Source organism: Brevundimonas terrae, from assembly GCF_011761985.1.
Lineage (GTDB): Bacteria > Pseudomonadota > Alphaproteobacteria > Caulobacterales > Caulobacteraceae > Brevundimonas > Brevundimonas terrae.
The window spans coordinates 504014-560414 of the sequence record NZ_JAASQT010000002.1; the positions used below are offsets into that span (position 1 = coordinate 504014).

The following is a 56401-nucleotide window of genomic DNA, read 5'->3' on the forward strand; positions in this document are numbered from 1 at the left end:
TCGCCGCCGTCATAGACATGGCCGTGACCACGCGGTGTGGAGGTGGCGGTGAGCAGATCAAAGCCGACCTGCAGGAAGGTCACAACAGGGAACCAGCGCAGCTTGGGGCTGACATCTGGACCATGGGGTTGGTCCAGCCATTGCGGACGCTGCCAGATCAGCGACGGGGAAAAGAACACGATCCCGTCGGATGCATATTGCAGATAAAGGATACGGGTATCGGCCCATACCGTGCCGTGGTCTGGAACGCCCTTCTGGCTCATAAAGCGCACGACCTTGCCATCACGGAATGTGGGGAGCCATGCGGGTGATCCGGCATCGCGGTCATGGGTGATCTGGTTCCATGAGCGGCTGGTAAAGGGCGGTCCGGCCATGAACACGCCATTGGGCGGGGCATCGACGATGTCGTAATAATCATAGGACAGGTCGGTATTCATGGCACCGAGGCTGAGCCCGAACAGATAAAGCTGCGGGCGGCTGTCGGCAGGTAGAGCTGCCCAATAGTCGTGGAAGGCCAGAAACACGGCCCGTGCGCTTTCCGATCCATATTCCGGCACGGCCAGCAGCGACAGCCAGCTCGGCAGATAGGAATATTGCACCCCGATGGTGGCGACATCGCCGTCCAGCAGGGTTTCCAGCGGGAAATGCGCCGACGGGTCCATCCAGCCTGTGCCGGTCGGGGTGGCGAGAACCAGCACCTTGCGCTCGAACGCGCCAATGCGGATGGCTTCATCAAGGGCCAGTTGTGCGCGGGTGTCGGCATCCTCGGCCGAGCCCATGCCGACATAGACACGAAGCGGTTCAAGGGCAGGGCGGCTGGTGATGGCGCTGATCTGTTCTGCGTCGGGCGTGGCCAGAATGAATTTGCGTCCCTCGGCCCCTAGAGTGTTCCAGTCCAGCAGCGATGCCGAACTGCCGGTCTTCAAGGGATCGGCAGGGGCGATGGTATCATCGGATATGGTCGCATCCACACGGGCATAGGTTTTGTCGAACAGCTTGAACCCCTGTCCGAGAATGACCTCGCTACCGATGAAGTTGAACAGGGCGAGCGCGGCCAGAACACCGGCAAGGATGGCGATTTTCTGGGGTAAATGGCCTGAAAGACGTGACGACACTGTACGGGCGGCACGGCGGAAAAGACGTCCGATCGCCAGCAAGATGGCGGCCACCACAAGGGCCACACCGGAAATCGTAAAGGGACGCACGCTTTCGACAGGCGGCAAGTTCATGGCGCGATGCACGTCGTTCTGCCATCCCGCCGCAAGGATCAGGGCGGCAAGGATCAGGATGGCTCCGATGGCCAGAGCGCCGAAATAGATGCGTCTGTGAATGTCTGTGCGTGTAACGGGCAGTTCCAGCCATTTCCATAGCGAGGCGATCAGGACGCCGATGCCGTAACCTGCTGCAAAACAGCAGCCTGCCAATACGCCCTGTAACAGACCGCTGCGCGGCACCAGACTGGGGCTGAGCGCCGTAAAGAAACAGATCGCCCCGAGCAGGATGCCCAGCGAGGACACCACGCCGAACGGTCTTAATATTTTGCGCCACATGGCAGGCTCCTGTTCGTGCGAAGTTAAGGCCTGACGTCTGGAAATGTTCACTCGAAATACAGATTGGATTCGCCGCGCAGAATGGCTTCGGCCTGCGGGGTGTGTTTGGGGCCTGTGCGGTTGTGCAAGATCAGCGGCGGCAAGAGGCGCAGCGGAGCCTTGCCGGTCTTGATGGCCTGAACCAGCACGCGCTTGGCCGGTTCGTCGGCAAAGGAATGGATAGGGCGGATGGCGAACGATCCGGCCTTGGGAGCCATCAGCCCCAGAATATCGGCCAGTCGGTCGGCGCGGTGGATCATCACCATGCGGCCACCCTCGCGCACCGACTTGTTGAGGAACTGTACCCATGCCTTCAGGCCGTGATCGGCCATCCACGCGCCGCGCTTTTCCTCCATCGGGGCGCGCATGGCACCCGGATCATCGAAATAGGGAGGGTTGGATATGGCCCAGTCATGCAGGGGCAGTTTCAGCGACTTGAAGCCTTCGCCGATATCGCCATTGATAATGGTGGCGCGATCGCCTGCGCCATTGATCATGACATTGTGCTTGGCCAACTCATAGGCGAACGGGTCGCGCTCGACGCCTGTCAGCACCAGTGACGGATGACGGGCCGCCAATTGCAGCAGCACGGCCCCCGCGCCACAGCCCGCTTCAATCAGGCTTTCACCGTTACGCGGCTGGACACAGGCGGCCAAAAGGGCGGCGTCCATACCCGCGCGATAACCGCGTGCAGGTTGGCGCAAAGGCACACGTCCGCCCAAAACGTGCGTTTCAGTGGAGGCAAGGGTAGTTTCTGGCATTGGTTCGGCTTGACCCGTCATGGTGCCGCTACCATTGTGCGCGCCATCGCTTCGGGGCAAGTCGAGGCGTGTGGATTTTAGGCAATTCCCCCATTTGCCTCTGACTTCGAAAGAGATTTTCGTGGACGCAGCTCTCGCCGTCGCACCGCGCCCTATGGGTGATGTGAATGCTCTAGTCACTCTGGCCAAGCCGGATATGGCCGCTGTTGATGCCTTGATCATCGAGCGTATGCAGTCTGATGTGCCGGTTATTCCGGCCTTGGCGGAACACTTGATTTCCGCTGGTGGCAAGCGTTTGCGCCCGCTTTTGACCGTGGCATCGGCCCGCGCCTGTGGCGGAGAGGGCGATATCGTCGCCGCCCGCAAGCTGGCCGCTTCGGTCGAGTTCATTCACACGGCAACCCTGCTGCACGACGACATTGTGGATTCGTCCGAGATGCGTCGCGGCAAGGTGGCGGCGCATCTGATTTGGGGCGCTGCTTCGTCGGTTCTGGTCGGCGACTTCCTGTTTGCGCGGGCGTTCGAGCTGATGGTGGAGACTGATTCCATCAAGGCGCTGGGCGTTCTGGCCACGGCGTCGTCGGTGATTGCCGAGGGCGAAGTGCTGCAACTGACCCGTTCGCATGATGTGAATCTGGACGAAGACACCTATCTGCAGATCATTCGCGCCAAGACGGCGGAACTGTTCGCAGCGGCCTGTGAGACGGGTGCACTGGGTGCAGGTGTGTCGGCCGAGAAGGTCGCGGCCCTGCGCGAATACGGCATGGCACTGGGCATTGCCTTCCAGTTGTCGGACGATGCGCTGGATTACGGCGCGACCTCCGAAGCGCTGGGCAAGAATGCCGGTGACGACTTTGCCGAGGGCAAGGTCACATTGCCGCTGCTGCTGGCCATCGAGCGCAGCAAGGGTGACGAAGATGCCTTCTGGGAACGCACCATCCATCGTGGCGACCGCAAGGATGGCGATTTCGAGCATGCACTGAAGATCATGCGCGGTACGGGTGCGATCAACGCCACGCTGGACCGTGCCTATGAGTATGCGGATCAGGCCAAGGCGGCATTGGCCATCCTGCCGGACAGCGACTGGCGCAAGGCGCTGGAAGCCGTCGCCGACTATGCGGTCAGCCGCGGGGCTTGATTTAACGCACGACGCTACACCTTCGCCATCCCCCGACTTGATCGGGGGACCCAGCGGCGCGCGGTAGCGCGAAAATACATGCACGTGGATGGCTTAAAGATCACCTTCGGTGCCGCTGGATCCTCCGGTCAAGCCGGAGGATGACGGCTGAGTTTGTCGAAGGTCTTGGGCTCAAAAGAAAAAAGGCGCTGACGGAAACCGCCAGCGCCCTGATCCTCGTCCGGGTTAGGATTATTTCAGCGAAGCGCAGAACTTCTGGATGCGGGTGCAGGCTTCGGCCAGCACGGCATCCGAGGTGGCATAGGAGATGCGGAAATAGGGCGACAGGCCAAAGGCCGAGCCCTGAACCACAGCCACGCCTTGGTCATTCAGCAGTTCGGTGGTGAAGACCTCGTCATTCTCGATGACAACGCCCGATGGGGTGGTCTTGCCGATCAGGTCCGCGCAGGACGGATAGACATAGAAGGCCCCTTCCGGCGTAGCGCAGGTGATGCCCTCGGCCTCGTTCAGCATTTTCACGACCAGATCGCGACGGGCTTTAAAGGCCTCGGCGCGCGAAGCCAGAAACTCCTGCGTGCCGTTCAGGGCTTCGACAGCCGCCCATTGCGATACCGAGGTCGGGTTCGAGGTCGTCTGGCTGGCGACTTTACGCATCAAGTCGATCAGCGGCTTTGGGCCACCGGCATAGCCAATGCGCCAGCCGGTCATGGCATAGGCCTTGGATACACCGTTGACGGTCAGGGTGCGGTCGTAAAGGTCCGGCGCAACCTGAGCGATGGTGGTGTACTCAAAGCCGTCATAGACGAGGTGTTCGTACATGTCGTCGGTCAGCACCCAGACGTGCGGGTGCTTGCGAAGGACAGCGGCCAGCGCTTCCAGTTCGGCAGCCGTATAGGCGGCACCGGTCGGGTTGGACGGGCTGTTCAGGATGATCCAGCGGGTCTTGGGCGTGATGGCGGCTTCCAGCACTTCGGGGCGCAGTTTGAAGCCGTCGGCTTCGGCACCGACCACCATCACCGGCTCGCCACCGGCCAGCAGCACCATATCAGGATACGAAACCCAGTAAGGGGCCGGAACGATCACTTCGTCACCCGGATTCAGGGTGGCGAGGAAGGCGTTATAGATGACCGGCTTGCCGCCCGGAGCGACGTGGATCTGGTTGGTTTCGTATTTCAGGCCGTTCTCGCGGGCGAACTTGGCCGAGATGGCCGCCTTCAGCTCCGGCATGCCGTCGGCGTCGGTGTATTTGGTTTCACCGCGCGAAATGGCGTCGATAGCGGCCTGTTTGATGTTTTCGGGGGTGTCGAAGTCGGGCTCGCCTGCACCAAGGCCGATGACATCGCGGCCCTCGCGTTTAAGCTCGCGCGCACGGGCAGTCACGGCCAGAGTGGCCGAGGGCTTGACGCGGGCGAGGGCGGACGACTGAAGGCTGGACATAGCTATCCCGTCTGAGGAAATGAACAAAAATGCCGGTAGGCGTGGCTAGATACGCATACGGGACCTATTGCACAATGTTTGTGCGCGTATGGCGGGCGACTTCCTTCGTTTGAGCGAGATTTATGCGACATATCGTCGATTTTTTGATGCAAATGGAAGGCAAGCGCTGGCGCGTCCTGCTGGCCGGTGTCCTTGTTCTGGCGGCTATCAGCCTCGTCTTTGCCGTGGGCAAGCAGCAGTTTGCCCATAGCGAGGAAGAGCTGGCCCTGTGGCTATCCGGCTATCGGGCAGGGCCGTGGGGACTGGTGGCGGCGATTGTGCTGTTCACGGTGGCGGCATTTGTCGGTGCGCCGCAATTTATCCTGATCGGGTTGTGTGTTCTGGCGTTCGGGCCGTGGCACGGCTTTACCTATAGCTGGATCGCGACCGTGGTGTCGGCGGCGGTCACCTATTGGCTGGGACGCGGACCGGCGGCCTTGTGGCTGGAGCGGATCGGCGGCGAAGGGTTCGAGCGCATGAAGGCCTTTGTCGGACGCAATGCGTTTGTGGCCAGTTTCATCATCCGCAATGTGCCCTCGGCACCCTTTATCGTGGTCAACTCGGCCTTCGGGGCGGTTCGGGCGGGGTTCTGGGGCTATCTGGCGGGATGTGCGCTGGGGGTTTTGCCCAAGACCGCCATGGTCGCCTTCTTTGGCGGGGGATTTATGACGGCGGTGAAGGGCGATGGCGTATGGACATCGGTCATTTTGTCTGTGATCGGGCTGACGGCCTTGGCGGTGATGCTGTGGGTGCGTGAAATCATCCGTCGCCGGTAAATCTCTTCGGTAAGCTTTGCCCTAGTGAAACAGGGTTGGATGTTCCTGAAAGGGATATCAATTCGCCTCATTGATGACGTAACTCTCATGCCCCTTTGACAAGGTGGTGATGGCAGTTGCTTAGGCGCTTGCAATCGTCGCTTCATAAGGGCAAACCGGACATTCGGTCGGCTGGCATACGATCATAAAGACTCGAGGCGCCTTCAAAGGGCGGATCGGGGATAGGGGTGTAGCCAGCGCAGACTCAATTTCTTTCTAGCGCCCATTCTGGCCCGAAACACACAAGCGGTAACCGACGCCCATGTTTTCACCCCTCTTCGGCATGATTTCCAACGACATCGCGATGGATCTGGGTACGGCCAATACCCTCATCTACATGCGCGGCAAGGGGATCGTCCTGAACGAACCGTCTGTTGTTGCCCTGCGCAATGTCGGCGGTCGCAAGATTGTCCACGCTGTCGGTCTTGAAGCCAAGCAGATGCTGGGCCGCACCCCCGGCCACATGGAAGCCATTCGCCCGATGCGCGATGGCGTCATCGCCGACTTCGAAGTCGCCGAGGAAATGATCAAGCACTTCATCCGCAAGGTTCACAACCGCAAGGGTTTCGTGAATCCGAAGATGATTGTTTGCGTTCCGTCGGGTGCTACCGCTGTTGAACGTCGCGCGATCAACGATTCCTGCCTGAATGCTTCGGCACGCCGCGTCGGCCTGATCGACGAGCCGATGGCTGCGGCTATCGGTGCCGGTCTGCCGATCCACGAGCCGACCGGCTCGATGGTTGTCGATATCGGTGGTGGTACGACCGAGGTGGCCGTTCTGTCGCTGTCGGGTATCGTCTATTCGCGCTCGGTTCGTGTCGGTGGCGACATGATGGACGACGCGCTGATCAGCTATATGCGCCGTAACCACAACCTGTTGATCGGTGAAACGACGGCAGAGCGCATCAAGAAGGACATCGGCACCGCCCGTACGCCTGCCGATGGCGAAGGCCTGCAGATCGAGGTCAAGGGCCGCGACCTGATGCAGGGCGTGCCGCGCGAAGTGAAGATGAGCGAACGTCAGGCTGCCGAAGCCTTGGCTGAACCCGTCTCGCAAATCGTCGAGGCCGTGAAGGTTGCTCTGGAAGCGACCCCGCCGGAACTGGCTGCGGATATTGCCGACAAGGGCATCATGCTGACCGGCGGCGGCGCACTGCTGCGCGGTCTGGATGCTGAAATCCGCGACCACACCGGTCTGCCGGTTCAGGTGGCAGATGATCCGCTGTCCTGCGTGGCTATCGGCTGCGGTAAGGTGCTGGAACATCCGTCATGGATGAAGGGCATTCTGGACTCCACGCTCTAAGCCTGGATTATCCGCTGGTGTAGGGGCCGATTTCGTGAGAATCGGCCTTTACTCTTTTCTCCCTTGTCGGCTCCGGTCGATTTGAACCCTTAGCAGGAAGGCTGGCCGTGGCGTTTCGCGACGGACCATTCGATAATATGAAGCTGCCGCTGGCGTGGGTCGCCGCGGTGGTTGTTGTCGTTGGTATGATCGCCAGCATCTTCATGCTGGCAGGCAGCAATCAAAAAGACGCCACGCGCGTCTCCTATATGCGCGCCGGTGTCGAAAATGCTGCGGCGCCGGTGGGCGAAGTTTTGTCGGCTCCGGTCCGCTGGACGGGCAATGCCTTTGAATATGTTCAGGGCTATTTCTTCGCCGTCTCGGAAAACCGTCGTCTGCGCCAAGAGATCGCCGAACTGAATGACTGGCGTGACGAAGCCATTGCGCTGAAGAATATCAATGGCCGCTACGAGAAGATGCTCGGCGTCCATACCGATCCGCCGATCCCGATGGTCACAGGCCGTGCCGTGACCGATGCGCGTGGCCCGTTTGCACGCGCACGTCTGGTCAATCTGGGTACGGGCGACGGCGTACAGGCCGGAAATCCGGTTCTCAGCGAACATGGCGTTGTCGGCCGTATCAGCGGCGTCAGTGGCCGTGTCAGCCGTCTTGTCCTGCTGACGGATGTGTCCTCGCGTATTCCGGTGATGGTCGAGCGCACCAATGCGCGCGCTATTCTGACCGGTGATGCCAGCCGTAATCCGCGTCTGGACTATGTGCGCGGTGTGAACATGGTGCAGGCCGGTGATCGTGTAATCACCTCGGGTGACGGCGGCGGGTTCCCGCGTGGTCTACCCATCGGCACCGTGGCCAAAAGTGTTGACGGTTCGTGGCGCGTAAAGCTTTTCAGTGAACGTGCGGCGATTGACTATGTTCGGGTACTTTTGTTCCAGGACTTCAACCAGTTGATCGACCCGTCGGCTATAACAGCACCGACCCTGTCTTCGTTGAATACGGCACCGGCACCGACGCCCCAGCAGGCCGCTGCGATTGCCGATGCCACCACGCGCCGCGCGACTGCTAACGAAGCCGCCGCCGAACGTGCGCGTCAGGCCGAAGCCCGTGCCGTTGCCCGCGAACAGGCCGAGGCACAGGCGAGAGAACTGGCCCGCCAGCAGGCCGCCACTGCGCCGGCTCAAAATACGGCGACACCTCCGGCACCCTCTAACGGGAATACAGGGGGATGAGGCGGCCGATTTCGGTTCGGGTCGTGGGTCCGTTGCAGTGGATCGTCTATCCGGCCCTGTTGACGGTTCTGGCAACCATAGTCCTGGCCACACCGCTGAGACTGTTCGGTATTGCATTGCCCGAGCCGGTGTTTGCACTGGTGCTGGTCTATGCGTGGCCGATGATCCGGCCTGCCGCTATCGGTCCTGTGGCGCTGATTGTTGTGGGCCTGTTTCTGGATATCTTCTGGGGCGGACCGATCGGCCTATGGCCGCTGTCCTTCCTGATTGCCTATGGCGGTATGCTGGTCAGCCGCACATTTATGTCCGGCCATGCAACGGTCATTAATTTCGTCCTCTATGTATGCTGCGTCGTCACGGTGTTTTTCGTGGCCTATGTGGTGACGGCTTTGCGTATCAATAATGCGCCCAGCATGCTGGCGCTTGCAGGACAGATGATCCCGACCTTGTTGTTGTTCCCGCTTGCGGACTGGTTCGTTCAGAAATTCGACGACAATGATGTGAGGTTCCTGTGAGCAGCGAACCGCAACTGTTCTTTACCGACGTCAACGAGCGGCAGGCCCTGTTCCTGCGCCGTACCGTTATTTTCGGGGGGGCGACCCTTGCCGGCGTGGGCCTGTTGGTTGGCCGACTGGCGCAGTTGCAACTGTTCCAGACGCAGCAATACGCCACGCTTTCGACCCGCAACCAGTTCAATTTCCGCATGGTGCCGCCGCCTCGTGGTCTGATCAAAGACCGACACGGGGTGACGATTGCGGGCAACCGGCCCAGCTTCCGTGTGCTGGTGGTGCGTGACGAGACCAAGGATCTGGACCAGACGCTGGACCTGTTGGGCCGCCTGCTGCCCGATACGCTGGAGCGTCGCCGCACCATTATCCGCGAAGTGAACGCGGCCCCGCGCTTCTCGCCGGTTCCGATCAAGAGCGATCTGACGTGGGAAGAGTTTTCCAAGGTCAATCTGCACGCTGCGGACCTGCCCGGTGTCATGGCCGACATGAACGAGGCCCGCTATTATCCGTATGGCGGGGCCTATGCCCACGTCGTCGGTTATGTAGCCAAGGTGTCGGACAATGACGTCAAGGCGATGCGCGAGCGGGGCGAGGAAATTCCCTCCATCCTGTACAATCCCGGCTATCGCATCGGACGTCAGGGCGTTGAAAAAGCGCTGGACGAGCCTTTGCGCGGCGAGGCGGGCGGTAATCGCGTCGAGGTCGATGTGCGTGGCCGCGTGGTGGCCGAGGATACGGCAGGCTCCAAACCGGCGGTGCAGGGTTCCGAGGTTGTTCTGACGCTGGATAATGATGTCCAGCAACGGGCGCTTGAGGTGTTTGGCGAGGAAGCAGGCAGTATCGTTGTCATGGATGTTCGCAATGGCGACATTCTGGCCATGGTGTCGTCGCCATCGTTCGATCCGAACCTGTTCGTGTCCGGTGTTCCAACGCGGATTTACCGCGCACTGGCGGACTATGAACGCCGTCCGCTGACCGACAAGGCGCTGGCGGGGACGTTTGCGCCCGGTTCGACCTTCAAGCCGGTTGTGGGTCTGGCGGCTATGAAGCGGGGTCTGGACCCCAGCCGCCGCATTGTCTGCAATGGCAGCTTCTATCTGGGCCGCCGCTTCGCCTGTCTGGGCCGCCACGGCGCACTGGATTTGCGCGGAGCGATCAAGGCGTCCTGCAACGTCTATTTCATGACGCTGGCGACCGAGATGGGGCCGGATGCGATTGCCGAGACATCGCGTGATATGGGCTTTGGCCAGACGTTTGATATCGGCATCAGCGGCCAGAAGGCCGGTCTGGTGCCGGATAGGGAATGGAAACGCCGAACCTATAGTGGCGAACAGAAGACATGGTTTCCGGGCGAAACACCCAGCTATGGCATCGGCCAAGGCGCGTTGACCGTGAATGCCTTGCAACTGGCGGTTTACACGTCGCGGATCGCCAATGGTCGCAAGGCGGTGAAACCGCGTCTGATCAAGTCTATCGGCGGCGTCGAGCAAACCAGTAGTGCTTTCGAGGACCTGCCTTTCGAGCCACAGATGCTTCAGGTCCTGCGTGACGGGATGGAAGCGGTGACGGCAGCAGGTGGTACCGGCTTCCGTAACAGCCAACTGGGTCTCGGGACCGTGAAAATGGCGGGCAAGACCGGTACGGCTCAGGCCCGCAACTATGGCGCGGGATCGCGCAAGGGCGCAGGTCGCCCGTGGGCAGAGAAAGACCACAACCTGTTTGTGGCTTATGCACCGACCGATAATCCGCGCTATGCTGTGTCGGTTATTGTCCAGCACGGCGGCTTGGGCGGAGGCACTGCCGGTGCGCCGCGCGCCCGCGAGGTTATGAAGGTGGCCTTGCTCAAAGATCCGGAAATGCGCGCCCGTATCGAGCAAGCCGGCTTTGAAGCGCCGGAGGATGCCGGTGCCCGCGAGGCCGAGGCGCGAGGCGAGCCGATAGACAGCCCTGTCATCGACGCCGCCGCCCCGCCGCCGCTTGTGGAGCCTGGACAATGACTTCATCTGCCCTGACACGCCCCGGTGAACGCGAGCGTTTGTCGGTCAAGCTGGCCCAGCTGGACTGGCGCGTGATCGGTTTGCTGACGTTCCTGGCCGGTGTCGGTACGCTGATGCTGTATTCTCTCGGCAAGTTGTCGTGGGAACCGTGGGCGGCCAAGCATCTGATCCGTTACGGTTTCTTGCTGGTTGCACTGATCTGCATGGCCATGATCCACCCCAAATGGTGGTTCCGTTCGGCCTATCCGCTTTACGGCGTGCTGTTGATCATGGTGGCGCTCGTTGACTTCACCCCGCTGGGCTATACGGCGGGCGGGGCGAAGAACTGGCTGAATCTGGGCGTGATCCGCATCCAGCCCGCCGAGTTTATGAAGATCGGTCTCGTTCTGGCATTGGCGCGCTGGTATCACAGCCATTCGGCGCAAGAGGCCCGCTGGTCATGGAAACTGCTGATACCGGCTGGCATGATCGGGGTGCCGTTCCTGCTGGTTGCGGCCCAGCCCGACCTTGGATCGGCCATGATTATCGGCCTGACCGGGGCGGCCATGATGGTGATAGCGGGCTTGAGCTGGCGTGTGATTGGCGCAGCCGTAGCTGCAGCCGTAGCCTTTATTCCGCCGTTCGTTCTGTTCGTCATGCACGACTACCAGCGCAATCGCGTGTTGAACTTCCTGAACCCTGAAATGGACCCGTCGGGGACCGGCTATAATATCATCCAGTCCAAGATTGCTGTGGGCTCGGGGGGCTTGCTGGGCAAGGGGTTCGGCCTCGGTAGCCAGAGCCAGCTGGAATTCCTGCCGGAACGCCATACGGACTTTATCTTTTCGACAGTGGGCGAAGAGTTCGGCTTTATCGGCTCGTTCACTGTGCTGGTCTGCTACGCGATCCTGATCCTGATTGCCCTGCGGATATCGAACCTGTCGCATAGCCATTTCGGGCGTATTGCAGCGGCAGGCATGATCGCCTTCTTTGCTCTGTTTGTACTGATCAACGGGGCGATGGTGATGGGCTTGGCGCCTGTGGTCGGTGTGCCGATGCCGTTGCTGTCCTATGGTGGCTCGTCGATGATGACGGTGATGATCGGCTTTGGCCTGATCATGTCGGTTCACGTTCACCGTTATGCCGAACTTTCCAAAGGCAATGGCCTGATCTGATCCACGGGGTTAGGGTAGGGGCATGAGTGAAACGCCGATACCCAAGGCCGATCCGGCCATGTTCTCCGATTGCGGCGCAACGCCGTGCCCGCAGCCTATGACCGCCGATCCGGCCAATGCCAAAGCCGTTCAGGACATGAGTGTCCGCATGCGCGACAATCCTGCCGAATGGGCTTTTGTACGCCTGTCCAAGATGATTCAGGAGTTCGAGGCCAATCTCGACAAGGACGAGGAGGTTGGCGTGCGCGTGGTCGGTTTGCCCGGTGACGGCACCATGCAGATTCTGGATGTCGGTTTTTGGGGGCCGGACCTGATCATGTTCTTCGGCCGTAATCCCGATGGCAAGCCGGTCCGTCTGATCCAGCACTATACCCAGATCAATGTGGTCCTGAGCGCGATGAAGAAACCGGAAGACCAACCCGAGCCTAATCGCATCGGGTTCCGACTGGACGAGATGGTCAAGAACACCAACCCCGCCGAATAGAGAACAAGCCCTGCGGATATCCGCAGGGCTTGTTTTTTGGGCTTACTGTTTGGCCGCCCAGTCGGTGGCGCGAACCAGACTGTCGATGATACCGGGTTCGCTGGAGGCGTGACCGGCATCGGCAATGATTTCCAGCTTGGCCTCGGGGAAGGCGCGGTGCAGCGCCCATGCGCCGGATGCCGGTGTGACCACATCGAAACGGCCTTGGGCGATCCATGTCGGGATGTGGCGGATCTTGTCGATCTGGGTCAGCAGCCAGCCATCGCTTTCGAAAAAGCCCTTATTGGTGAAGTACCAGTTTTCGATACGGGCAAAGGCGACGGCGAATTCGGGGTCGGCGAATTTGTCGGGCGTTGCGGTCGGGCCTGCGGCACTGACGGTGTTGCCCTCCCATGTGGACCACGCCACGGCGCAGCGGTTACGCTCTTCGATATTGTCGCCCGTCAGGCGCTTGTAATAGGCCGCCATCAGGTTGCCGCGCTCGGCCTCGGGGATCGGGGCAAGAAAACCTTCCCACAGGTCCGGCCAGATCATCGACGCCCCCTCCTGATAGAACCAGTGCAGTTCTTTTTCCGACATCAGGAAGATACCACGCAGCACCAGTGCCTGTGTGCGCTCGGGATACATTACGGCATAGGCCAGCGACAGGGTCGAACCCCACGACCCGCCGAACACCACCCATTTGTCGATGCCCAGCATGTCGCGGATGGCTTCGATGTCGGCGATCAGGTCCCACGTCGTATTGTCTTCGAGGCTGGCATTGGGGCGCGACAGGCCGCACCCGCGCTGGTCCAGCATGACGATGCGATAGACCGCCGGATCGAAATAGCGACGCATACCCGGATTGACCGCGCCACCCGGTCCACCGTGCAGAACAATGACCGGCACGCCATCGGGATTGCCGCTCTCTTCCCAGTAAATCTCGTGGATGCTGCCGGTCTTCAGCCAGCCGTGATTGTACGACTCGATTTCGGGATACAGGTCACGGCGCGGGGTAGGGATCGCAGGAAAGGCCATAGGATTGAGCTTTCGGTCTTGGGGTAAATATCAGGCAACAGGCGAGGGGCGCACAGCCCGCCACGCCAGTACCAACCAGCCGATAATCATCAGGGTTCCGCCAACGGGGGTGACGGCACCCATATAACGCATACCGGCCACGGCAATCAGCAACAGTGTGGTGCAGAAGATCAGCCCGCCGCTGGCGGCAAGCCATCCGGCCACACGCCCCGCACGGCCAGCCGCTGGCCAGATGGCCAGAACTGCCGCCATCAGGGCATGGACCATTTGATATTGCCCGCCTGTGGTCAGAAGCACCTTGGCCTCGGGCGGAACACCGTGTGCGCCAAAGGCACCGACGGCGACGGACATTGCCCCGTTCAGGGCGGCAAACAAAAGCAGGTTGCGGCTGAAGGTCATGGTCTATTGTCTAGACCACATATCGCGCCGAGTCTGCTATCGGCATGCGTATGAGTTCGGCACCACGCACAGCACTGCAATACATCCTCCTGTTCGGCACCAGCGGGGTGACGCTGCCTTTTGCCGGACTATGGTTCAGGTCACAGGGGATGAGCGGGGCCGAGATCGGTGCCTTGCTGGCCCTGCCGATGCTGGGGCGGATTGTGTCCGGTCCTTTGCTGGCCGTATGGGCCGACGGGTTCCGGTTACGGCGTACAGCGATTGCCATTCTGGGTCTGGCCATGGCGGTGGGCTATGGCACGGCAGGTCTGGTCGATAATTTCTATGTACGGGCGCTGTGCTGGTTCGTCGGCGCGACGGCGGCGGCGGCCCTGATCCCGCTCAGCGATGTGATGACCCTGCGTCTGTCACGACGCGAGAACTATCCGTTCAGCCTGCCGCGCGGATGCGGATCGCTGGCCTTTGTGGTGGCCAATATCGGTATGGGCGCGCTGCTGACCATGATGCCCGCAGATATCATCATCGTCTGGATCGTCAGTTCCAGTGCGCTGATTGCGCTGACGGCATGGCTTTGTCTACCTGCCGAGCCGGTGCAACTGGATGGAGCGCAGGTGTCTAAACTGGCCCGTTTTCAGGGGCTGGGGCGACTGGCCAAAAACCGCGTCTTTGTCTGCGCCATTCTGGGGATCGGGGCGGTACAGGCGGCGCACGGATTCTATTATGGCTTTTCGGCCATTGCCTGGAAGGCGCAGGGCATTTCCGAAAGCATGACGGGGCTGTTGTGGGCCTTCGCCGTGGCGGTTGAGATCGGCTTCATGTGGGTGGTCGAACCGTGGCGCAAGCGTAAGGGCTTTGGCGCATTCCCGCTGTTGATGGTCGGGGTATCGGCGGCGATTGTGCGCTGGGTCCTGATGGCGATGGAGCCGTCATTCTGGTGGTTATGGCCGTTGCAAACCCTGCATGCCCTAACCTTTGCCGCGACCTATCTAGCCGGTGTGGAAATCGTCGAGGCCCTGTCGCCGCCCAAGGATCACACGGCGGCGCAGACTCTGTCATCGGTCGTGGCGGCGGGCTTCTTGATCGGTCTGGCAACCGCCGCTTCGGGGCAGTTGTATGATGCCTTCGGGGCCCATGGCTATCTGGCGATGGCCGGACTTGCGGCGATGGGCGGCCTGTTCGCCCTGTCGGTCAGGCGGCAGGTTATCAGCGCGCTGCGTTAAAGCGCGGCGCGTGCGAAAGGTGCTGTGTCATCACATGGACAGCACTCTTGATCGTGTGGGCGATAGCGGTTTCGGGCATGGATTTCGGGAAACGGATCAGGGCAACCGCCGGTGTCTCCAAACGCTCGTCCAGCCGCGTGAGGATTTCATAGAGCAGGCGGCTGCCATCATCGGCTTCGTTTTCCGACGAGGCGACGATCGAAACGCGGGCCTTGGTGACGGCTTCGAGAATCTGGCCCGCGGGAGCCGTCGCACGCACAACGCCGGGACCGTCCTGTGACAGGCGCTGACCGTTCTTTTGAGGAATTTCAGCGCGCAATTGTAGGCGGGCCGGTCCCTCGTGCTGGGTGCGCCCGATCAACAACAGGGCGCGGGCGTCCTGATGATCAAGCTGATCGGCAAGGTTTTCGGCCAGAGCCGTGATGTCCGCAGCGGATTCGACCAATTCGGTGCGTATGCCTTCGGGTTGCCACGGCACACCGGACAGGTCTTCGACCATATCCCAGACAGGATCGGTTGCGGACCAGTTGCATACCAGCAAAAGGGGGCGGCGATCCTGATCTTGCGACCGTTCGTCAGAGATATGCGTCGATATAGCCATGCTAGAAGCTACTCCTGCCCGAGGCCGCCGGAAGGTTGTGTGCAGACGGTGTAGTGGTCAAGCCCTGAATAGGTTGCGGACTATCAGCGAGTTTCGTTGAGTGCGGCATCATAAATCATAAAGGCGCGACCTTCGTCACTGGCCAGACGATTATTGACGCCGTTCTGGTCGTCACCAAGATCGGCCAGCAGGCGCGCATAGGCATCAATAAAGCGGTTGATGTCGCGATGCAGTTCCTGATCGGCCACGACGCGGCGATTGACGCTTCGGACAGCGGCCGGTGCGACGCGGCGGACAATCTGGCGGGCGCGAACCACATCGTCACGCGACAGGGCAAAGGCCACATCGTCGATGCGTGCGCGCGGCAGAAGCGCGTTGGGATCAACACCCATGCGGCGGATCGAGGACACAGCCAGTTCGCTCAGGACATGCAGGGGAACAGCCGGTTCCTGCGTCTGGCGCGGTGCCGGTTGCCAGTGAAGCGGCGGCTCGGGCGCAATCTCGACCTGAGGCGCGACCGGCTCATGCAGCGAAGCCGGACGCAGCGGAATCCGCATTGGATCATCATTGACGATAGAACCGGAGGGTTCGGACGGCATGGGCGAGGTTTCGGCCTTGGGTGTGCCGATCAGGCGGACAGCCTCGTTGACCATCTCGTAGTTTTTACGGACGCGATCCTGGAAGCCCATATCCAGAGCCTCGGCCTCGGCGGCGGCGCGCCGCGAGGCGTCGTTCAGGCTGGCAAGGCTTTGTTCGGCACTGGTGCGCACGGCGGCCATGCGCTGGGCCGTTTCTTCGGGCAGGCGGGCGGCACGGTCATCGAGTTCGCGTACCGAGCTTTCGATCTGGGCCAGTGCATCGGTCATGCGACGGGTTAGGGATTCCAGACGCGTCATGGCCTCCATGCCGGTCTGGTCCACCATCTTGACGGTCTCATCGACAATGCGGCGGGCACCGGCAATGCGGGACTCGGCGGCATCATCGGCCTGACGGGCGGCATCGAACAGACTTTCGCCCAGACGATCGGCGCGGATCTGGGCCTGTTGCAGGGCCTGTTCGGCCAGTTGACGCTGTTCGACAGAGGCACGGTTGAGGGTTTCGACCGCGATACGGGTTTCGTTCAACAGGCGTTCGCGGCTTTCGGCAGCCAGCATTTCGAACTTGTCGAGCGACAGCTTGGTGGCGGCGTCGAAGCCGTCGGCCTCGCGCTGGGACATGCCGATCAGGGTGCGGAACTGGTCCAGCACAGCCTCGGTCTGGGACTTGATGGCCTCGGCAATCTGGTCGCCGGTCAGGTTCAGATCATTGGCCGCCGTGCGGGTCTGGCTGAGTTGGTCGACGAACTGGATGCGCTGGTTCTCGATCTGGGCGGCAAAGCCTTCCTGATCGTTGCGCAGGCTGTAGGCGGCATTCACAAGCGCGGCGCGTTGCTGGCTGAGACCGTCTTCGACCGCCTTGATCTGTTCGGTCACGCCGCTGCCTGCGGTTTCCAGACGCTGGGTCTGGCGCGACAGGTCGTCGGCGGCAAGGCGGGCAGCGTCTTGTGCTTCGTTGGCAGCAGCAGCCAGATCGGCGGCGCGGGCGGCGAGGGCGGCTTCGGCTTCGCGAAGTTGGGCCTGAGCGAGGTCAGAGGCATCGGCCACCATCTGGGCCTGACGCTGGACGGCTTCGGCAACCGACAGCGCCTTGCTGTCGAGGGTGTCGCCGAGGGTGGCCAGTTGCTGGCGCTCGTCACCCATAGTGCGGGTGATATTCTGGGTCGCGACCTGCGCCGTGCGGGCGGCATCGGTCAGGCGGGTCGCTTCGGTAAGCAGGCTTTCGCGCAGCTTGGTCAGTTCCTGACGGGCGCGTTCGGCCACATTGGCGGCTTCGTCGATGTCGCTGCGCAGGGCAGAGACGATGTTCGAGGTCTGCTCGGCACCATAGACCGTCGGGGCGACCATGGCATCGGCCAGTTCGCGTGCCCGGCGGTTTTCCTGTGCCAGCAAGCCCCCCAGACGCAGGGCGTGGGCCAGCATGAAGAACAGGCCGACAGGTGCAATTGCAATCAGCGCATAGACCGCCAGACGGATCGGCTCCAGATCAACCATGCCCGAACCGAACTCGTAGGCGAACCATGAGGCAATGCCGCCAGCCCACATTCCGGATGCCAAAATCGCTAATAAATATACAGATTTACCGGAATTTTTTGATTTGGACTTTGAAGATTTCGAGACCTTGGTGGCCGATACAGACGGACTGGTGGTCTGTGGTTTGGTCAGTGCGCCATCGCTGGCTTCGTCCAGAGGGGACAGGAACTGGTTCTGGCGGCTGGCCTCGGCTGTGCGCTGTTCGGCCAGCTTTTGCTGCTCGGCCAGACGGCGACGCTGACGTTCGGACATCGGGTGCGCATAGGGATCGATCTCGGCACTATCCGAAGCCGGATCACCAAGGGGTGCATCCACGATGGATGCATCACTGGCCGTGTCAGGCGATGGGGTGGTTGTGACCTCGGGTGCAGCGGTATCTGACGAGGTTTCAGGCCGTTGTGGTGAGGTCATGGGCGTTCGATTTCGGTCTTTCAGCGCCAGTCGGCACGGTCCAAGCTGTGACCCTAACCGCTGGACACACGGTCGCAAAGCCGTAACCGCCTGAAAGCGGCTCAGAAAAAGTGCAAAAGCCGAGAAATCCGGCGGTTAAATTGAAAAGACCGCGAAAACGCGGCCTGTCGTGTCAGCAATCGGGTGAGGCGAGTGGAGGTGTTTCCTGATCCACCACATCGGCAGCGCTTGGCAAGCGTTTGATTTCCATAGGCTGGGAGTCACGATTCATGTCGATGCCCAGCTGTGACATAGCCATAGCCGCCAAAAAGGCCACAATGCCTGCAAGGAATTCAACGAGCAGCTTCATATCTAAAGTCTGCCAAAATACCGATGATAAATCAATCGGAGATTGCGACCTGAAATCAAGAATATGGGGTATGGAACCTTGTCATTGGTTTGTCGCTGTTTGACAGTCAAACTGGGTTTCGCATTCCGGGTGAAGACCGGCTGAATCATGATGGGGAGGGGCCATGCTGCGTCAAAGCGTTTATGACCACTCTTTGCTGGATGAGGGTTCTGCCGTCTGGCGCAAGGGTATGGCGGATCGGCTAACGCCTCTGATGGAGAACGACACCTATTTCGCGGCGCTTGAGGCGGCGATCGAGAAGGCGGAGAAGTCCATCCTTATTCTGGGCTGGCAATTTGATCCGCGCACCCGATTGGACCCGCAATCCCCGATAGACCAGCGTCGCTTTGAAATCGGTGACCGCCTGAAGGCCATGGTGCGTGACCGGCCTGAACTGTCGGTGCGGTTGCTGATCTGGCGCTCTCCGTTGGTGATTGCGGCCTCACAGGGCTTTTATCCGCACAAGGCGCTCAAGCTGTTCAACAAGCGGATTGTCGAGTTGCGACTGGACGGTGTGGGCATATTGGGGGCCTGCCACCACCAGAAGGTTGTCATTATCGACGACAAGATCGCCTTTTGCGGCGGTGGGGATATCTCGGTCGATCGCTGGGACGAGGAGGGCCACTACAGCGGTGATCCGCGTCGCTGTATGCCGTCCGGCCTGATCCCGTCACCGCGCCATGAATGGATGTGCGTTGTCGATGGTGATGCGGCGCGTGACTTGGCGCAACTGGCTCGCGAACGCTGGAAACAGGCCTGCGGCGAAGACCTGCCATGGGTTGAAACCGACCATGATCCGTGGCCGCAGAATGTGGACGTGGCGTTTCAAAATATCCCTGTCGGCATTTCGCGCACCGAGCCTCAACTGAAAGACCGTCCCGAAGTTCGCGAGAACGAGACGCTGCACCTTGAGGCCATCCGCAGGGCGAAATCGCTGATCTATATGGAGAACCAGTATTTCACCTCGCCCTTACTGGCCTCGGCGATTGCCGATCGTCTGGCCGAGCCGGACGGGCCGGAAGTGGTGCTGGTTTCGACAGGGCGCAGTCCGTCATGGTTTGACGGGCTGACGATGGATACGGCGCGGGCCGAGGTGCTGTGGCGGCTGGAAAAAGCCGACGCCTATGACCGTTTCTATGCCTTCTATCCGGTGACGACACTGGGCGACCGCATCATTGTGCACGCCAAGATGACCATCATCGACGACAAGCTGATGCGGATCGGTTCGACCAATCTGAACAACCGTTCGATGGGGCTGGATACCGAATGCGACCTGTCGTTCGAGGCGACGAATGAAGAGGAGATGGCGCGTATCCGCCATTACCGCCAGCATTCGCTGGGCCATTTCATCGGCGTATCGGCCAGCCATTTTGCCGAGGCCGAGAGCCTGATGGGCTCTATCGGGCGCTCGGTGGAAACCTTCGGCGCGTCACGCATGAAGCTGATGGGACAGCGGCGACCGACGGGCGTCGAGCGCATGTTTGCCGAGTGGCAGCTTGGCGACCCGCTGTCCTCGCGCGATGCGTGGCGGCCCTGGATGCGCCGTCACCTGTCACGTAGTACGCGACCTGTCTCTGAGGGCGGTAAGGCGGCGGGCTAGGCTGCGATCTGGAAGTCGATCAGCAGGGGCAGGTGGTCGGATGCCACCCGCGCCAACGGCGTCGAGGGTGTGTAGATCTTCTCGATGCGGATATGCGGACTGACAAAGAAGTGGTCGATCCGGATGGCGGGGAAGCTGGACGGAAAGGTTTTAACCGACGGCCTTAGCCCCAGTACACGCTGGGCATCCTTGAGGTGTTGGGTCAGGATGCCATAGGGGCGTGTGATCGAGGTCGCATTGAAGTCACCGGTCAGAATGGTCGGGCCTTTGCAGTTTCCCACCCAGTCCTTGCCCGCCAGTGCGCGGGCCTGACGACGCTGTTCATTCGGGACAAGGCCGAAATGGGTGTTGAGCACATTCAGCTTTGTGCCGCCGACATCGATTTCGGACCAGATCGCCCCACGCGGTTCCAGCCCGCGAATACCTTTAACGGTCGGCAGGCTGTCGGCCTTGACCAGACGGTCGGGCAGGTGGGTCAGGATGGCATCGCCATATTCCTCGCCCTCGATTGTCATGGCGGGGTGGAACCGCGATGACATGCCCAACAGACTGGCCAGTTCCGAGGCCTGATCCACGCCATTGGTGCGGATACGCCGGACATCCAGTTCCTGAAGGCAGACGATATCGGGGCGCTCGGCAGCAATCACCTCGGCAATACGGGCGACATCAAGCTTGCGATCCGTGCCGATACAGCGATGGACATTATAGGTAAGCAGTCTGGGCATGACCGTTTGCAAACGTCCGCAGGCTAAGAAGGATCAATTGTCAGAGAACGATCAGGTGATCGGGCACTTCGTTGACATCATCATGGCGAGGCGGAAATTTCTCGGCCAGAGCCTGACCGCACATGGCGATGGCGTTTTCCATGCCGGTGATCGGATCGCCCTGTTTGATGTGCTTGACCAGAACCGAAACCGTGCTGCCCCAGAACTCGGGCGAGGTCTGGGTATAGATGCCGGTATCGGCAATCACCTCGACCTCGTGGTCGGCCATGGCGGCAAAGATCAGCACGCCTGTGCGGTCCACCGTGGCATGTAGCCCATGGGCCATGAACTGCTGCAGGGCCACACGGCGCACACGCGAGCGGCGCACACGTTGCGGCACCATCAAAAGCCCGAGGAACGGGATTTTGCTGAGCAGATACACACCGATAAAGGTGATGACCTGTGCCAGTGCATAGGCAGTCAGGGCGCGGTTGACCTCGTCGGACTGGCTGGCTGCGTGGGCGACCTGCCAGTCATTGCTGAAGCCGAACCAGTCGCCCGACAGGCCGAGCGGGATCAGGACGGCAGGCAGGATCAGCGATGCCGCCGCGGCCCATGCCATACGGATATCGCGATAGGTCGAGACCTGCCGCGAGATAACGCAGAAAATCTCGCCGCTGGTTCCGGCCTCGGCCTTGGCGATAGCGGCTGAAATACGGGCGTGATCGTCCGGGGTGAAATCCATTACCAACCTCCCGAAGCGCCGCCGCCGCCGAAGCCGCCGCCGCCTCCACCAAATCCGCCACCGCCGCCACCGCCGCGTCCACCACCGCTGCCGCTGCTGGATGCAATGGCGGCAATGATCTGGGCCGTGGTCCACAAGACGGCACCGGCACCGTCTGCAGCACCTTGCATACGGCGGCCGCTGCCGGCGCTGGCTGCACCAATGACCGAGCCGATAACAAAGATGGCACCGAAGACGCCGATAATAATGATCAGAATACCTGCACCCGATCCGCCTTCTTCGACCTGGGTCGCCATTTCAGCGGCACGCGCGGCGGCTTCTTCGGGATCAAGCGTCAGTTGATACGAAATCTGGTCCACACCGGCGTTGATGCCGCTGTAATAATCGCCTTCGCGGAAAGGCGGCAGGATATAGTTCTGGATCGTCAGGGCCGAGAAGGCATCGGTCAGAATACCTTCGAGCCCATAGCCGACCTCAACCCGCACCTTGCGGTCATTGGGGGCCACGATCAGCAAGGCACCGTTATTGGCTTCTTTTTGGCCGATGCCCCAGTGACGGCCCAGCTGATAGCCGTAATCGGCAATATCGTAATCGTTGAGGCTGGGCAGGGTGACCACGACCAGTTGGTCTGTGGTCTGCTGTTCCAGAATAGCCAGTTTCTGGGTCAGCTCGGCTTCCTGCTGCGGGGTCAGGATGTCGGCATTATCGACAACCCGCCCCGTCAGGGCCGGAAACTGGATGCCCGTTTGAGCAAGGGCCGGAAGCGGCAGTGCCGTTCCCAACCACAAGCCAAGGACAAACAGAAGGGCAATGGCCCTTTTCATGCAGGATGCGCCTTAGTTGCCGGTGGCCGGAGCGGCAGCAGGTGCTGCACCCGGCGTTACAGCAGGTGCAGAGCCGCCCGGTTGGGCCGCAGGGTTCAGGCTGTCAAAATTGACGCTCGGCGCGTTCTGGGCTTCGGCCGTCGCGGTGAACAACTGCATGGGCTTGGAGCCGCTGTGCAGGGTCTTGGCCCAGATGATGTTCGGGAAGGTCTGCAAGGTGGTGTTATAGGCGCGCACCGCTTCGTTATAGTCGCGGCGGGCGACGGCGATGCGGTTTTCGGTGCCTTCCAGCTGCGATTGCAGAGCGATGAAGTTCTGGTTCGACTGAAGTTGCGGATAGGCTTCGACCGTCATCATCAGGCGCGACAGGGCGCCCGTCAGCTCGCCTTGGGCGGCTTGATAACGCTCGAACGAGGCGGGATCATCGGCATTGACCGTGACGCTGGTGGCCTTGGCGCGGGCCTCGATGACATTGGTCAGGGTGGTGCGTTCCTGAATGGCGGCACCTTGAACGGTCGAGACCAGATTGGGGATCAGGTCGGCGCGGCGCTGATACTGGCTTTGCACATCAGCCCACTTGGCCTCGGCGTTCACCTTCTCGGTCGGGATGGTGTTGTAGCCGCACGCACCCACAGCCGGGGCCATAACGATTACAGCGGCCATTGCGGCCATACGGGGGGAGATAGCAGCCATCTGTTTCCTCCTGTCGGTCACTGTGACCAAACCAGAACTATAGGAGTGGGGTCTAACGGGCGGGGTTTGCAAGAGAAACCCGACCGCCCGTGACAAAAAAGATCAGCCCAGTTTTTCGGGCGTGGCACCGACAGAGCGGCACGCCGCCGTATAGGTATTGGCCAACAGGCAGGCGATGGTCATCGGACCGACACCACCGGGAACAGGCGTGATGCGACCGGCAACCTGTGCGGCCTCTTCATAGGCGACATCACCGACCACGCGGGTCTTGCCCTCGGCGGCCTTGACCGGATCCTTGGAAGGGACACGGTTGATGCCGACGTCGATGACGGTGGCCCCTTCCTTAATCCAGTCGCCCTTGATCATTTCGGGGCGGCCCACGGCGGCGACCAGAATGTCGGCGGTGCGGCACAGGGCCGGAAGGTCTTTGGTGCGCGAGTGGGCGATGGTGACGGTGCAGCTTTCACCCAGCAGCAATTGCGCCATCGGCTTGCCGACAATGTTGGAGCGGCCAACGATGACGGCATTCATGCCCGACAGATCACCCAATTGGTCCTTGAGCAGCATCAGGCAGCCCAGCGGGGTGCACGGCACCAGACCGTCCTGACCCACAGCCAGACGGCCCGCATTCACAACGTGGAAGCCGTCCACGTCCTTGTCAGGCGAGATAGCGTCCAGAACAGCATTGGAATCGATGTGCGCGGGCAGAGGCAGTTGCACCAGAATGCCGTGGATGCCGTCATCGGCATTCAACTGGGCAATCAGGGCCAGTAGTTCTTCCTGCGTGGTGGTGTCGGCAAGACGGTGCGTATCGGAGCGCATACCGGCCTTCAGGGTCGTCTCGCCCTTGTTGCGGACATAGAGCTGGCTTGCGGGGTCTTCGCCCACAATCACCACGGCCAGACCGGCCTTGACGCCGTGCGAAGCGATCAACCGTTCAACGGCACCGCCCACGCGGGTCACGAGGGTTTGGGCAAAGGCCTTGCCATCAATAACTGCGGCAGCGGCATTTTCGGTCGCCATGACGGGAACTCTCCTTGGGCGAAGGAACTGATTGAGATGCTGGCGATTTACAGCCACCCCGGTTCGGCGTCTATGATGCCACCACCAAAAATGGAAAGTCTTGTCTTTATGCGCTCATCCTTCCTGTTGACCGTCAGTACGATTGTTTTGCTGGCCGCCGCGCCGATGGCAGTGGCACAGACTGACGGCGGAGCGATCCGTATTGGCGATCGCGTTGACGGCAGCACAGGAACGCTGGGCCGCGATTACCAACTGGATCTTCGCGAAGGGCAGGGCGTCGAGATCGTTATGCGCAGCAGCGACATCGATTCCTTCCTGTCGATCTATGGACAGGATGACCAGAGCGAGGCGCTGGCGACGGACGATGACGGCCTGGGCGAAGGCTTCCATTCGCGCCTGCGCTTTTATCCGCAGCAGTCGGGCGTTTTCACCATCAGGGCCGAATCCATCGACGACAGTGATGGCCAGTTCCAGCTTTCGGTGACCGCATGGCAACCCGAGCGTGTCCGCTCGACCAGCATCCGCAAGGGCGGCAATGCCAGCGGTCGTCTGAATGCGCGTAGTCCGCAGACGGATTCCGGCAATCGCTTCCAGCAATATCGCCTGACACTGGCGCAGGGCGAGCGCGTCGATATCTCGGCCCGTTCGGATGATCTGGATACGATGCTGGCCATAGGTCATGACAGTCCTGCCTTCACGGCGCTGGCCGAGAACGATGACTATTCGGGCGATGGCTTGAACTCGCGCATTATCTTTATCGCGCCGGAAGCGGGGGCCTATGCCATTCGCGTTTCCTCCTTTGGCAATAGTGCCGAGGGGCGTTTTGATCTCAGCATCGCCGAGCCCAAACCGATGGCACCGGCCCGTCCGGTCACCCTGGGCGAGCAAACTTCGGGTGAACTGACCGACAAGACCGATACGGGTTTTGGAGGCGTGACCGCAGACCGCTATTCACTGGTGGCTGCTGCGGGCCATCCCCATGAAATCAGCCTCGGCTCTGATGATTTCGATGCCTATCTGGCCGTCTATGATGCCAATGGAATCGAACTGGCCACCGATGACGACAGCGGTGGCAGCCTGAATGCCAGCTTGATCTTCACGCCGGAGAAGGATGGCGAATACATCATCGAGGCGCGCGCATATGGCAGCAGCAAGGGCAAGTACGACCTGCTTGTCGAAGCTGTAGAGCCGCCGCCCGCGCCGTTTGCCCTGCCGATGGACGAGGAAGTCGAAGGCGAACTGACCGATCATGATGCGCGGACCAGCGCGTCAGGCCGCTATGACGGCTATGTCTTCAGCGCCACCAAGGGACAGCGTTTGCAAATCACGCTGACCTCCGCTGATTTTGACGCCACGCTTGAAGTCGGCTCGGCAGAAGGCACGTTCAGCGCGCTGGCCAGCGACGATGACGGCATGGGCAACAGCACGGATTCGCGTCTGGTCTTCGAGGTGCCGGAAGATGGCGACTATGTCGTGCGCGCCTCCAGCTATGGCGGGGATGGTCGCGGAGCCTATGAAATCCGCTTGATCGACCGTGGACCGGCCCCGCAGGCGGGCAGTCTGCTGGTGGGTTCAACCGTGCGTGGCTCGCTGAGCGAGTACGACAATACGTCGGAGGGCGGCATGATGGGTTCACCCTATTATGACGACTATCGTTTCACCGCCAAAAAGGACGAAAAGCTGCGCTTCATTCTGGTTGCACCGAAATTTGACGCTGTGGTCATGGTCGGCAGCGGCGAGGGTGAAGAGTTCAACGTCGCCAAACAAGATGACGATGGCTTGTCCGATACCCATTCGCGTCTGAATTGGACGGCACCGCGCGATGGCGACTATGTGGTGCGCGTAACGAGCTTCGGTTCCAACTCGACCGGCGACTACTCGCTGATCGTGGAGCCGCAATCCTGAGCGTTTGAATAGTAGGCTTTCCTGCATGACGGTTTCCCCCGACCCGACGCGCATACATTTGACGCGCAAGGACCAGCATCTGGATGTGGTGCTGGCTAATGGGGGCCGTCATGCCTTGGCCACCGGCTTTGATGACTGGCGCTTTGTCCACGAAGCCCTGCCGGATATCGATCATGCCAAGATCGATCTGGGCGTAGATTTCCTGCGTTACCGTTTGCGGGCACCGTTCCTCATCAGTGCGATGACGGGCGGACCTGCGCGGGCCGAGGCGATCAATGCCCGACTGGCCGAAGCAGCCCAGCATCTGGGCATTGCCTTGGCGGTCGGCTCGCAACGGGCGGCACTGCATAGTGATGAAGCCGTGGCAGGACTGGACAAGGCCTTGCGCCATCGTGCGCCCGACACGCCCATTCTGGCCAATATCGGCGCGGCGCAACTGACGCGAGGATTTGGCCGCGATGAGGCGATGCGGATCATCGATATGATCAGCGCCGATGCTCTGGTCGTGCATCTCAACCCGCTACAGGAAGCCTGCCAGCCCGAGGGCGACCGTGACTGGTGGGGCGTGGGTGCGGCGCTGCATGCGCTGATCCGCGATCTGGATGTGCCGGTCATCATTAAGGAAACGGGGGCCGGTATATCGGCCCTGACGGCGCAAAAACTGGTAGCCATGGGGGCCGCCGGTATTGATGTTGCAGGCGCAGGCGGCACCAACTGGGCGCTGGTTGAAGGCGCGCGCGGAGAGGGCGAGGATGCACAGGCTCACGCCGCCGCCTTTGCCGATTGGGGTATCCCCACCGCCCGCGCCATTGCCGAGGCCCGCAACGCCTTGCCGACAACCTTGCTGATTGGATCAGGCGGTGTGCGTCATGGCGTCGATGCGGCCAAGGCCATCCGTCTGGGTGCCGATGTCGTCGGCGTCGCTGGTGGTGTCATTCAGGCCGCCACCCAGTCCACCGAGGCCGTCATCAGCCATTTCCAGACCATGACACGGCAATTGCGCACCGCCTGTTTCTGCGTCAACGCCCCTAGTCTAGAACACCTGAAACGCGTCCCGCTTTTGCCCGTGCGTTAAGGGGGACTATGAGTAGTCCGAAATCTAAAGTGGCCTCGCCATTATTAGCGAGGCCAACATGCGGGCGATAACGCCGACATCACCTTCGGCGTTCATAACTTCTTCGACAAGAAGGCACGCTTCACCGAGAACTGGAACGGTGCGATCAGACCGTGGCCACGGCCTCTTCAATCAGGTCGCAGATCTCGACAGGGTGAGAGGCCAGTGAGGCGTGGCTGGCGTCCAGAGTGATGACCTTGCGGGCGTTCATTCGTGCCGACATGCGCGCTTGGTTGGTTGGGGCGATCATGTTGTCCCGACTTGAAATCTGATACCAGGTCGGTTTGACCTTCCATGCGGGCGCTGTGACCGCATCGCCGAAGGTGCTGGCCATGGGGGCCTTCTGCGTCACCGCCATCACCAGAGCCTCGTCCGCCGTCAGATCCTGACAGAAGCTCTCGTGGAACTTGTCGGGCTTGACCCACAGATAGCCGTCGCTGTCGGGGGCCAGGTTTGGGGCGGCGACCGGCGGGTCTTCCTGAGTGATGCCTCCGGGGCTTTCGCCAGCGTCAGGCGCGAAGGCGGCGACATAGACCAGACCCGCCACATTCGGCAGGTCGCCCGCCTCCGACAGCACCGCTCCGCCATAGGAGTGGCCTACGAGGACGACCGGTCCCTCCTGTTGGCGCACCATCTTGCGCACCCGTTCGGCGTCGTCGGCCAAAGATGTCAGCGGCATCTCGACCGCGTGTAGGGAGGTGTAGCCCCGTTTCGAAAGCTCGGTGATGACCTTGGCCCAGTGGGCGGCACCGCCCCAGAAGCCGTGAACGAGGACAATGGCTGTCGACTTGGACATGTTGGGTCTTTCCAGACTGTGCAGTCGGTTAGCGGCTTTAATGCCGCGCCATGCATCAGCGCATCATGTCTGGGGACGTTCCCGCGACCCTACAGCTTTCACGACTCTGTGACGCCCACCATGGGGGCCCTACCTTAATGCAGAGGTGACGTTTCGGGCGAAACAGGCGGGCTCTCAAGCCTTACCGGAACATACAGACAGGGCGTTACGCACTTCGTGTAGATCAATGCCGACACCGGTGCATAGCGCGCTGATCTCGTCGGTTGGGCCGAGCAGGTCCGGTACCATGACTGTCATCATGCCCGCGGAAGACGCTGACCGGACACCATTATGGCTGTCTTCCAAAGCCAGACAGTCTTGCGGACGCACACCCAGCCGGTTTGTCGCCACGAGATAGGGAGCGGGGTCTGGCTTGCCTTTGTCATAATCGCCTTGAGCGACGATAAGCTTGAACCTTGATCCGATACCAAGATGATCGAAATGCTCGATCGCGAGATCCTTCGGAGACGATGTGGCGACTGCGGCAGGAATCCCCAGCGCGTCGAGCAGATCGAGAAGCTCCACCACACCTGATTTCAGGGCCAGTTGCTCACGACAAAGATCGACAAAGCGGCCGGTCCAAACGGGCCGTATGTCATCCACGCGAAGTTCGGGGCCATATTCGGCAACCAGCATAGCTCTGATGCCATCCCAGGGATTTCCCAACATTGTCTGGTAGAAACCGGTCGACATGTCGTGGCCGTGATCGGCGACGGTTTCGATCATCGCCGCCATCCACAGACGTTCGGTATCCAGCAGAAGGCCGTCCATATCGAAGACAACGGCTTGCGGCAGGCGAGGAAGGTCGAGGCGGGCCTTAGTGTGCAGTACCATGGCGCACATTAGCCGCCAGAAGCCGCAATAGCCAGATTTAAGCCGCTATAACCATGGTCCGCAAAAGCGGATCAGCCTTCGTAGCCGCTGGGGACCTTGGTGACTTTGACGGTCTTTTCGACGGGCAGGGGCTTTTTGTCGTCCATAGCGTCATTGCTAGGTGCGGGGCTAGGTGCGGGGCGCGTGGCCGGACCTGTGCCGTCGCTATAGTTCCAGTTGTCGTCGTCCCAGCTGGTGTCGATGTCCTCGCCGGTTTCTTCGGGTGTCTGGATGCGGGACATGGTTTCGGTGTGGTCATAGCCGTTGGCCAGTTCACCTACGCCCAATTGTCCGCCGCTATTGGCAAGCTCGGGTTCTTTGGGGGCAACCACATCGACGCGCAGAGCTGCGCCATCGGGGTTTGCGGCGGGTTCGTTGCTACCGCCTAGGACGGTGATGCCCGCCCATGCGATACCGGCTGCGAGTGCAGCAAAGGCGATACCACCCCACAAAAGCGACTGTTTGCGCATATTCGGCTCTCACGCGTCCACTATTCTAGGAGGCTTTCTACCCCGAGTGTGATTGCGATGGGAACGGGTGGAGCGATAAAAGCTCAGGTTTGAGGCGTTTGGCCCAAGGCCGACACCAGTGCATCGCGCACGGCCACCTCGGTAAACGGTTTCTGGATGGTGGTGTGGCCGCGCCACTGTTCGGGCAGGCCGCCTTCGCCATATCCGGTCGAGAACACAAAGGGGATGCCGCGTTGCTTCAGAGTTTCGGCAACGGGAAAGACCAGTTCACCCGCGACGTTCACATCCAGCAGGGCCGCGTCGATTTGTTCGGATCGGGCAACCGATACACCGCCTGAAACACTGCCTTCGGGACCGGCAATGGTGCAGCCAAGATCTTCGAGGATGGTTTCCAGAAGCATGGCGACGAGGGATTCATCCTCGACAATAAGAATGCGGCGATCCACCAAAATGTCCGACATCACAAACAGCCCCAAATATTGCGATTACAATGCGGTGTAGCGATGCATAGGAACAATCAGGGTGCATCGGCTTACTGCAGAGACAGCAGGCCGTATAGCAACGCCTGAATTTTAAAAGGGTGCCAATGCGGCGGGAATATTTTTCACATCACTGACAAAAGATGACCAAGGCCATTTAGCAGGATTGTCGTGGGAAGATGGTGGACGCGACAGGGATTGAACCTGTGACCCCCTCGGTGTGAACGAGGTGCTCTCCCGCTGAGCTACGCGTCCATCTTCTGGAACGGGTTCGCACGAACCGCGTCGGGAGGCGGCGATTTAGCCCGCCCGTCTCCCGACTGCAAGGATAAACTTATCAAATACCTGCGGTTATCGCGTTTTCGGGCGTTTCGTTTTCAGGATCACCGGGCAGCCATGCGACGTGTCCGTTATAGATGTCCTCGTTCAAAATACCTTCTTCCTTGGCGACGATGACAGGCACCAACATCTGGCCGGTGACATTGGTGGCGGTACGCATCATGTCCACGATACGGTCGATGGCGACGATATAGCCGATGCCTTCCAGCGGCAGGCCAGCGGTGGACAGGGTCAGGGTCAGCATGACGATGGATGTACCCGGAACGCCCGCTGTGCCCAATGAACCCAGAACCGCGGTCAGGCCGATCAGGATGTACTGGGTAACGGACAGCTCGATCTGGAAATACTGGGCGATGAAGATGGCAGCAATCGACGGATAGATGGCCCCGCAGCCGTCCATCTTGACGTTGGCCCCCAGAGGCACGGCAAAGGCGGCATAGGCTTGGGGAACACCCAGTCGCTCGACGGTCTGGCGCAGGGTAATCGGCAGGGTGCCAAGCGAGGAAGAGGTCGCAAAGGCGGTCTGCTGGGCCGCGAATGCGCCACGGAAGAAGCTGCGGACCTTCAGGCCATGCAGTTTCAACAGACCCGAATAGACCACCAGAATGTGGAACAGGCAGGCGACATAGATGGCCAGAATGAACTTGCCGAGCGGCAGCAGGCTTTCCCAGCCATAACCGCCCACAACCGAACCGATCAGGGCGAACACGCCAAACGGGGTCAGCTGGATAATCCAGCGGGTGATGCGGAAAACAATGGCCGCCCCTTCATCAACGGCACGGCGGGCGGTCTGGGCGCGGTCGCCCAGTGCCACCAGCGATGCCCCGACAAAGGCCGAGAAGAAGATGATTTGCAGCACCTTGCCTTCGCTCAGGGCGGCAAAGGGATTGCGCGGGACGATATCCAGCAGAACCTGAAGCGGCGTCGGGATTTCACGCGCCTTGACCTCGCCCAGCGGCAGATCGGCCAGACCGACGCCCGGATTGATGATGTGGGCGGTGGCAAAACCGACCAGCACGGCCAGAAGCGAGGTGATGACGAACCAGATGATGGTACGGACACCCAGACGTACTGCGCCCACGCCTTCGCCCAGCTTGGCGATGGAGCTGGCAATGGTGAACAGCACCAGAGGGGCCACCACCATGCGGATCAGGTTCAGATAGACATCGCCTACTGGCTGGAGAATTTTCGGAGCCATATCCCGCAGGAGCAAGCCCGCGATCACGCCGAGCGCGAGACCTGCAAAGGTTCGTTTCCAAAGGGGAATGGCAAAGAAGCGACGGATCATAGCAACACCTGAAATCAGGGTGCCTATGTCTGGTCTGATGCCTTCGGGGGCAACCGTCCGGTGACGGAAGTCGCCCCCAGAAGTTCTGGATAGATGTTTAGTTTAGCTAAACGATCAGGCGATGAGCTTGTCGAGAGCGTCCTCGAACTCGTCATAGTGGTCGATGGTTATGTCGCCACCCATCTGGGCCATTGGCACGTCGCTATAGCCGAAGCTGACGAGGATGCACGGCACAGGCGCATTGGCGGCGGCACCAGTATCGGTGGTGGAATCGCCGACCATGATGGCCTTGGCCGGATCGCCACCGGCTTTAAGAACGGCTTCGCGGATATGGGCACCGTCGGGCTTTTTGGCGGACACGGCATCAGGGCCGACGATGGCGGCAAACCTGTTGGTCAGTTCCAGCGCATCCAGCAGGGCCAGCGACAGGTCGGTACGCTTGTTGGTGGCCACACAGAGCGTGGCACCGCGTGCGCTCAAACGGTCCAGTACCTCGACGCAGGACGGGAAGGGGCGGGTATCGACGGCGATATTGGCGATGTAGTCGGCAATGAAGGCATCAAACAGAACCTTGCCGCCTTCGTCATTCCATTCGGCACCGGCCTCGGCAAAGCCGTCCTTCAGCAGGGCCATCGCCCCGTGGCCGACCAGATGACGGGCGGCTTCAAGCGGGCGGGGCGGCAAGCCTTCGGCAACCAGAAGGCGGTTCAGGGTGCCAATCAGATCGGGTGCGGAATCCACCAAAGTTCCGTCCAGATCAAAGGCAATCGTCCAGCCTTCCAGATCACGTTGGCTCATTGGTGTCTCCCGTTGTGGCGTCTGATGGGTTAGAGCCTAGGGAACTAGCCTTTGGGACGATTCATGACCAGCATTTCCAGCCCACGCGCCGCCATCATTCTTGCCGCCGGTCAAGGCACGCGGATGAAGTCATCCCTGCCCAAGGTGCTGCACCCTGTCGGGCACCGTGCCATGGTAGACCATGCCATTGATGCCGCCGAGGCTCTGGGCTGTGAAAAGATCATTGTGGTGGTGGGCAACCATTCGCCGGAAGTGCGCGCCCATATCGTCAAACGTCTGGGCGAAGATGCGATTGCCGTTCAGGATCCGCCCTGCGGAACCGGCCATGCTGTGCGCGCCGCCGAGGAAGCTTTGAAGGGCTTTGAAGGCGAGGTTGTCATCACCTATGGCGACGTACCGCTGCTGAAAGCCACGGACATCGAACCGGTGTTTGGAGGCAAGGGGGTCAGCGTCATCGGTTTCGAGGCCCGCGATCCGGGTGCTTATGGCCGTTTGGTCATCGAGGGCGAAACCCTTGTGGCCATTACCGAGGCCAAGGAAGCCAGTGCCGAGGTTCTGGCCATTCGCGCCTGTAATTCCGGCGTTATGGCGGCACCGTCGCAGTTGCTGTTCACGCTGCTGGCCGATGTGACCAACGAAAACGCCAAGGGCGAATACTATCTGACCGACGTGGTCGAACTGGCCCGCAAGGCCGGTCACGACACCCGCGCCGTGTTCGCCGGTGAAGACGCCGTGATGGGCGTGAACTCGCAAGCAGAGTTGGCCGAGGCCGAGGCCCTGTTCCAGAAGGTGCAGCGCGAGACATTCATGGCCAACGGCGTAACGATGAGCGCGCCTGAAACCGTCCACTTCGCCTATGACACGCAAGTGGGCGCGGGTACGGTGATCGAGCCGTTCGTGGTGTTTGGCCCCAATGCCGTGGTCGAGGGCGGCGCGCGTATTCGCAGCTTCTCTCACATCGAGGGTGCCAAGGTCGGCACCAAGGCCGAGGTCGGCCCCTATGCACGTCTGCGCCCCGGTGCGGACCTGGGTGAAAAGGTCAAGATCGGCAACTTTGTCGAGGTGAAGAACGTCACGTTAGGCACCGGTGCCAAGGCGAACCATCTGGCCTATCTGGGCGACGGTTCGGTGGGGGCAGGGGCCAATATCGGCGCGGGCACCATCTTCTGTAACTATGACGGCTTCTTCAAACACCGCACCGAGGTGGGCGAGGGGGCGTTTGTTGGCTCGAACAGCTCGCTGGTTGCGCCCGTGACTATCGGTGACGGAGCCATGGTCGGTTCCGGCTCGGTGGTCACAAAGAATGTCGAGGCGGGGGAGCTGGCGCTGGCGCGCGCCCCGCAAGTGAACAAGTCCGGCTGGGCCAAGCGGTTCATGGACACCATGCGTGCGAAAAAGGCGGCCAAGAAGTGAGCGACATCCAAAAGAAGAACGCCGGCTATGCCGCTGCCCAATATGTAGAGGCGGGCATGAAGGTGGGTCTTGGCACGGGTTCGACCGCGGCATGGTTCGTCAAGGCTCTGGCAGAGCGTAACCTGCCCGACCTGAAGTGCGTTCCGACCTCGGAAAGGACTGCCGATCTGGCGCGTGAACTGGGCCTGACCCTGACCACGCTGGAAGATACGCCGCGTCTGGACCTCACCGTGGACGGTGCCGATGAGATCGGACCGGACCTTGCGCTCATAAAGGGCGGTGGTGCGGCTCTTTTGCGTGAAAAGCTGGTGTGGGAAGCGTCCGACCGCTGCATCGTCATTGCCGATGCGGCCAAGGTCGTGAAGCAACTGGGCCAGTTCCCGCTGCCGATCGAAGTGGTGGCTTTCGGGCACAAGACATCAGGCGCACGCATCAATGCGGTTCTGGCTGCCCACGGTATGGGCGAAGCCACCGTGCGTCAGGCCGACCGTGGCATGGTCCGCACCGATGGCGGCAATCTCATCTATGATGCGGACAAGGGTGTGATTGCCGATCCGGTCAAACTGGCCGCCGATCTGAAAGCCGTCACCGGCGTGGTCGAGCACGGTCTGTTCTTGGGTCTGGCCGATCTGGCGGTTATCGGCACCGATGACGGCCACGAGACACTTAAAGCTTAAGCTATTTCGGGCTTGTCAGGGTTCGTCCCTCGCAAGACCGCCTGCCGCTTCCTAGATAGCGGTAACAGATTTACCTACCCGTTCGCCTTGGAGCCCCATATGTCCCATTCCTTTGACTACGACCTGTTTGTGATCGGTGCCGGTTCGGGCGGGGTGCGTGCAGCCCGTTTGACGGCGATGGGCGGCAAGAAGGTTGCGGTTGCCGAGGAATATCGTGTGGGTGGCACCTGCGTGATCCGTGGCTGTGTGCCCAAGAAATTCATGGTGATGGCGTCGGAATTTACCCATCAACTCGAAGTCGCCGAGGGCTTTGGCTGGACGGTGGGTGATGCCAGCTTTGACTGGACCAGGTTCCGCAATGCCAAGGAAACCGAGATTGCCCGTCTGTCGGGCCTCTATAATGCCAACCTGTCCAAGGCGGGGGTCGAAATCATCAATGGCCGTGCAGTCCTGAAGGACAAGCATACGGTCGAGATCGTCGGCACGGGCAAGACCGTGACCGCTGAACGTATCCTGATCGCGGTGGGCGGTCGTCCGTTCGTGCCGGACTTCCCCGGTTCCGAACATACGATCACGTCTGAAGAAGCCTTCCTGCTGCCGGAACTGCCGAAGCGTATTGTCGTGGTTGGCGGCGGGTATATTGCTGTCGAATTTGCGGGCATTTTTGCCGGCCTGGGTGTCGAGACGACGCTGGTCTATCGCGGTGCGGGTATTTTGCGCGGCTTTGACGAGGACGTTAGCGCACACCTGTCGCGCGAGATCGAGCGTCACGGCATCAAGGTGGTCCTCAGCGCCGAACATACGGCGATTGAAAAGACCGAAACCGGCCTGATGAACCGCCTTAGCAATGGCATGGACATCGAAACCGATGCCGTCATGTTTGCGACGGGCCGCAAGCCTTATGTGAAGGGTCTGGGCCTTGAAACGGCTGGCGTTGAACTGACCGATGGTGGGGCCATCAAGGTCGATGCCTATTCGCAGACCAATGTCGATAATATCTGGGCTGTCGGTGATGTGACCGACCGTGTGAACTTGACGCCGGTCGCGATCCGCGAGGCTGTGGCCTTCCACGAGACGGTGTTCAAGAACAACCCGCAGACGGTTGATCATGCAGACATTGCCACGGCTGTCTTCAGCCAGCCGCCGGTCGGCACGGTGGGTCTGACCGAAGCCGAGGCCCGCAAGAAATGTCCGGCCGAGGTGGACATCTACATGACCACCTTCCGCTCGATGAAATACGCCTTCTATGGTGCCGAACACCGCATGCTGATGAAGCTGGTGGTGGATGCCCAGTCGCAAAAGGTGGTCGGTGTCCACATTGTCGGCCCCGACGCGCCGGAAATGATCCAGCTGGCCGGTATTGCCGTTAAGGCCGGCCTGACCAAGCAGCAGTGGGACGACACCTGTGCGGTCCACCCGACAGCCGCAGAAGAACTGGTTCTGATGAAGGAAAAGCGCCCGAACGGCGCTTGCTGATTTAGCCTAACAGGCGGTCGCGCGCGGCATTGACCCGCGCGGCCAGCCCCTCGGACCCACCCTGATCGGGGTGGGTTCTGGCCATCAGGCGTTTCCACGCGGTTTGAATATCGTCGCGGCTGGCGTTTTCACGCACACCCAGAATGGCGCGGGCCTCGGCCTTGCTCATCAGCGGGCCTGTCGATGCGGCGGGCTTGGGGCTGGCGACACTGCGGATACGCGACTGCATCACCAGATAAAGCCCCGCTGCGGCCAGAGCCGCGGCGAGGATATAGCTGCCCTTGGCAACGCAAAGGACGGCACCCGCAAAACAGGTGCCGCCCAGCAGGGTTGCCGAAATCCGCCAATGACCGCGACGGGCTTTTTCGGTCTGCTTACCCAGACGAACCAGCACCCAAATAGCGACAGCCGCCAGTCCCAGTCCGATGAGAAGCATCTAGACGTCAGGCCGCTGCCGTCAGCGGCGAAAGCGCGTCTTGCAGACCCATATCCGCCATCAGGCCACGCAGTTCCTGACGGGCCGAAACGTGCGACATGGTCACAGAGACAGGACGCACTTCGTTGGACAGATCGGCCACAGTCAGACCGAACGGGAACAGTTCACGATAGATCACGCGCTCGCGCAGGCCGGGGCCGACGCGGAAGCCGACGCGCTTGGCCAGTTTGCCCATACGCTCTTCCAGACGGTCACGGTTACGCGCGTGGGTGCCTTGCAGGCGGTTGGTCACGACCAACCAGTCGATGGTGGCGTGGCGGCCTTCCTTGATGGCGCGCTCCTTGCGGGCTTCCCAGACGCTTTCCGAATAGATGGACGGCTTTTGCAGTTCCAGCGTCACCGGATCGACCTGACCCAGCAGGTCGAAATCGACGAAGCTGTCATTCATCGGGGTGACGATCTGGTCGGCGCGGGCATGGGCTGCGCGTGACAGGGTGGTATCACCGCCGGGGGTGTCGATCAGGATGACCTCGGACACGGTCTGGGCCACGGCATAGGCCGCTTCGAAACGTGCCAGTTGTTCTTCGGGCGTGGCGCGAGCCAGTGCCTTGCCGTCGCCCATGTCGGGTACCAACGGCATGGGGAGATCCTGATTATTGGCTGCAACCCAGACAGCACGATTGGCAAAGAAGCGTTCCATCGACCGCTGGCGCAGGTCCAGATCGAGGATGGCGACTTTCTTGCCCGCATGCAGCAGGCCGGTGGCGATGTGGATGGCCAGAGTGGACTTGCCCGCTCCGCCTTTTTCATTGCCGATGACGATGACCAGAGGCTGCGCCATTTTCGATCTCACTCTGAGGACGAAGGCGACTCATCATCGAGTGCCTCCCCATTCAGCGTGGAAAATCGGTCGCTTTGCCTCAATCGTCAATGAAAGCTTAATAACGGTGTTGTGGATCGTGCCTTAAATCGCAATGATTTGCGTAGTTTCCCTTAAGTGGCGGGGCTTTGGCACCATGGATCGGCTGCCGCAATTGATTGGCAAAGGCTGTGCGCTTGCTGTGCCGAGGCCGAGACACGCAGCCGGATCAGGGTGCGCCCGTTGACCTGTACGGGATCAAAACGGGGCGACAGACCTGCAAGGGCGGTTCTGTTGGAGCCGGAAGCGAGCCTATCCCAAGCGGTTTGCGCCTGTTGTTGTGTGCTGAACGCGCCGAGCTGGATCGTGCGTGCGCCGGTTGTCGCGGGGGCGGGGGTGTTTGCCGGAGCAGTGACAGACGGGCCTTCGGAAACTTCGATAGCGGGCAGTTTCACAGGGCCGTCCCGCAAATCCCAAAGCTGGTGCGGGGACACCAGTTCCACCTTCATGCCGGTTGATGGCTTGGCATCCGGTTGCGGTTTTTGCGGATCAAGCGGCAGGGTGACACGCGGTGCATCGGACGAGATACCGGCATCGGATGCCGGTGTCAGCGGGATGGTGGCCACCTTGTCCGCCCAGGCCTGATAGGCAGAGGGCTGGGCGTCGGATGCGGTGTCACAGGCGGCCACGAGCATGGCGACGGCTGCAAGAGACATCAGGGGGCGCATAGATACAGGTCTCATGGCCCCCAGTGTCGCGTCGCAGTCTTGAAGCGTCGTTAACGTGGCGTTTTAGATGATGGCGCCGACGCAGCCTTCGACATCGCCGACACCCAGATCGGCATCGGTCAGGGCCAGCGTCCAGCCGTGGTGGGTGTTCAGGCCCCAGCGGCGGGCACCCGAGCCGTCACCGGCGTCACCACCGGCCGTCACAATAACGCGGCGACCAGTCGGCAGGGCAGGCGGGTCGATCTTGCCGACGGCCAGCGAGGTCGGGGTATCGTTCGGGCCGAAACCCTCGAAGACGCTGAGCATCGACCATTCTTTACGCAGGCCGATCCACCATGCGTCATCGCCGCTGACCGACAGGACCGACACGCCATTGCCTTCGGCGGCATGGGTCAGGGCGGTCTGTGCATCATAGACGACGCGGATATCGGCCGCCGCGCCGAAGCGGGTGCGGGCGGCATCCATGGCACGCGCACCGTCGATCGGGGCATAGACATGCACCTGAAGACGGCCTTGGCGGGCCAGACCCCAGCCGACGATCTCGCGCCAAAGTGCGCTGACGGCTTCTTTGTTTTCCGGCTCGGCCTTGGCGGTCAGGCGCGCCAGAACGGCCTGTTCACGGTCGGGGCGCAGCTTGGTGTGCGGGCCGGTGGGGGCGTCCTTGGCCTTGCCGACCTGTGCGGCGATGGCGAGGCGGCGCTCGAACAGCTCCAGAATCTGGTCATCGATGGAGTCGATTTCCGAGCGCAGGGCCGACAGGGCCATTTGTTCGGCGGTCAGTTCGACAACTTCGGCAGGGAGAGCTTTGGCGAGGATATGGGTGGTCATGGTTTTGGCTTACTTAAATAAGGATTTCGATGGGGAAGACGCGACGAGGCGCAGAGCCGCTCTGGGTAGAACGGTCGCCGGAGAAGCTGTCAGGGAAGAGTGTTTCCCGACGCCTCAGCCGGCGTATCGAAAGCCGTAAAAGCCGTAGCCATAATAGAAACCGGCCACTTCAAACGAAGCGGTTGCAAGGTCGAATTGTGCGTTCAGAGACGACATTTTCGGGTCCGGTTTCTGGATCGATATTGATCCGGTGGTCGCTATAGGCCGCAAATTTTATGCGCCGTCAAGCCTTTGGCGCGGCCAAGAGGACAAAACGTGTGCGGTTGTCGCTGAAATCTTGCAGATCATTGCGTAAAATTTGCAGGCCATACACCTCTGCGGCACGGGCGGGAGCGACGGCGGCGCGGGTGATATCGCCCGCTTCGGCCACATCGCGAGCGGCGCCTGCGGTGTCGAAAACGACAACAGGTTCGATATGCAATGCCTTCAGGTTCTGAACGCATTGCTGAAGCGCGATGGGATGGCTTTCGGCGGTCTTGATGTCCGACAGGCGGGCATCGGTCAGGCCCAGAAGGGCATGGCGGATAGGACGCCATGCCTCGCTGAGCGGTTCCAGACCGGCCTCGCGAACGAGAGTGGCTGCGGGTTCAACCGTGCCAACCGTGGTGTTTTCCAACGGGATCAGCGCCAGATCGCAATCGCCGGTCAGGACGGCCTGAATGGCACCTTCGAAGGTTTCGAAGGCCACAGGCACGTCCCATGGGCGAAGGTCGAGACAGGCTTCATGACTGAAAGCCCCCGGCGCGCCCTGATAGGAGATGCGCGCCGGACGGATGTCTTCGCCGGTCTCGGTCATGCAGCCTTCGATTGAGCCTGACGGCCCGCTTTCAGGCGTTCTGCGACGAGGAAGGCCAGTTCCAGAGCCTGATCGGCATTCAGACGCGGATCACAGTGGGTGTGATAGCGGCTGGACAGATCATCTTCGGTGACAGGCTGTGCGCCACCGAGGCATTCGGTGACGTTCTGGCCGGTCATTTCGAGGTGGACGCCGCCGGGGTGGACACCCTCGGCCTCGGCCACGTCGATGAAGCTGCGAACCTCGCCCATGACGCGGTCGAACGGACGCGTCTTGTAACCGTTGGCGGCCTTGAGGGTGTTGCCGTGCATCGGGTCGATCGACCAGATCACGCGCTTGCCCTCGGCCTTGACGGCACGCATCAGCGCCGGAAGACGATCACCGACCTTGTCATGGCCAAAGCGGCCAATCAGGGTCAGGCGGCCCGGAATATTGTTCGGGTTCAGGGCGTCGATCAGAGGCAGGATGTCGTCCGGCGTCATGGTCGGGCCGCACTTCACGCCGATGGGGTTGGAAATCCCCTTCATGAACTCGATATGGGCGCCGTCCAGCTGACGGGTGCGCTCGCCGATCCACAGCATGTGGGCCGAGGTGTCGAACCATTCGCCGGTATTGCCATCAAGGCGGGTCAGGGCCGATTCAAGGTTCAGCAGCAGGGCTTCGTGGCTGGTGAAGACCTCGACGCGCGACAGGTCGGGGTGGGTTTCAGGCGTAACGCCCACCGCTTCCATGAAGGCCAGGGCCTCGGTGATCTTTTCGGCCAGTTCACGGTATGCCGCGCCCGCACCGTGATCGGCAAAGCCCAGGGTCCAGCGGTGGATATTGTACAGGTCGGCATAGCCGCCACCGGCAAACGCCCGCAGCAGGTTCAGCGTGGCCGCCGACTGGTGATAGGCCTTCATCAGGCGTTGCGGATCGGGCACGCGCTCTTCGGGCGTGAAGGCCATGCCGTTGATGATATCACCACGATAGGACGGCAGTTCCACGCCACCGATTTCCTCGACAGGCGAGGAGCGCGGCTTGGCGAATTGGCCAGCGATACGGCCCACCTTCACGACAGGCTTGCGACCGGCAAAGGTCAGCACGACCGCCATCTGAAGGATCAGGCGGAAGGTGTCGCGGATATTGTCGGTGGAAAACTCTTTAAAGCTCTCGGCGCAGTCCCCGCCTTGCAGAAGGAAGGCGTTACCCGCCTCGACCTGTGCAAGGTGGTTGGTAAGGCGACGGGCCTCACCGGCAAAGACGAGCGGGGGCATTGCACGCAACTCGTCTTCAACGCGTACCAGTTCGGACGCGTCAGGATAGTCCGCCGGCATATGCAGGGCGGGCTTGTTTCTCCAGGAATCTGGGGTCCAGCGCTTAGTCATTTCTCTAGGATAAGCGTTTCATCGATCTAGAACAATGAATTTGCCAAGAATTGTGCGCTGCAAATAAAAGAGCCGCCCCAAGTTGTGACTAAAGGGCGGCTCTATGGATTTTATACGTCAAGCACGTCTTGGGCGAACTTGGCGTTTTCCTGAATGAACTGGTATCGGGCCTCGGCCTTGCGACCCATCAGGCGTTCGACCAGATCTTCGATTTCCTCTTCGCTTTCAGGCAGTGAAACGCGGGCGAGGGTGCGTTTTTTCGGATCCATGGTCGTCTCTTTCAACTGAGACGCCATCATTTCACCCAGACCTTTAAAGCGGCCGATCTCGAACTTCTTGCCCTTGAATACAGTGGCCAGAAGCTCGTCACGGTGGGCATCGTCGCGGGCATATTCGGACAGCGGGCCCGCCGAGATGCGGTAAAGCGGCGGCAGGGCCATGAACAAACGACCCTGACGGATCAAGTCCGGCATGGAGCGATAGAAGAAGGTGATCAGCAGCGCCGCAATGTGCGCACCATCCACGTCGGCGTCGGTCATGATGACAACGCGCTCATAGCGCAGGTCATCGACGCTGAAACGGGTCCCCGCCTGTACGCCAAGCGCCAGCATCAGGTCGGTCAGTTCGATATTGGCGCGCAGCTTGTCGGCAGTGGCCGAGGCCACGTTCAGGATTTTTCCGCGCAGAGGCAGGATGGCCTGTGTGGTGCGGTCACGCGCCTGTTTGGCGGAGCCACCAGCCGAGTCGCCTTCGACGATAAACAGTTCGGTGCCTTCGGCGGCCTGACGCGAGCAGTCTGCCAGTTTACCCGGCAGGCGCAGCTTGCGCGTGGCGGCGGCGCGCTGGACTTCTTTGTCCTTGCGGCGGCGCAGGCGGTCTTCGGCGCGGTCGATGACGAAGCCCAGCAGGGCATTGGCCTGTTTAGGACTTTCGGTCAGCCAGTGGTCGAACGGGTCGCGCAGCAATTGCTCGGCCAGACGTGAACCTTCGGGCGAGGACAGGCGGTCCTTGGTCTGGCCTTGGAATTCGGGATTGCGGATAAAGATCGAAATCAGCGCACCCGCATTGGCGATCACGTCTTCGGCGGTGATCTGGGTGGCGCGCTTCTCGTTGGTCAGCTCGCCATAGGCTTTCAGGCCCTTGACCAGCGCCGCGCGGAAGCCAGCCTCGTGGGTGCCGCCGTCGGGCGTCGAAACCGTATTACAATAGGAGGCGATAAAGCTGTCGGCATCGCCAAAGCCGATTGGCGACCATGTGACCGCCCATTCCAGCGCGCCCGCTTCGCCCTTGCGCTCGACACGACCGGCAAAGACAGGGGTGACGGTTTCCAGTTCGCCCACGCGCTCGGCCAGTGCATCGGCCAGACCACCGGGGAAGTGGAGCGTGGCCTGTGCGGGCGTTTCGTCGGTGATGCGTTCCGGCGCACAGGTCCATTTGATCTCGACGCCACGGAACAGATAGGCCTTGGCGCGGGTCATGCGGAACAGGCGCGCGGGCTTGAAGGTCGCACCGGCACCAAAGATTTCCTCATCCGGCTTGAAGCGGATCAGGGTGCCTTTTTTACGCGACGGGCCGACCTGCTGGATCGGGCCTTGGACAAGGCCGCGGCTGAAGGACTGACGCCATTCAAAGCCGTCGCGCCAGACCGTGACATCCAGATTGGTGGACAGGGCGTTGACGACCGACACACCCACGCCGTGCAGACCGCCCGAGGTTTCATAGGCCTTGCCCGAGAACTTGCCGCCCGAGTGCAGCACGGTCATGACGACTTCTAGCGCTGACTTGCCGGGGTGTTTGGGGTGGGGATCGACCGGAATACCGCGACCGTCATCGCGCACCGACAGGAAGCCCTCGGCATCCAGATCGACAGTGATCAGCTTGGCATGTTTGGCGACGGCTTCGTCCATCGCGTTGTCGAGGACTTCGGCAAACAGGTGGTGAAGAGCGCGTTCGTCCGTGCCGCCGATATACATGCCGGGGCGTTTGCGAACAGGCTCCAGCCCTTCCAGAACCTCGATGGACTCCGCCGAATAGCCGGTAGCGGCTGCGGTGCCCGCAGCGTGTGCCGATGCAGGCGCAACAACAGGTGCCGCAGGCGCGGCAACGGCCTTGGCTGCGACAGGGGCGGCTGTCTTTACCGGTTCAGCCGGCTTTTGCGGCTTTGCGGGTTCGGGGGCGGTGTCGTTCAAGGCTGAAAAAAGGTCGTCCATCAGGTCAGTCTGCGGCGATTCGGAACTTGGTCAGGTATGCCCTGCGGGCGATGTGTGCAAGCGTGGGCGGGTTATCCCCTTGGGGACAGCCGACGAGAACGGTGCATGAACGACTATAGCGCGATCACACGCTCTTGCGAGGGCTGCAACACATAATACCCACGGTAAATTCTGGGCGGTCATCACCACGCTCTCGGACAGGCTGAGCAGGATGAAGACGGCCAGATAGGCTAAGGACCACCAGCCTTCGGTGCGACCATAGCCATTGATGCGGCACAGGTGCGAAACGACGGCGACGCTCAGGATCATGGCGCAGCCGATGGCACCCACCCAGCCCAACTCCAACAGAACATCCAGCCAGCCATGGTGGGCCGATGGCACTTCCCATGCTGTGTTGAAGCGTATCCAGTTGGCCGGAACGGAATCCGCACCCCAGAAGGCATTATAGCCGTAACCCAGCAAAGGACGCTGGTTCGAGGCCTCCAGTACGGCTTCCCAGATTTCGGTACGGCCGGTCAGGGTGGGGTCTTTGCCGATCAAACCCAGCAGGAAGGCGGATTCTTGTGTCCAGATCCACCAGCCCAGCGCGGCCAATATGACGCCAAGCCACAGGCTGAGGATCACCAGAACAGGTCCGCCCTTGCGGATAACGGCAATGCCAAACACGACGCCTACACCCAGTACCAGACACACCAGAGAGGTCTTGGAGGCTGTGGCCAGCACCAGCAGCGTGCAAAGTACCAATGCCGCCATGGCCCATTTGCGTTTAGTCGGTTCGGCCACCAGCCACGCGGCGGCACTGATGCCACCGGCTACCATGACCAGACCCATCTGGTTCTTTTCATACCAGACACCGCGCCACAGGCCGTCATTGACACCGTGGTGGACGCCGATCTGGGGCAGGGCAAAGACAAAGACGACCGACAGCGCCCCCATCCACAGACAGACCATGGCCAAAAGACGAGGAAGGGCGACGCCGCGATATCTGGCCCCCAGATAAAGAGCAAAGCCGCTATTGACCGCCAAGGCGATGAAACGGCGCTGGGTGGTGGCCGGATCAATCGACCAATAGCGCGAGGCAAAGGTCAGAAGCGCCATCAGGACGACCAGAACCATGGCTGGCCACACCCGCACCAGATCGCGCCATCGCAACAGGCACAGCCCCGCCGTAACCGCATAGCTGGGCAACCAGAACAAACGCAGGATCGGGTTCTCGCCCTGATCGGGGGCCAGTATCGGCCCGATCAGCGCCCCCGTCAGCATCATCAGCACATAGCCCGCACACCACTGCTCCCACAGGGGAACAGCGACAGGGCGCGTTGTAGCGTCAGTCTGTGCGATGGCAGCATAGGTCACGAGGACTAGGCTTATCGAACAGGGTTAAACAAAAGGTGCGGCTCAGGATTTTTCGACGAAGCTGTCGATGACCTTTTTCTCGCCGGCCTTTTCGAAATCGACGACCAGCTTGTTGCCTTCGATGGCGGTGACGAGGCCATAGCCGAACTTCTGGTGGAAGACGCGATCGCCGCGTGACCAGTCGCCCGAGGGCTTGGGCGCAGGGGCGATGACGCGAGCCTTGCCTTCGACGATGGCCTTGCGGGCGGGGGCGTAGGTGTTACGCGCGCTGGCATTGCCGCCGTGCAGATTGGCCCCGAAGCCGGTGTCGCCATAGATGGCCTTGTTGCTGCTGGCCTGTGCGCGTTTCCAGCCGGGGGTGTCGTGGCTGGAGCCCGCAAACGGCTTGTCGTCCCATCTGCTCTGCGGGCGCTGGGCGGGCGTGGGACTGTAATAGCCGGTGTCCGATTGCGGCTCGACGTGTTCGATGGGCAGTTCATCGACAAAACGGCTGGGCATCTGGGTTTGCCAGCGGCCATAGACCATGCGGTTGGCGGCAAAACTGATGCGGGCATCGCGCTTGGCGCGGGTGACGCCGACATAGGCAAGGCGACGCTCTTCCTCGAGGCCCTTGATGCCCTTTTCGTCGATGCTGCGCTGGCTGGGGAAGACGCCTTCTTCCCAACCGGGCAGGAAGACCAGCGGAAATTCCAGCCCCTTGGCCCCGTGGAGGGTCATGATCTGGACCGATCCGCTGCTGCTTTCCTCTTCGGCATTGCGCTCAAGGTCCATGACCAGCGAGACGTGTTCCAGATAGGATTGCAGCGTGTCGAACTGCTGCATGGATTGCACCAGTTCCTTGAGGTTATCGAGGCGCGTCTGGCCGCTGGTCTTGTCGGCTTTTTGCATGTCCGTATAGCCGCTCTCGTCCAGAACGGTTTCCATCACCTGCCAGTGCGGGGTGCCGGTCTTTAACAGGTCGCGCCAGCGGTCGAGGTCGCGTACGAAATTGGTCAGCGGCGTACGGGTACGGCCCGGTAACTCGTCACTCGTCATCAGGTGACGCACAATCTGCATGGCCGAGACGCCGTTCTCGCGCCCCATGTGCAGGATTTTCGACACCGAAGTATCGCCAACGCCGCGCTTGGGCACATTGACGATGCGTTCAAACGCCAGATCGTCGGCCTCGGATTGTATCAGGCGGATATAGGCGTGGGCGTCGCGGATTTCGGCGCGTTCAAAGAAGCGCGGACCGCCGATCACCTTATAGGGGATGGCCAGCATGACGAACCGCTCTTCAAAGGCGCGCATCTGGAAGGAGGCGCGCACCAGAACGGCAATGTCCTTATAGGCGATACCGCGACGACGGGCGTCCTCGATCTCCTCTGCGATCATGCGGGCCTCGGCATCACCGTCCCAGAAGCCGCGCACGCGCACCTTGTCGCCGCTGTCGTCCTCGGTCCAAAGCTGTTTGCCGAGGCGTTCCTTGTTGGCGGCGATCAGCGCACCGGCAGCGCCCAGAATATGCGCCGTAGAGCGATAGTTTTGCTCCAGACGGATGACCTTGGCCCCCGGGAAGTCGCGCTCGAAGCGAAGGATGTTGTCCACCTCGGCTCCGCGCCAGCCATAGATGGACTGGTCGTCGTCACCCACACAGCAGACATTGCCGGATGAAGAGGTCAGAAGGCGCAGCCAAAGATATTGGGCGACGTTGGTGTCCTGATACTCGTCCACCAGAATATATTTGAAGCGGCGGCGGTATTCCTCCGCAATGTCGGCATTCTGGCTGAGGATGGTCAGGTTATGCAGCAGCAGATCACCGAAATCGCAGGCGTTCAGCGTGCGCAGGCGGTTCTGGTAGGCGGCATACAGTTTCTGGCCCTTGCCCTCGGCAAAGTCTTCACCGGGCGGCAGTTTCTCGGGCGTCCAGCCACGGTTCTTCCACTGGTCGATGGCACCGGCCAGTGACTTGGGCGTGTGCTTTTTGGTGTCGATATTGGCGGCTTCGAGAAGCTGCTTCAGCAACCGCTCCTGATCGTCCGTATCAAGGATAGTGAAGGACGATTGCAGCCCGACCAGTTCGGCATGGCGGCGCAAAATCTGCGCGGCAACCGAGTGGAACGTCCCCAGCCAGCGCAGGCCCTCGGCATCGGGTCCGATCAGGTGGCTGATCCGCTCGCGCATTTCGCGCGCGGCCTTGTTGGTAAAGGTGACGACCAGCATTTCCCACGGACGGGCGCGGCCTGTTGCAAGGATATGGGCAAGGCGCGTGGTTAGAACGCGCGTCTTTCCTGTTCCCGCACCGGCCAGAACCAGAACCGGACCCTCGGTGGTTTCGACTGCTTCGCGCTGTTCGGGGTTCAGACCGGACAGATAGTCCGGTGTCTGAACGCGACCATTATCGGCGCGGGCAAGGTCGGAAATGCGGGGGGAGGCTTGTTCGGTCACGAAACAGATCACTCGGGCGGCAGGTTCAGTTGGCGGATTCGAACTGAAACATAAGCGGAACATGGGGCAAAGTCAGGCCCGTTTCCGAATTCTGCACCTAAAGGATCAGGCCGAGGGTTCAAACTCGACAAAGCTATGGTCGCCACCGGCCCATTGAAGGGCCAGAACCCGACAGGCCGAAGCCAGCGGGCGGCGACCACGCCATGCATCAATACGGATCAAAAGCTCGGCGCGGGTCAGCTTCAGCATGTCACCAATACTGTCCAGCACGACCCAGAATTCTGGCTCGAGTGCGACAGAGGTGGCATGACCCGACAACAGCACCGAGCGTTTGACCAGACTACTCAAAAGACTAGCGAACCCCGACCATCATGATGTTGGCGCTATCGGGTGCGCCACGGGTCAGCACGCTGTGGCGGGTATCGGTAGTGAAGCGCAAATTGCCCGCAGGGTCACGGATTTCAGCACGGACAGCATATTCGTGACGCTGATCGATCTGGCTGGCCGGAACCTTCAGTTGAACCTGATAGGGAGGGGCGCGGCCGTCCAGCATGATGTCTTCGCGGTCCAGTTCGCGTGCCGGCGCATCGGCAAGGCTGACATCGGCCAGTGTCACCGTCAGCTTGTGACCGGGCGTGAGCATGATCCGTTCGCGATAGGACGCAGTAACATCAACAGTACGCATGTTGTTCTCCGGCATGGGCATGGTGGTGCAAGATGCCAGAACAACTGTGGCGGCCATGGTTCCCAAAGCAAGGGGTATGTGCAGGCGCATTTTTGAGGCCTCGTGTGTGATGAAAAAGAGGTGGCAAGCCGCTAACGCACAGCTTGTCTCATGGTGCCGAAAATTAATGCAGTTTCTTACACGAAAGCGCCGTAAGGACACCCTGTATAGGGACTTAAAGCGGGGAGCGTCGGGGTGGAACAGCCTTCGAGTGTGGATATGAAGGCCTATGGCAGCGTTGCTGTCTGTGCGCTGGTGTGGGGAACGACCTGGTACGCCATTACTTTCCAGCTGGGTGAAACCCATGCGGCGATCTCGGTGATCCTGCGCTTTGGTTTGGCGGCTCTGGGTCTGGCGGCTGTGGCCAAGCTGATGAAGAACAAGCTGTCACTGACCCGCGCCCAGCATCTGGCGGCGGCGGGACAGGGGCTGTTTGCGTTCGCCGTGTCCTATTATTTTGTCTATGCGGCCGAAGAGAAGATCGCCTCGGCGGTTGTGGCCATCATGTTTGCCGCTCTGGCCTTTGTGAACCTGATCCTGTTCCGGCTGTTATCGCGCCAGAAAGCCTCGGCGGGGGCATGGATCGGAGCCATTCTGGGCGTCGTCGGTGTGGCGGTGCTATCGGCAGGCGAAATCACGGGTGCGGGTCTGGGGGATCACGCGGTCACAGGTGTGGTGTTTGCCTTTGTGGCGGTACTGGCATCGGCCATGGGCAACTGGTTCGCATGGCGCGGTCAACAGGCAGGGGCGCAAGTGCTTCCGGCGACGGCGTGGGCCATGGGATATGGCACGGCATTTTTGACACTGTATGCGTTGGTCACAGGCATTAGCTGGCATGTGGACTGGAGCGTCGCCTATGTCGGATCGCTGCTTTATCTTGCCGTGATCGGGTCGGTGCTGACGTTTGGGCTGTATTTCACGCTGGCCCGGAATTACGGCTATGCGCTGGCCAGCTATATTTCGGCCCTGACCCCGCCCATCGCCATGCTGGTGTCGATCGTATTCGAGGGCGCACGTTTCGGGCTTCCGGCCTTTGCGGGGCTTGTGCTGGTGTTGGCTGGTCAGATGTTTATGAGCCGTGCGCCGAGGAAGTCGGCGGCCTAAACCTCGCCGTCATCCTTTTCTGTGCTGTCGCGCTTATGTCCCTCTAGGCGGGACACGCGGGCGGCTTCGTTCTTCTGGTTTTGTTGGCGCTCCAGCTTGGTGCGGCCAAAGGTCAGGCGGTTGGCCTCGGCCTGTTTCCGGTCTGTCTGTTTGGCCGCCTGTTTGCGGGCGCGGTTCAGATTGATGATTTCGGCCATGTGTCAGGGCTTGGGACTATAAGGCGTTTCGGTCGGGCTGGAGGGTGTATTGATCGCCGCCTCGTTGTTGACCGGTGTTTGCGACGGCGGGGTCGCGGGCTTGGGGGCCAAGGGTTCGGGAATATTGGCTTCGTCGATGATATCGGCTGAAATCAGCCCTGCGGCGGGATCAATCTGGTCCATGCGTCGCCAAGCCGAACCGTCGCGCCCGCGCTGGCGGCCCACCTCGAACAGGGCCGTCATCGAAACCTGATCGAATGACAGGGCCGAGGCGTGGATGTTGTCGGGAATGGCGGTGAAGGACATTTCCAGACCATTACGGCGGGCAAAGCCAGATGTGACCGCCAGATGGGTCCGCAGCGAGGCCTTGCTCATACTGTCATAGGTGCGGCCCAGAATGCCGGTCAGGCGACCGGGGGTGGTGCCGGTATTGCGGCCTGTCTGGCCGTTGACGATGATGTAGAAGGCCCCCCGACCTTCCTGCACGCGCGGCGAGGTCCACAGCATCAGTTCTTCGGGAATGGCCAGATAGGGCAGGTTGACGCCGCCATCGACGTGCATCTCGGCAATGGCCTGACCATCCTGTGTCATGCCGGGCAGAAGAACGGGCGGGAACACACCGGGGATGGAGGCCGAGGCCACCAGAATCTTTTTGAACAGCAGACGGGCGTCTTCGTCACCACGGGTGGCAATCACGCCCATGTCCCAGATCACGCTCTGTTGGGTGTCCAGATTGGTGGTGGCGACCAGAAGACGGCGCCCGCTTGCGTGTTCGCGCGCAATCGCCCGCATCAACTCGAAAGTGGCGTAGGAATCGACCAGGTTTTCCAACTGCTTGGACGAGAACAGGCTGGGATTGAACATGGCCGCAAAACTGCGCAAACCGATCAGGCTTTCAGTCTGCTTGCCAGTATAGGCCCCGCGCAGTTCCTCGTCCCATTCAGGGCCAAGAAATGCGAATGGGGCGGCAAGTGCGCCCGTAGAAATGCCGGTGACAATATCGAACTGCGGACGGGTACCGGCTTCGCTCCAGCCATAGATCAGGCCCGCGCCATAGGCACCGTTTGCTCCGCCGCCTGACAGGGCCAGCAGGCGGGTCGTACCGTCACGGGCCAGCAAGTGACTGAAATCTGCATTGAAGTCGGTGACGCGCGATTCAACGCTGGTGCGCGCCATAGCCGCCGAGACCGCACCATCGGGATCATACAGACGCAGCGGGCCGTTAGGACGATCCAGTGTGCCACAGGCGGCGACGCTGAGCGCAAGCGAAGCAATGGCAAACGGGCGTAAGATCGGGTGCATGGATTCCAGCCGGTTAACGAAAGTCAGGGTCTATGTAAGGCCAAGTGTTGATGACCGCTATCCGTTCCATCAGACTAGGTGCGGACTCGCATGCGCGGGCGATGCTACCTAACTCTATAGATCATCCACGATGAAGGAATGACGACTTGCCATTGATCCGCCTGATCCTGAACCTGCTGTGGTTTTTCACGGGGGGCTTTCTGACTGGACTGACCTGGCTGATTGGCGGGCTTTTGCTGTTGTTGACCGTGGTGGGCGCGCCGTGGGCCTTTTCGGCGTGGCGCATCGCATCCTACTCATTCTGGCCGTTTGGCCGTGAGGTGGTGTGGCGCGAGCCCGATGCCTCGGTGATCGGGGTGGGGTGCTTTGGTGTGGGTCTGAACATCATCTGGCTGATACTGGCCGGATGGTACATCGCCATTGGTCATATTCTTGTGGCCGTGCCCCAGTTCATCAGCATCATCGGTATTCCCTTTGCACTGAAAAATCTGGAGCTGGCCAAACTATCGCTGGCACCGGTCGGTCGCACGATCCGCGCCAAGGCCTGACGGGGTCAGGCGGGCGGGCTGTCCTTTTGCAGGGCGCGTTGTAGGGCTGGGCGTTCCGAGATGCGACGGACATAGCTGTCATACGGCTCGCCAGCCGGCATGGCGGCGCGGAACCATTGCAGCAGGCTGCCGAACAGGATGTCGAGGGCCGAGAAATTGCCAAGGATGAATCCGCCATCCTTGATCGCCTCGCGCCAGCGGCGGTCCAGCTCGGCATAGGCGTCTTTTTGAACCTGCGACCAACCCTCACGCGGGCCTGACGTCAGAACCGTTTCCAGCACGCCGTTATAAAGACCCAACCACGAGACGTACTCGGCCCGTCTGGGGTGCGTCGGTGTCGGGGCCATAGCCGCCACACGGTACTTGTCTGTCAGGAACAGGAAGATCAGCACCGACTCGATCAGGACTTGTCCGTCGAGTTCGATAGAGGGGGCCAGTTTCAAGGGATGGGGATTGGTCGGATCCATACCGCCCTGACCGTTCTGGCGGCGGATATCGACATAGTGAATCGTGTAGTCGGCCCCCAGTTCTTCCAGCAACCACAGCATGCGGGTGGAACGGGATTGCGGGGCATGGTGAAGGATCAGCGACATGGGGGCGGCCTCGGTAATTACACTGTCGGCTCTAACCTATCGCTGATCGGCAATATGCGCGAGCCATGAAAAAGCCCCGCCGGATATCTCCGGCGAGGCTTTTCAGTCTGGAATGATGACGGCGTCTTACGACGGCGAGATCATGTTTTCCGGACGGACATACTGGTCGAACTCTTCGTTCGTCAGATAGCCGCCACCAACAGCTTCTTCACGCAGGGTGGTGCCGTTCTTGTGTGCGGTCTTGGCGATCTTGGCGCAGGTGTCATAGCCCAGCTTGGCGTTCAGGGCGGTGACCAGCATCAGCGAGTTTTCGAGGCCGTGCTTGATGTTGTCTTCGCGCGGCTCGATGCCGACGACGCAGTTGTCGGTGAAGCTGATGGCCGCATCGGCAACCAGACGGACCGATTGCAGGAAGTTGTAGGCCATGACCGGATTATAGACGTTCAGCTCGAAATGGCCTTGCGAGCCAGCGAACGACAGGGCGGCGTTGTTACCGAACACCTGAGCGCAAACCTGCGTCAGGGCTTCACACTGGGTCGGGTTGACCTTGCCAGGCATGATCGACGAACCCGGCTCGTTTTCCGGCAGCGACAGCTCGCCCAGACCTGCGCGCGGCCCCGAACCGAGGAAGCGGATGTCGTTGGCGATCTTGAACAGCGACGCGGCAACCGTGTTGATCGCGCCGTGCGAGAAGACCATGGCGTCGTGGGCGGCCAGTGCCTCGAACTTGTTCGGGGCGGTGGTGAAGCTCAGGCCGGTGATCTTGGCGATGTTCTCGGCAACCTTCTCGGCGAAACCGATCGGGGCGTTCAGGCCGGTGCCGACAGCGGTGCCGCCTTGGGCCAGTTCCATCAGGCGCGGCAGGGTCTGCTCGATGCGCTCGATGCCCATGGCCACTTGGTGCGCGTAACCGCCGAACTCTTGGCCCAGCGTCAGCGGGGTGGCGTCCTGCGTGTGGGTGCGGCCGATCTTGATGATGTGCGCCCAGGCCTTGGCCTTGGCGTCCAGCGCTGCGTGCAGGTGCTTCAGGGCCGGGATCAGGTCGTTGACCACCTGTTCGGCGCAGGCAACGTGCATGGCCGTCGGATAGGTGTCGTTCGACGACTGGCTCATGTTCACGTGATCGTTCGGGTGAACCGGCTTCTTGGAGCCCATTTCACCGCCCAGAATTTCAATCGCGCGGTTCGAGATGACCTCGTTGGCGTTCATGTTCGACTGGGTGCCCGAACCGGTTTGCCATACGACCAGCGGGAAGTGGTCGTTCAGCTTGCCTTCGATGACTTCGTTGGCAGCCTTGATGATGGCGTCGGCCAGACCGGCATCCAGCTTGCCCAGATCGCGGTTGGTCTCGGCAGCGGCGCGCTTGACGATACCCAGAGCGCGGACAACAGGCAGAGGCTGCTTTTCCCAGCCAATCTTGAAGTTGCCAAGCGAACGCTGGGCTTGGGCACCCCAATAGCGGTCGGCGGCCACTTCGATCGGGCCAAAGGTATCGGTTTCAGTGCGGACGTTGCTCATAACGAACTCTCAGACGTGGCGGGAAGTTGGTTGGGGGTGTAGCACTTGCGACGGTCAGGGCAAGGGAACTGACGGCAGGAAAGGCAAGTTCGCGTGGTTCAGGGTTGGGTTGGCACCGGTAAAGTGCGTGCGCGCGAAGTCGGTGAAGTGGTTGAAATCGTCATCGACGGACTGACCACGCAGGCCAAATATTACAAGCCGCTGGTCTATGAGTTCATGCGCAAGGAATGGCAGTCGCGTCCGCAATGGGGCGACCATGTCGTCGAGATTGTGATGGAGCATGTCGGCGATCCGCCATGGATGGACCTCGACAATCTGGCCAAGGCGCTACTGGATTCCATCAAGGGCTATCTGTTCCATGACGACAGTCAGGTCGCCCGCCTTCTGGTGGAACGCAATGAAGGCGAGCGCGAGCGGATCATCATCCGTTGCTATCGGCGTTAGTCCCCAAACCTATTCCATGCCTGGATAGCGGTTGAACGAGGGCAGGGCATCGAGGTTTTTCATCCAGTCGATGCGCTCTGCTGTCTGGATCTGGGCCTGCAACGGGATGGCCGCCGGATTGTCCAGCGTGGCGGACTGAACATCGATCATGTTCGGGAAGATGGTCTCGTTGACGTAGAACAGGCTGGTCCCGCAATCGCCACAGAACATACGCTGTGCGCCCTCTGACGAGGCATAGGATTTGGGTGTGCCGGTTATCTTGATCTGGTCGTTACGCACCAGTGCCCATGATGCCGCGGGGGCACCCGTCGCCTTGCGGCAGTCGGTGCAGTGGCACAGGGCATGGTGCTGGACATCCGTATCCATTTCGTAACGGATTGCGCCGCAGTGGCAGCCACCTGAAATCATAACGTCCTCCCTCATGTTTATGGTTTGTTCTAGATCGGCGACATCCAAATTTCAAGACGGGCGATATAGGTCGGGCTAGAAACTAAAATGGCCGACCCTGTTCAGGATCGGCCATTTGGGGATGTGGCTTAGGACGCTGCGTTGCTTATCAGCGTCTGGATGTCTTTGGGCTTTGCGATGGAGGTGCCGCCAGCCGGATAGGTGGTCAGCTTGCCGCCTTCCCACAGACCGACTTCCATCGCCTTGGTGGCGGGGTCGATCAGCAGATAGGCCGCATTGATACCGCCATCGTGGGGCTTGTTGCCGCTGGTATAAAGGACATTGCCTTCACGGGTCAGCGGGCTTTCAACCTTCATATTGGTTTTGAAGGTTTCAAACTTGTCGCCCAGCAGGGTTTTGAGCGGCGCGGCAATGACCGAGGCCTCAAACAGGCCGCTCTGGCTAGGATATTGGCTGACCAGCGGCTCCAGTGAAGCCCATTCACCACTCAAAGTTGCCGTAGCCGCCGGTGCGGGTTCCGCAGCAACAGGATCGGCAGGCGCTTGCGCGGGCGGATTGTTTTCCGGCGACCCGCATGCGGATAGTGCCAGACTGCCTGTGACGGCGGCCAGCGCGATGGTGAAGGCGGCACGATTGTTTTTAAACATGAAAACGCTCCGTACAGACGCAAGGTGCGGCGTCTGGTTCATAACGAAAAGCGGGCTTTATAGTTGCCGTTATTTCTTGCGGAACTGGTCCAGAGACACGACCTTCGGGCCGCTGTCGTCATCGTCGCCGGTCGGAGGAGGCGGTGCCGCTTCGGGATCGCGCACAGGCGTCAGCAGCGGGGCGATTTCGGCCTCGACGGTTTCCGGCTCGTCGAACTGAAGCATGAACTGCACGCTGGGGTCATAGAAGCGCACGATGGCTGTATAGGGCACCGTCAGAACCTTGGGCAGACCGCCGAATTTCAGCGTGACCGTGAACAGGTCGTCATTGACCGCCATATCCCAGTACTGGTGCTGGAGGACGATGGTCATTTCGTCGGGGTATTTAGCGATCACATCAGCAGGAAGCGACACGCCAGCGGCGCGCGTTTTGAAGGTAATGTAGAAGTGGTGGGCCCCCGGGATGCCCTCGGGAGAGGCCGCGCGTTCCAGCGCAGACTTGATGACGCCGCGCAATGCATCCTGAGCCAGTTGCTCGTACTGCATTTCGTCAATCGGGGGTTGTTGGTCGGTCATCGTTGGCCTCAAAACTCGCGCGACCGGTGTGTGTAGCGGTCTGCGAATGTGATGAAAGAAACTGTGGCCAGCGGCAACACGTTTTTTATGAATTGTATCGGGAGAAGTGGAGGGTTTCTGTTGGCAGGCACCCTCCGGGCCCCGCCTAGGGATCTGAACCCCTAGGACTTAGATCGGAAATCACCGAACTGCATTACGCAGCGAGGCGGACTTCACCAGCGAAGTTATCGTTCGCATTTAGTTTAAATAGCCCGATACGATGAGCCACGTCGGGCGAAAGCAACCTCTTTACACGTCCGTCGATGCTAGTCGGCCCCGTACTCGCCTCGCCGATAACGCGAAGAGGAAGAGATTGGTGGAGCCGCCGGGAATCGCACCCGGGTCCGGTCCGCTTATTACAAGCGCGTTTATCGCCATAGTCCGAGCAAGCCCGAACACCCTTAAGATAGTGCAGCTTGTTGTTTGTGCCAAGGTTCAGCGCGAATTAATAACGAGAAACAGGTGCCGCATTTTCGCTGCGGCGGCCATCTCCACGGCTCTCGTCACGCCTTTCGCGTGCATCGCGTGCATTGGCGCGAAGGGTTTCGCGTTGGCGCGGGGTCATGCAGACGCGTTCAGAGCGGTTCGAGCCCATAATGCGCTCGTTACGGCAAACGACATTATTGCCCTCATCCGGATTTTTGGAAGTGGCCATCTGTTCACCGGAGCGGTCTGAGGCAGAGATTGGCGCAAGAGCATCCTGAGATTGCGGCGACTGTTCCGGAGAGAGGACCAGAAGGGTGGAAATCATAAGTGCAATCATTGAAATGCTCCATTGTGGAACATTGATATTCCACGGTACGAATAGCAAGTAAATCTTAACTGTGCCTTGGCCAGTCCGCCTGTTGGTTGCGGAACCATGTCAGCTGTCGTTTGGCATAGTTGCGGGTGGCCTGTTTCATGGCCGAAACGGCTTGTTCTCGGGGGATCTGGCCGTCCAGCCATGCGGCGATCTCGCGCAAGCCCACGGCCTTCATGGCGGGCAGACCCATATCCAGACCCCTTGCCATCAGGGCGCGGGTTTCCTCGATCGCGCCGGTTTCCAGCATGATGTCCACGCGGCGGTCGCAATTGGCATAAAGCACGTCGCGTTCCGGCTCCACGATGATGCCGCTCCAGCTTTGGGGGCGCAGCAGGGGGCGGGTTTCGGCTTTAAACTCGGTCAGGGATTTGCCGGACGTACGAAACACCGACAGGGCGCGCACCAGACGCTGACGATCTGACGGGAAAATGCGGGCTTCGGATTCGGGATCGATCTCGCGCAGGGTTGCGCGAAAATCCTCTTCGCCGCCGATATCGTATTCTTCCTCGACCATGTCGCGGATGAAGGGCGGCACGGGCGGGATATCTGCCAGACCCTT

General features: G+C 60.8%; 57 protein-coding genes, 1 tRNA gene and 1 other RNA gene (2 of these 59 cut by a window edge). 18 read left to right on the forward strand and 41 right to left on the reverse strand.

The genetic code is table 11. From position 1 onward, the window contains the following. On the reverse strand, window positions 1-1550 hold the 5' portion of the coding sequence (locus tag FHS64_RS07105; protein ID WP_167177189.1) for an alpha/beta hydrolase. It extends 94 nt beyond the left edge of the window; only the first 1550 of its 1644 coding nucleotides appear in the window; the start codon lies at window positions 1548-1550; the stop codon falls past the left edge of the window. A gap of 47 nt (window positions 1551-1597) precedes the next feature. Further along, complete coding sequence (locus tag FHS64_RS07110; protein WP_167177191.1) at window positions 1598-2371, reverse strand: tRNA1(Val) (adenine(37)-N6)-methyltransferase; 774 nt, start codon at window positions 2369-2371, stop codon at window positions 1598-1600. A 142-nt stretch (window positions 2372-2513) separates the two neighbouring features. On the opposite strand from FHS64_RS07110, the gene FHS64_RS07115 reads away from it, so the two are divergent. Beyond that, window positions 2514-3488 carry a polyprenyl synthetase family protein gene (locus FHS64_RS07115; RefSeq protein ID WP_341771125.1) on the forward strand — a complete coding sequence of 325 codons (975 nt, stop codon included), beginning with the start codon at window positions 2514-2516 and terminating at the stop codon, window positions 3486-3488. 231 nt (window positions 3489-3719) lie between these two features. Here the strand turns inward: FHS64_RS07115 and FHS64_RS07120 are convergent, their stop codons facing one another. Continuing rightward, complete coding sequence (locus tag FHS64_RS07120) at window positions 3720-4925, reverse strand: pyridoxal phosphate-dependent aminotransferase (RefSeq protein WP_167177195.1); 1206 nt, start codon at window positions 4923-4925, stop codon at window positions 3720-3722. Between the two features lie 122 nt (window positions 4926-5047). Between FHS64_RS07120 and FHS64_RS07125 the strand changes: the two genes are divergently transcribed. The 7 genes from FHS64_RS07125 (at window position 5048) to FHS64_RS07155 (ending at window position 12452) form a co-directional block, all read left to right on the forward strand. After that, window positions 5048-5740: a TVP38/TMEM64 family protein gene (locus FHS64_RS07125; RefSeq protein ID WP_167177197.1), complete on the forward strand. Its 693-nt coding sequence runs from the start codon at window positions 5048-5050 to the stop codon at window positions 5738-5740. Between the two features lie 301 nt (window positions 5741-6041). Continuing rightward, entirely contained in the window at window positions 6042-7082 is a 1041-nt protein-coding gene (locus tag FHS64_RS07130; RefSeq protein WP_167177199.1) for a rod shape-determining protein, read from the forward strand. Between the two features lie 107 nt (window positions 7083-7189). Next, window positions 7190-8308: a rod shape-determining protein MreC gene (mreC, locus tag FHS64_RS07135; RefSeq protein ID WP_167177201.1), complete on the forward strand. Its 1119-nt coding sequence runs from the start codon at window positions 7190-7192 to the stop codon at window positions 8306-8308. Beyond that, the gene (locus FHS64_RS07140; RefSeq protein ID WP_167177203.1) at window positions 8305-8823 is read left to right on the forward strand and encodes a hypothetical protein; all 519 of its coding nucleotides are present in this window, start codon (window positions 8305-8307) and stop codon (window positions 8821-8823) included. Before mreC ends, FHS64_RS07140 begins: the two co-directional genes overlap by 4 nt. Then, window positions 8820-10814: a penicillin-binding protein 2 gene (gene mrdA / locus FHS64_RS07145; protein WP_167177205.1), complete on the forward strand. Its 1995-nt coding sequence runs from the start codon at window positions 8820-8822 to the stop codon at window positions 10812-10814. Before FHS64_RS07140 ends, mrdA begins: the two co-directional genes overlap by 4 nt. Then, the gene (gene rodA, locus FHS64_RS07150; RefSeq protein ID WP_167177207.1) at window positions 10811-11968 is read left to right on the forward strand and encodes a rod shape-determining protein RodA; all 1158 of its coding nucleotides are present in this window, start codon (window positions 10811-10813) and stop codon (window positions 11966-11968) included. The genes mrdA and rodA overlap by 4 nt, the downstream gene beginning before the upstream one ends. Before the next feature lie 22 nt (window positions 11969-11990). Further along, on the forward strand, window positions 11991-12452 hold the full coding sequence (locus tag FHS64_RS07155; RefSeq protein ID WP_167177209.1) for a DUF6173 family protein: 462 nt from the start codon (window positions 11991-11993) through the stop codon (window positions 12450-12452). A 42-nt stretch (window positions 12453-12494) separates the two neighbouring features. Here FHS64_RS07155 and pip read toward each other — a convergent pair whose 3' ends face one another. Together pip and FHS64_RS07165 are read right to left on the reverse strand one after the other, a co-directional pair. Continuing rightward, a complete protein-coding gene (gene pip / locus FHS64_RS07160) occupies window positions 12495-13469 on the reverse strand; it encodes a prolyl aminopeptidase (protein WP_167177211.1) in 975 nt (324 codons plus the stop codon). Between the two features lie 30 nt (window positions 13470-13499). After that, window positions 13500-13868, reverse strand: coding sequence for a DUF423 domain-containing protein (locus tag FHS64_RS07165; RefSeq protein ID WP_167177213.1), 369 nt, complete (start codon window positions 13866-13868; stop codon window positions 13500-13502). 44 nt (window positions 13869-13912) lie between these two features. On the opposite strand from FHS64_RS07165, the gene FHS64_RS07170 reads away from it, so the two are divergent. Beyond that, window positions 13913-15088 (forward strand): MFS transporter, encoded by a 1176-nt coding sequence (locus tag FHS64_RS07170; protein ID WP_243862844.1) that lies wholly within the window; start codon window positions 13913-13915, stop codon window positions 15086-15088. Here the strand turns inward: FHS64_RS07170 and FHS64_RS07175 are convergent. The 3 genes from FHS64_RS07175 to FHS64_RS07185 form a co-directional block, all read right to left on the reverse strand. Continuing rightward, the gene (locus tag FHS64_RS07175) at window positions 15072-15689 is read right to left on the reverse strand and encodes a hypothetical protein (RefSeq protein ID WP_167177215.1); all 618 of its coding nucleotides are present in this window, start codon (window positions 15687-15689) and stop codon (window positions 15072-15074) included. The two genes, FHS64_RS07170 and FHS64_RS07175, sit on opposite strands and share 17 nt — an antisense overlap. Window positions 15690-15772: 83 nt before the next feature. Continuing rightward, the gene (locus tag FHS64_RS07180; RefSeq protein WP_243862845.1) at window positions 15773-18229 is read right to left on the reverse strand and encodes a coiled-coil domain-containing protein; all 2457 of its coding nucleotides are present in this window, start codon (window positions 18227-18229) and stop codon (window positions 15773-15775) included. 172 nt (window positions 18230-18401) lie between these two features. Beyond that, window positions 18402-18578 (reverse strand): hypothetical protein, encoded by a 177-nt coding sequence (locus tag FHS64_RS07185; RefSeq protein ID WP_167177217.1) that lies wholly within the window; start codon window positions 18576-18578, stop codon window positions 18402-18404. A gap of 163 nt (window positions 18579-18741) precedes the next feature. Here FHS64_RS07185 and FHS64_RS07190 point away from each other — a divergent pair, with 163 nt between their 5' ends. Further along, complete coding sequence (locus FHS64_RS07190; protein ID WP_243862847.1) at window positions 18742-20217, forward strand: phospholipase D-like domain-containing protein; 1476 nt, start codon at window positions 18742-18744, stop codon at window positions 20215-20217. On the opposite strand, the gene FHS64_RS07195 is transcribed toward FHS64_RS07190, so the two are convergent. From FHS64_RS07195 to folD, 5 genes are all read right to left on the reverse strand, one after another. Next, window positions 20214-20942, reverse strand: a complete 729-nt coding sequence (locus tag FHS64_RS07195) for an endonuclease/exonuclease/phosphatase family protein (RefSeq protein WP_167177219.1) — start codon at window positions 20940-20942, stop codon at window positions 20214-20216. The genes FHS64_RS07190 and FHS64_RS07195 overlap by 4 nt on opposite strands. A 40-nt stretch (window positions 20943-20982) precedes the next feature. Next, a complete protein-coding gene (locus FHS64_RS07200) occupies window positions 20983-21666 on the reverse strand; it encodes a TPM domain-containing protein (protein WP_243862849.1) in 684 nt (227 codons plus the stop codon). Next, the gene (locus FHS64_RS07205; RefSeq protein ID WP_167177223.1) at window positions 21666-22490 is read right to left on the reverse strand and encodes a TPM domain-containing protein; all 825 of its coding nucleotides are present in this window, start codon (window positions 22488-22490) and stop codon (window positions 21666-21668) included. Before FHS64_RS07205 ends, FHS64_RS07200 begins: the two co-directional genes overlap by 1 nt. Before the next feature lie 12 nt (window positions 22491-22502). Beyond that, window positions 22503-23183, reverse strand: coding sequence for a LemA family protein (locus tag FHS64_RS07210; protein ID WP_167177224.1), 681 nt, complete (start codon window positions 23181-23183; stop codon window positions 22503-22505). 102 nt (window positions 23184-23285) lie between these two features. Beyond that, window positions 23286-24206 (reverse strand): bifunctional methylenetetrahydrofolate dehydrogenase/methenyltetrahydrofolate cyclohydrolase FolD, encoded by a 921-nt coding sequence (gene folD, locus FHS64_RS07215; RefSeq protein ID WP_167177226.1) that lies wholly within the window; start codon window positions 24204-24206, stop codon window positions 23286-23288. 108 nt (window positions 24207-24314) lie between these two features. Between folD and FHS64_RS07220 the strand changes: the two genes are divergently transcribed. Both FHS64_RS07220 and fni read left to right on the forward strand, forming a co-directional pair. Beyond that, a complete protein-coding gene (locus tag FHS64_RS07220) occupies window positions 24315-26111 on the forward strand; it encodes a PPC domain-containing protein (RefSeq protein WP_167177228.1) in 1797 nt (598 codons plus the stop codon). A 25-nt stretch (window positions 26112-26136) separates the two neighbouring features. Beyond that, complete coding sequence (gene fni, locus FHS64_RS07225; RefSeq protein WP_167177230.1) at window positions 26137-27186, forward strand: type 2 isopentenyl-diphosphate Delta-isomerase; 1050 nt, start codon at window positions 26137-26139, stop codon at window positions 27184-27186. Window positions 27187-27331: 145 nt separating this feature from the next. On the opposite strand, the gene FHS64_RS07230 is transcribed toward fni, so the two are convergent. The 7 genes from FHS64_RS07230 to FHS64_RS07260 all read right to left on the reverse strand — a co-directional run bounded on the left by FHS64_RS07230 (window position 27332) and on the right by FHS64_RS07260 (window position 32307). Next, window positions 27332-28021, reverse strand: a complete 690-nt coding sequence (locus tag FHS64_RS07230) for an alpha/beta hydrolase (protein WP_167177232.1) — start codon at window positions 28019-28021, stop codon at window positions 27332-27334. 174 nt (window positions 28022-28195) lie between these two features. Further along, the gene (locus tag FHS64_RS07235; RefSeq protein WP_167177234.1) at window positions 28196-28894 is read right to left on the reverse strand and encodes an HAD family hydrolase; all 699 of its coding nucleotides are present in this window, start codon (window positions 28892-28894) and stop codon (window positions 28196-28198) included. A gap of 71 nt (window positions 28895-28965) precedes the next feature. Continuing rightward, window positions 28966-29403, reverse strand: a complete 438-nt coding sequence (locus FHS64_RS07240; RefSeq protein ID WP_167177236.1) for a hypothetical protein — start codon at window positions 29401-29403, stop codon at window positions 28966-28968. A gap of 83 nt (window positions 29404-29486) precedes the next feature. Next, entirely contained in the window at window positions 29487-29864 is a 378-nt protein-coding gene (locus FHS64_RS07245; RefSeq protein WP_167177238.1) for a response regulator, read from the reverse strand. A gap of 198 nt (window positions 29865-30062) precedes the next feature. Then, window positions 30063-30137: transfer RNA gene (locus tag FHS64_RS07250), tRNA-Val, on the reverse strand. 82 nt (window positions 30138-30219) lie between these two features. After that, window positions 30220-31509, reverse strand: coding sequence for a dicarboxylate/amino acid:cation symporter (locus tag FHS64_RS07255; RefSeq protein WP_167177239.1), 1290 nt, complete (start codon window positions 31507-31509; stop codon window positions 30220-30222). 114 nt (window positions 31510-31623) lie between these two features. Then, window positions 31624-32307 (reverse strand): HAD-IA family hydrolase, encoded by a 684-nt coding sequence (locus tag FHS64_RS07260; RefSeq protein ID WP_167177241.1) that lies wholly within the window; start codon window positions 32305-32307, stop codon window positions 31624-31626. Window positions 32308-32370: 63 nt separating this feature from the next. Between FHS64_RS07260 and glmU the strand changes: the two genes are divergently transcribed. The 3 genes from glmU to gor all read left to right on the forward strand — a co-directional run bounded on the left by glmU (window position 32371) and on the right by gor (window position 35873). After that, window positions 32371-33720 (forward strand): bifunctional UDP-N-acetylglucosamine diphosphorylase/glucosamine-1-phosphate N-acetyltransferase GlmU, encoded by a 1350-nt coding sequence (gene glmU, locus FHS64_RS07265; RefSeq protein ID WP_167177243.1) that lies wholly within the window; start codon window positions 32371-32373, stop codon window positions 33718-33720. Next, complete coding sequence (rpiA, locus tag FHS64_RS07270; protein ID WP_167177245.1) at window positions 33717-34397, forward strand: ribose-5-phosphate isomerase RpiA; 681 nt, start codon at window positions 33717-33719, stop codon at window positions 34395-34397. Before glmU ends, rpiA begins: the two co-directional genes overlap by 4 nt. Before the next feature lie 99 nt (window positions 34398-34496). Next, on the forward strand, window positions 34497-35873 hold the full coding sequence (gor, locus tag FHS64_RS07275) for a glutathione-disulfide reductase (RefSeq protein ID WP_167177247.1): 1377 nt from the start codon (window positions 34497-34499) through the stop codon (window positions 35871-35873). A 1-nt stretch (window position 35874) separates the two neighbouring features. On the opposite strand, the gene FHS64_RS07280 is transcribed toward gor, so the two are convergent. The 11 genes from FHS64_RS07280 to FHS64_RS07330 form a co-directional block, all read right to left on the reverse strand. Beyond that, window positions 35875-36309 (reverse strand): J domain-containing protein, encoded by a 435-nt coding sequence (locus tag FHS64_RS07280; RefSeq protein ID WP_167177249.1) that lies wholly within the window; start codon window positions 36307-36309, stop codon window positions 35875-35877. 7 nt (window positions 36310-36316) lie between these two features. Next, a complete protein-coding gene (locus tag FHS64_RS07285) occupies window positions 36317-37150 on the reverse strand; it encodes a division plane positioning ATPase MipZ (protein ID WP_167177251.1) in 834 nt (277 codons plus the stop codon). A gap of 152 nt (window positions 37151-37302) precedes the next feature. Then, entirely contained in the window at window positions 37303-37884 is a 582-nt protein-coding gene (locus FHS64_RS07290) for an SPOR domain-containing protein (protein ID WP_167177252.1), read from the reverse strand. Window positions 37885-37959: 75 nt separating this feature from the next. Continuing rightward, window positions 37960-38724: a chorismate mutase gene (locus tag FHS64_RS07295; RefSeq protein WP_167177253.1), complete on the reverse strand. Its 765-nt coding sequence runs from the start codon at window positions 38722-38724 to the stop codon at window positions 37960-37962. 283 nt (window positions 38725-39007) lie between these two features. Beyond that, window positions 39008-39580, reverse strand: coding sequence for a prephenate dehydratase domain-containing protein (locus tag FHS64_RS07300; protein WP_167177255.1), 573 nt, complete (start codon window positions 39578-39580; stop codon window positions 39008-39010). Beyond that, entirely contained in the window at window positions 39577-40947 is a 1371-nt protein-coding gene (locus FHS64_RS07305; RefSeq protein ID WP_167177257.1) for a class II 3-deoxy-7-phosphoheptulonate synthase, read from the reverse strand. Before FHS64_RS07305 ends, FHS64_RS07300 begins: the two co-directional genes overlap by 4 nt. Window positions 40948-41057: 110 nt before the next feature. Then, complete coding sequence (locus FHS64_RS07310) at window positions 41058-43157, reverse strand: DNA topoisomerase IV subunit B (protein ID WP_208380683.1); 2100 nt, start codon at window positions 43155-43157, stop codon at window positions 41058-41060. Between the two features lie 30 nt (window positions 43158-43187). Continuing rightward, on the reverse strand, window positions 43188-44513 hold the full coding sequence (locus FHS64_RS07315) for an O-antigen ligase family protein (RefSeq protein ID WP_341771103.1): 1326 nt from the start codon (window positions 44511-44513) through the stop codon (window positions 43188-43190). A gap of 42 nt (window positions 44514-44555) precedes the next feature. Then, complete coding sequence (locus tag FHS64_RS07320) at window positions 44556-47003, reverse strand: ATP-dependent helicase (protein ID WP_167177259.1); 2448 nt, start codon at window positions 47001-47003, stop codon at window positions 44556-44558. Between the two features lie 42 nt (window positions 47004-47045). Beyond that, complete coding sequence (locus FHS64_RS07325) at window positions 47046-47288, reverse strand: ribbon-helix-helix domain-containing protein (RefSeq protein WP_167177261.1); 243 nt, start codon at window positions 47286-47288, stop codon at window positions 47046-47048. A 4-nt stretch (window positions 47289-47292) separates the two neighbouring features. Next, window positions 47293-47625 carry a YbaY family lipoprotein gene (locus tag FHS64_RS07330; RefSeq protein WP_243862851.1) on the reverse strand — a complete coding sequence of 111 codons (333 nt, stop codon included), beginning with the start codon at window positions 47623-47625 and terminating at the stop codon, window positions 47293-47295. A gap of 234 nt (window positions 47626-47859) precedes the next feature. Between FHS64_RS07330 and FHS64_RS07335 the strand changes: the two genes are divergently transcribed. Further along, entirely contained in the window at window positions 47860-48768 is a 909-nt protein-coding gene (locus FHS64_RS07335) for a DMT family transporter (protein WP_341771106.1), read from the forward strand. Here FHS64_RS07335 and FHS64_RS07340 read toward each other — a convergent pair. Then, window positions 48765-48965: a DUF4169 family protein gene (locus FHS64_RS07340; RefSeq protein WP_167177265.1), complete on the reverse strand. Its 201-nt coding sequence runs from the start codon at window positions 48963-48965 to the stop codon at window positions 48765-48767. The genes FHS64_RS07335 and FHS64_RS07340 overlap by 4 nt on opposite strands. 3 nt (window positions 48966-48968) lie before the next feature. After that, the gene (locus FHS64_RS07345; protein ID WP_167177266.1) at window positions 48969-50267 is read right to left on the reverse strand and encodes a patatin-like phospholipase family protein; all 1299 of its coding nucleotides are present in this window, start codon (window positions 50265-50267) and stop codon (window positions 48969-48971) included. Between the two features lie 152 nt (window positions 50268-50419). On the opposite strand from FHS64_RS07345, the gene FHS64_RS07350 reads away from it, so the two are divergent. After that, entirely contained in the window at window positions 50420-50815 is a 396-nt protein-coding gene (locus FHS64_RS07350) for a YccF domain-containing protein (protein WP_167177757.1), read from the forward strand. 5 nt (window positions 50816-50820) lie between these two features. Here the strand turns inward: FHS64_RS07350 and FHS64_RS07355 are convergent, their stop codons facing one another. Continuing rightward, window positions 50821-51408, reverse strand: a complete 588-nt coding sequence (locus FHS64_RS07355) for a glutathione S-transferase family protein (RefSeq protein WP_167177268.1) — start codon at window positions 51406-51408, stop codon at window positions 50821-50823. A 126-nt stretch (window positions 51409-51534) separates the two neighbouring features. Further along, window positions 51535-52926: a class II fumarate hydratase gene (fumC, locus tag FHS64_RS07360; protein WP_167177270.1), complete on the reverse strand. Its 1392-nt coding sequence runs from the start codon at window positions 52924-52926 to the stop codon at window positions 51535-51537. A 93-nt stretch (window positions 52927-53019) separates the two neighbouring features. Between fumC and FHS64_RS07365 the strand changes: the two genes are divergently transcribed. After that, window positions 53020-53370 (forward strand): RusA family crossover junction endodeoxyribonuclease, encoded by a 351-nt coding sequence (locus FHS64_RS07365; protein WP_167177272.1) that lies wholly within the window; start codon window positions 53020-53022, stop codon window positions 53368-53370. A 9-nt stretch (window positions 53371-53379) separates the two neighbouring features. Here FHS64_RS07365 and FHS64_RS07370 read toward each other — a convergent pair whose 3' ends face one another. The 6 genes from FHS64_RS07370 to miaA form a co-directional block, all read right to left on the reverse strand. Continuing rightward, on the reverse strand, window positions 53380-53778 hold the full coding sequence (locus FHS64_RS07370) for a GFA family protein (RefSeq protein WP_167177274.1): 399 nt from the start codon (window positions 53776-53778) through the stop codon (window positions 53380-53382). Window positions 53779-53906: 128 nt separating this feature from the next. After that, window positions 53907-54425, reverse strand: a complete 519-nt coding sequence (locus tag FHS64_RS07375) for a hypothetical protein (protein WP_167177276.1) — start codon at window positions 54423-54425, stop codon at window positions 53907-53909. 69 nt (window positions 54426-54494) lie between these two features. After that, window positions 54495-55001 carry an SspB family protein gene (locus tag FHS64_RS07380; RefSeq protein WP_167177278.1) on the reverse strand — a complete coding sequence of 169 codons (507 nt, stop codon included), beginning with the start codon at window positions 54999-55001 and terminating at the stop codon, window positions 54495-54497. Between the two features lie 105 nt (window positions 55002-55106). Then, window positions 55107-55476: a transfer-messenger RNA gene (gene ssrA / locus FHS64_RS07385) on the reverse strand. 9 nt (window positions 55477-55485) lie between these two features. Further along, window positions 55486-55803, reverse strand: coding sequence for a hypothetical protein (locus FHS64_RS07390; RefSeq protein WP_167177280.1), 318 nt, complete (start codon window positions 55801-55803; stop codon window positions 55486-55488). 55 nt (window positions 55804-55858) lie between these two features. Next, window positions 55859-56401, reverse strand: the 3' portion of a protein-coding gene (gene miaA / locus FHS64_RS07395; RefSeq protein ID WP_167177282.1) for a tRNA (adenosine(37)-N6)-dimethylallyltransferase MiaA. It continues 342 nt past the right edge of the window; 543 of the gene's 885 nt are visible here — the last part of the coding sequence; its start codon lies beyond the right edge, outside the window — the gene reads right to left on this strand; its stop codon occupies window positions 55859-55861.

Coding starts and splice junctions, on each gene's coding strand:
- FHS64_RS07310 (WP_208380683.1), bottom strand. CDS start 43,157: ATGGACGACCTTTTTTCAGCCTTGAACGACACCGCCCCCGAACCCGCA.
- FHS64_RS07220 (WP_167177228.1), top strand. CDS start 24,315: ATGCGCTCATCCTTCCTGTTGACCGTCAGTACGATTGTTTTGCTGGCC.
- FHS64_RS07290 (WP_167177252.1), bottom strand. CDS start 37,884: ATGTCTCTTGCAGCCGTCGCCATGCTCGTGGCCGCCTGTGACACCGCA.
- FHS64_RS07195 (WP_167177219.1), bottom strand. CDS start 20,942: ATGCCCAGACTGCTTACCTATAATGTCCATCGCTGTATCGGCACGGAT.
- FHS64_RS07210 (WP_167177224.1), bottom strand. CDS start 23,183: ATGGCTGCTATCTCCCCCCGTATGGCCGCAATGGCCGCTGTAATCGTT.
- FHS64_RS07200 (WP_243862849.1), bottom strand. CDS start 21,666: ATGGATTTCACCCCGGACGATCACGCCCGTATTTCAGCCGCTATCGCC.
- FHS64_RS07230 (WP_167177232.1), bottom strand. CDS start 28,021: ATGTCCAAGTCGACAGCCATTGTCCTCGTTCACGGCTTCTGGGGCGGT.
- FHS64_RS07175 (WP_167177215.1), bottom strand. CDS start 15,689: ATGGCTATATCGACGCATATCTCTGACGAACGGTCGCAAGATCAGGAT.
- FHS64_RS07125 (WP_167177197.1), top strand. CDS start 5,048: ATGCGACATATCGTCGATTTTTTGATGCAAATGGAAGGCAAGCGCTGG.
- FHS64_RS07170 (WP_243862844.1), top strand. CDS start 13,913: ATGCGTATGAGTTCGGCACCACGCACAGCACTGCAATACATCCTCCTG.
- FHS64_RS07340 (WP_167177265.1), bottom strand. CDS start 48,965: ATGGCCGAAATCATCAATCTGAACCGCGCCCGCAAACAGGCGGCCAAA.
- FHS64_RS07190 (WP_243862847.1), top strand. CDS start 18,742: ATGCTGCGTCAAAGCGTTTATGACCACTCTTTGCTGGATGAGGGTTCT.
- glmU (WP_167177243.1), top strand. CDS start 32,371: ATGACCAGCATTTCCAGCCCACGCGCCGCCATCATTCTTGCCGCCGGT.
- FHS64_RS07330 (WP_243862851.1), bottom strand. CDS start 47,625: ATGCGTACTGTTGATGTTACTGCGTCCTATCGCGAACGGATCATGCTC.
- FHS64_RS07260 (WP_167177241.1), bottom strand. CDS start 32,307: ATGAGCCAACGTGATCTGGAAGGCTGGACGATTGCCTTTGATCTGGAC.
- pip (WP_167177211.1), bottom strand. CDS start 13,469: ATGGCCTTTCCTGCGATCCCTACCCCGCGCCGTGACCTGTATCCCGAA.
- FHS64_RS07180 (WP_243862845.1), bottom strand. CDS start 18,229: ATGACCTCACCACAACGGCCTGAAACCTCGTCAGATACCGCTGCACCC.
- fumC (WP_167177270.1), bottom strand. CDS start 52,926: ATGAGCAACGTCCGCACTGAAACCGATACCTTTGGCCCGATCGAAGTG.
- FHS64_RS07255 (WP_167177239.1), bottom strand. CDS start 31,509: ATGATCCGTCGCTTCTTTGCCATTCCCCTTTGGAAACGAACCTTTGCA.
- FHS64_RS07380 (WP_167177278.1), bottom strand. CDS start 55,001: ATGACCGACCAACAACCCCCGATTGACGAAATGCAGTACGAGCAACTG.
- FHS64_RS07130 (WP_167177199.1), top strand. CDS start 6,042: ATGTTTTCACCCCTCTTCGGCATGATTTCCAACGACATCGCGATGGAT.
- FHS64_RS07355 (WP_167177268.1), bottom strand. CDS start 51,408: ATGTCGCTGATCCTTCACCATGCCCCGCAATCCCGTTCCACCCGCATG.
- FHS64_RS07285 (WP_167177251.1), bottom strand. CDS start 37,150: ATGGCGCAGCCTCTGGTCATCGTCATCGGCAATGAAAAAGGCGGAGCG.
- FHS64_RS07390 (WP_167177280.1), bottom strand. CDS start 55,803: ATGATTGCACTTATGATTTCCACCCTTCTGGTCCTCTCTCCGGAACAG.
- FHS64_RS07305 (WP_167177257.1), bottom strand. CDS start 40,947: ATGACTAAGCGCTGGACCCCAGATTCCTGGAGAAACAAGCCCGCCCTG.
- FHS64_RS07155 (WP_167177209.1), top strand. CDS start 11,991: ATGAGTGAAACGCCGATACCCAAGGCCGATCCGGCCATGTTCTCCGAT.
- FHS64_RS07205 (WP_167177223.1), bottom strand. CDS start 22,490: ATGAAAAGGGCCATTGCCCTTCTGTTTGTCCTTGGCTTGTGGTTGGGA.
- FHS64_RS07165 (WP_167177213.1), bottom strand. CDS start 13,868: ATGACCTTCAGCCGCAACCTGCTTTTGTTTGCCGCCCTGAACGGGGCA.
- FHS64_RS07235 (WP_167177234.1), bottom strand. CDS start 28,894: ATGGTACTGCACACTAAGGCCCGCCTCGACCTTCCTCGCCTGCCGCAA.
- FHS64_RS07110 (WP_167177191.1), bottom strand. CDS start 2,371: ATGACGGGTCAAGCCGAACCAATGCCAGAAACTACCCTTGCCTCCACT.
- FHS64_RS07140 (WP_167177203.1), top strand. CDS start 8,305: ATGAGGCGGCCGATTTCGGTTCGGGTCGTGGGTCCGTTGCAGTGGATC.
- FHS64_RS07345 (WP_167177266.1), bottom strand. CDS start 50,267: ATGCACCCGATCTTACGCCCGTTTGCCATTGCTTCGCTTGCGCTCAGC.
- FHS64_RS07300 (WP_167177255.1), bottom strand. CDS start 39,580: ATGACCGAGACCGGCGAAGACATCCGTCCGGCGCGCATCTCCTATCAG.
- rodA (WP_167177207.1), top strand. CDS start 10,811: ATGACTTCATCTGCCCTGACACGCCCCGGTGAACGCGAGCGTTTGTCG.
- FHS64_RS07280 (WP_167177249.1), bottom strand. CDS start 36,309: ATGCTTCTCATCGGACTGGGACTGGCGGCTGTCGCTATTTGGGTGCTG.
- FHS64_RS07185 (WP_167177217.1), bottom strand. CDS start 18,578: ATGAAGCTGCTCGTTGAATTCCTTGCAGGCATTGTGGCCTTTTTGGCG.
- FHS64_RS07320 (WP_167177259.1), bottom strand. CDS start 47,003: ATGTTCCGCTTATGTTTCAGTTCGAATCCGCCAACTGAACCTGCCGCC.
- FHS64_RS07240 (WP_167177236.1), bottom strand. CDS start 29,403: ATGCGCAAACAGTCGCTTTTGTGGGGTGGTATCGCCTTTGCTGCACTC.
- folD (WP_167177226.1), bottom strand. CDS start 24,206: ATGGCGACCGAAAATGCCGCTGCCGCAGTTATTGATGGCAAGGCCTTT.
- fni (WP_167177230.1), top strand. CDS start 26,137: ATGACGGTTTCCCCCGACCCGACGCGCATACATTTGACGCGCAAGGAC.
- FHS64_RS07370 (WP_167177274.1), bottom strand. CDS start 53,778: ATGATTTCAGGTGGCTGCCACTGCGGCGCAATCCGTTACGAAATGGAT.
- FHS64_RS07295 (WP_167177253.1), bottom strand. CDS start 38,724: ATGACCACCCATATCCTCGCCAAAGCTCTCCCTGCCGAAGTTGTCGAA.
- FHS64_RS07375 (WP_167177276.1), bottom strand. CDS start 54,425: ATGTTTAAAAACAATCGTGCCGCCTTCACCATCGCGCTGGCCGCCGTC.
- gor (WP_167177247.1), top strand. CDS start 34,497: ATGTCCCATTCCTTTGACTACGACCTGTTTGTGATCGGTGCCGGTTCG.
- FHS64_RS07245 (WP_167177238.1), bottom strand. CDS start 29,864: ATGTCGGACATTTTGGTGGATCGCCGCATTCTTATTGTCGAGGATGAA.
- FHS64_RS07120 (WP_167177195.1), bottom strand. CDS start 4,925: ATGTCCAGCCTTCAGTCGTCCGCCCTCGCCCGCGTCAAGCCCTCGGCC.